Source organism: Pseudoflavonifractor phocaeensis, from assembly GCF_016901955.1.
In the GTDB taxonomy this organism is placed as follows: domain Bacteria; phylum Bacillota; class Clostridia; order Oscillospirales; family Oscillospiraceae; genus Flavonifractor; species Flavonifractor phocaeensis_A.
Genome location: NZ_JACJLC010000025.1, coordinates 1 through 44149, shown reverse-complemented (window position 1 = coordinate 44149; position 44149 = coordinate 1). Strand labels below are relative to the sequence as shown.

At 56.2% G+C, this 44149-nt stretch carries 41 protein-coding genes; 17 read left to right on the top strand and 24 right to left on the bottom strand.

Features of this window, described 5'->3' with window-relative positions; translation table 11 throughout:
- Positions 1-117: 117 nt before the first annotated feature.
- From H6B51_RS07880 to H6B51_RS07865, 4 genes are read right to left on the bottom strand one after another with little or no spacing between them, the layout of a single operon-like run.
- Entirely contained in the window at positions 118-513 is a 396-nt protein-coding gene (locus H6B51_RS07880) for a metal-dependent transcriptional regulator (RefSeq protein WP_195279696.1), read from the bottom strand.
- Positions 514-558: 45 nt separating this feature from the next.
- Positions 559-1956, bottom strand: a complete 1398-nt coding sequence (locus H6B51_RS07875; RefSeq protein ID WP_195560580.1) for an ABC transporter ATP-binding protein — start codon at positions 1954-1956, stop codon at positions 559-561.
- Positions 1953-2645, bottom strand: coding sequence for an energy-coupling factor transporter transmembrane component T (locus H6B51_RS07870; RefSeq protein WP_204883156.1), 693 nt, complete (start codon positions 2643-2645; stop codon positions 1953-1955). Before H6B51_RS07870 ends, H6B51_RS07875 begins: the two co-directional genes overlap by 4 nt.
- Positions 2642-3244: an MptD family putative ECF transporter S component gene (locus H6B51_RS07865; RefSeq protein WP_087294355.1), complete on the bottom strand. Its 603-nt coding sequence runs from the start codon at positions 3242-3244 to the stop codon at positions 2642-2644. The genes H6B51_RS07870 and H6B51_RS07865 overlap by 4 nt, the downstream gene beginning before the upstream one ends.
- Positions 3245-3373: 129 nt before the next feature.
- On the opposite strand from H6B51_RS07865, the gene H6B51_RS07860 reads away from it, so the two are divergent.
- A complete protein-coding gene (locus H6B51_RS07860; protein WP_243421188.1) occupies positions 3374-4408 on the top strand; it encodes a helix-turn-helix domain-containing protein in 1035 nt (344 codons plus the stop codon).
- 405 nt (positions 4409-4813) lie between these two features.
- Here the strand turns inward: H6B51_RS07860 and H6B51_RS07855 are convergent, their stop codons facing one another.
- Both H6B51_RS07855 and H6B51_RS07850 read right to left on the bottom strand, forming a co-directional pair.
- Entirely contained in the window at positions 4814-6523 is a 1710-nt protein-coding gene (locus H6B51_RS07855; protein ID WP_204883155.1) for an ABC transporter ATP-binding protein, read from the bottom strand.
- On the bottom strand, positions 6516-8279 hold the full coding sequence (locus H6B51_RS07850) for an ABC transporter ATP-binding protein (protein WP_204883154.1): 1764 nt from the start codon (positions 8277-8279) through the stop codon (positions 6516-6518). Before H6B51_RS07850 ends, H6B51_RS07855 begins: the two co-directional genes overlap by 8 nt.
- Positions 8280-8448: 169 nt before the next feature.
- Between H6B51_RS07850 and H6B51_RS07845 the strand changes: the two genes are divergently transcribed.
- Complete coding sequence (locus H6B51_RS07845; protein ID WP_195279702.1) at positions 8449-9456, top strand: AraC family transcriptional regulator; 1008 nt, start codon at positions 8449-8451, stop codon at positions 9454-9456.
- Positions 9453-10205, top strand: a complete 753-nt coding sequence (locus H6B51_RS07840) for an alpha/beta fold hydrolase (RefSeq protein WP_087294367.1) — start codon at positions 9453-9455, stop codon at positions 10203-10205. Before H6B51_RS07845 ends, H6B51_RS07840 begins: the two co-directional genes overlap by 4 nt.
- Positions 10206-10258: 53 nt before the next feature.
- On the opposite strand, the gene H6B51_RS07835 is transcribed toward H6B51_RS07840, so the two are convergent.
- Genes H6B51_RS07835 through H6B51_RS07825 form a run of 3 tightly spaced genes read right to left on the bottom strand, consistent with a single transcriptional unit; the run spans position 10259 to position 13109 of the window.
- Positions 10259-11779 (bottom strand): ABC transporter ATP-binding protein, encoded by a 1521-nt coding sequence (locus H6B51_RS07835; RefSeq protein WP_204883153.1) that lies wholly within the window; start codon positions 11777-11779, stop codon positions 10259-10261.
- A complete protein-coding gene (locus H6B51_RS07830; RefSeq protein WP_204883152.1) occupies positions 11776-12501 on the bottom strand; it encodes an energy-coupling factor transporter transmembrane component T in 726 nt (241 codons plus the stop codon). The genes H6B51_RS07835 and H6B51_RS07830 overlap by 4 nt, the downstream gene beginning before the upstream one ends.
- Positions 12498-13109, bottom strand: a complete 612-nt coding sequence (locus H6B51_RS07825) for an MptD family putative ECF transporter S component (RefSeq protein ID WP_204883151.1) — start codon at positions 13107-13109, stop codon at positions 12498-12500. Before H6B51_RS07825 ends, H6B51_RS07830 begins: the two co-directional genes overlap by 4 nt.
- Positions 13110-13298: 189 nt before the next feature.
- Between H6B51_RS07825 and H6B51_RS07820 the strand changes: the two genes are divergently transcribed.
- The gene (locus tag H6B51_RS07820) at positions 13299-14264 is read left to right on the top strand and encodes an AraC family transcriptional regulator (RefSeq protein ID WP_204883150.1); all 966 of its coding nucleotides are present in this window, start codon (positions 13299-13301) and stop codon (positions 14262-14264) included.
- Between the two features lie 74 nt (positions 14265-14338).
- Here H6B51_RS07820 and H6B51_RS07815 read toward each other — a convergent pair whose 3' ends face one another.
- The 14 genes from H6B51_RS07815 to H6B51_RS07750 form a co-directional block, all read right to left on the bottom strand.
- Positions 14339-16084, bottom strand: coding sequence for an ABC transporter ATP-binding protein (locus H6B51_RS07815; protein ID WP_204883149.1), 1746 nt, complete (start codon positions 16082-16084; stop codon positions 14339-14341).
- A gap of 2 nt (positions 16085-16086) precedes the next feature.
- Positions 16087-17883: an ABC transporter ATP-binding protein gene (locus tag H6B51_RS07810; protein ID WP_006572699.1), complete on the bottom strand. Its 1797-nt coding sequence runs from the start codon at positions 17881-17883 to the stop codon at positions 16087-16089.
- A 60-nt stretch (positions 17884-17943) separates the two neighbouring features.
- A complete protein-coding gene (locus H6B51_RS07805) occupies positions 17944-18924 on the bottom strand; it encodes a helix-turn-helix domain-containing protein (RefSeq protein WP_204883148.1) in 981 nt (326 codons plus the stop codon).
- Between the two features lie 18 nt (positions 18925-18942).
- Positions 18943-20325, bottom strand: coding sequence for an ABC transporter ATP-binding protein (locus H6B51_RS07800; protein WP_204883147.1), 1383 nt, complete (start codon positions 20323-20325; stop codon positions 18943-18945).
- A complete protein-coding gene (locus H6B51_RS07795) occupies positions 20319-21014 on the bottom strand; it encodes an energy-coupling factor transporter transmembrane component T (RefSeq protein WP_204883146.1) in 696 nt (231 codons plus the stop codon). Before H6B51_RS07795 ends, H6B51_RS07800 begins: the two co-directional genes overlap by 7 nt.
- Before the next feature lies 1 nt (position 21015).
- The gene (locus H6B51_RS07790; protein WP_204883145.1) at positions 21016-21615 is read right to left on the bottom strand and encodes an MptD family putative ECF transporter S component; all 600 of its coding nucleotides are present in this window, start codon (positions 21613-21615) and stop codon (positions 21016-21018) included.
- A gap of 137 nt (positions 21616-21752) precedes the next feature.
- Positions 21753-22577 (bottom strand): class I SAM-dependent methyltransferase, encoded by an 825-nt coding sequence (locus tag H6B51_RS07785; RefSeq protein ID WP_204883144.1) that lies wholly within the window; start codon positions 22575-22577, stop codon positions 21753-21755.
- 24 nt (positions 22578-22601) lie between these two features.
- Complete coding sequence (locus tag H6B51_RS07780; RefSeq protein ID WP_204883143.1) at positions 22602-23417, bottom strand: class I SAM-dependent methyltransferase; 816 nt, start codon at positions 23415-23417, stop codon at positions 22602-22604.
- A 41-nt stretch (positions 23418-23458) separates the two neighbouring features.
- Complete coding sequence (locus tag H6B51_RS07775) at positions 23459-24151, bottom strand: class I SAM-dependent methyltransferase (RefSeq protein WP_243421187.1); 693 nt, start codon at positions 24149-24151, stop codon at positions 23459-23461.
- 287 nt (positions 24152-24438) lie between these two features.
- Positions 24439-24954 (bottom strand): hypothetical protein, encoded by a 516-nt coding sequence (locus H6B51_RS07770; RefSeq protein ID WP_204883142.1) that lies wholly within the window; start codon positions 24952-24954, stop codon positions 24439-24441.
- Positions 24955-25015: 61 nt separating this feature from the next.
- Positions 25016-25861 (bottom strand): class I SAM-dependent methyltransferase, encoded by an 846-nt coding sequence (locus H6B51_RS07765; RefSeq protein WP_204883141.1) that lies wholly within the window; start codon positions 25859-25861, stop codon positions 25016-25018.
- A gap of 192 nt (positions 25862-26053) precedes the next feature.
- Entirely contained in the window at positions 26054-27784 is a 1731-nt protein-coding gene (locus H6B51_RS07760) for an ABC transporter ATP-binding protein (RefSeq protein WP_204883140.1), read from the bottom strand.
- Positions 27781-29526: an ABC transporter ATP-binding protein gene (locus H6B51_RS07755; RefSeq protein ID WP_204883139.1), complete on the bottom strand. Its 1746-nt coding sequence runs from the start codon at positions 29524-29526 to the stop codon at positions 27781-27783. Before H6B51_RS07755 ends, H6B51_RS07760 begins: the two co-directional genes overlap by 4 nt.
- 75 nt (positions 29527-29601) lie before the next feature.
- The gene (locus H6B51_RS07750) at positions 29602-30231 is read right to left on the bottom strand and encodes a TetR/AcrR family transcriptional regulator (protein ID WP_204883138.1); all 630 of its coding nucleotides are present in this window, start codon (positions 30229-30231) and stop codon (positions 29602-29604) included.
- Between the two features lie 166 nt (positions 30232-30397).
- On the opposite strand from H6B51_RS07750, the gene H6B51_RS07745 reads away from it, so the two are divergent.
- The 5 genes from H6B51_RS07745 to H6B51_RS07725 all read left to right on the top strand — a co-directional run bounded on the left by H6B51_RS07745 (position 30398) and on the right by H6B51_RS07725 (position 35698).
- Positions 30398-31018 carry a TetR/AcrR family transcriptional regulator gene (locus H6B51_RS07745; protein WP_204883137.1) on the top strand — a complete coding sequence of 207 codons (621 nt, stop codon included), beginning with the start codon at positions 30398-30400 and terminating at the stop codon, positions 31016-31018.
- 69 nt (positions 31019-31087) lie between these two features.
- Positions 31088-32839: an ABC transporter ATP-binding protein gene (locus H6B51_RS07740; RefSeq protein WP_204883136.1), complete on the top strand. Its 1752-nt coding sequence runs from the start codon at positions 31088-31090 to the stop codon at positions 32837-32839.
- Positions 32836-34575: an ABC transporter ATP-binding protein gene (locus H6B51_RS07735; protein WP_204883135.1), complete on the top strand. Its 1740-nt coding sequence runs from the start codon at positions 32836-32838 to the stop codon at positions 34573-34575. The genes H6B51_RS07740 and H6B51_RS07735 overlap by 4 nt, the downstream gene beginning before the upstream one ends.
- Before the next feature lie 184 nt (positions 34576-34759).
- Entirely contained in the window at positions 34760-35446 is a 687-nt protein-coding gene (locus H6B51_RS07730) for a class I SAM-dependent methyltransferase (protein ID WP_204883134.1), read from the top strand.
- A gap of 6 nt (positions 35447-35452) precedes the next feature.
- Positions 35453-35698 (top strand): heavy-metal-associated domain-containing protein, encoded by a 246-nt coding sequence (locus H6B51_RS07725; protein ID WP_204883133.1) that lies wholly within the window; start codon positions 35453-35455, stop codon positions 35696-35698.
- 389 nt (positions 35699-36087) lie between these two features.
- Here the strand turns inward: H6B51_RS07725 and H6B51_RS07720 are convergent, their stop codons facing one another.
- Positions 36088-36483 carry a metal-dependent transcriptional regulator gene (locus H6B51_RS07720; protein WP_204883132.1) on the bottom strand — a complete coding sequence of 132 codons (396 nt, stop codon included), beginning with the start codon at positions 36481-36483 and terminating at the stop codon, positions 36088-36090.
- Between the two features lie 263 nt (positions 36484-36746).
- Between H6B51_RS07720 and H6B51_RS07715 the strand changes: the two genes are divergently transcribed.
- The 8 genes from H6B51_RS07715 to H6B51_RS07680 form a co-directional block, all read left to right on the top strand.
- The gene (locus H6B51_RS07715; protein WP_204883131.1) at positions 36747-37298 is read left to right on the top strand and encodes a DUF3793 family protein; all 552 of its coding nucleotides are present in this window, start codon (positions 36747-36749) and stop codon (positions 37296-37298) included.
- 45 nt (positions 37299-37343) lie between these two features.
- A complete protein-coding gene (locus H6B51_RS07710) occupies positions 37344-37766 on the top strand; it encodes a flavodoxin (RefSeq protein ID WP_006575242.1) in 423 nt (140 codons plus the stop codon).
- Positions 37767-37875: 109 nt separating this feature from the next.
- Positions 37876-38829 carry a helix-turn-helix transcriptional regulator gene (locus H6B51_RS07705; protein WP_204883130.1) on the top strand — a complete coding sequence of 318 codons (954 nt, stop codon included), beginning with the start codon at positions 37876-37878 and terminating at the stop codon, positions 38827-38829.
- 135 nt (positions 38830-38964) lie between these two features.
- Positions 38965-39237: a DUF6110 family protein gene (locus H6B51_RS07700; RefSeq protein ID WP_006575244.1), complete on the top strand. Its 273-nt coding sequence runs from the start codon at positions 38965-38967 to the stop codon at positions 39235-39237.
- 52 nt (positions 39238-39289) lie between these two features.
- Positions 39290-41404: a heavy metal translocating P-type ATPase gene (locus tag H6B51_RS07695; RefSeq protein ID WP_204883129.1), complete on the top strand. Its 2115-nt coding sequence runs from the start codon at positions 39290-39292 to the stop codon at positions 41402-41404.
- 163 nt (positions 41405-41567) lie between these two features.
- Positions 41568-42629, top strand: coding sequence for an ABC transporter permease (locus tag H6B51_RS07690; protein ID WP_207753880.1), 1062 nt, complete (start codon positions 41568-41570; stop codon positions 42627-42629).
- Positions 42626-43603: an iron chelate uptake ABC transporter family permease subunit gene (locus tag H6B51_RS07685; protein ID WP_204883128.1), complete on the top strand. Its 978-nt coding sequence runs from the start codon at positions 42626-42628 to the stop codon at positions 43601-43603. The genes H6B51_RS07690 and H6B51_RS07685 overlap by 4 nt, the downstream gene beginning before the upstream one ends.
- Before the next feature lie 2 nt (positions 43604-43605).
- Positions 43606-44149 (top strand): ATP-binding cassette domain-containing protein (locus H6B51_RS07680; RefSeq protein WP_204883127.1); only part of this gene is annotated, 544 nt, incomplete at its 3' end.

Sequence of the window (44149 nt, the reverse complement as noted above, 5' to 3'; positions counted from 1 at the left end):
CAGGGAGCGATACCATCGGCTCCTCGTCGACCTCGATTTTTTCTATCTCAGGGTGGTTTTTGAGGATAGACAGAATCTGCTCCAAAACTTCCGTATCTCTTTCGTGCAGATCCAAAATTATGACTCGTCCGATGATATCACCGCTTTCCCACTCAGTTTACGAGTTGCTTTCAGTCGCTCAAAGGTTTCCTTGCTGACTACATGCTCAATCCGGCAGGCATCCCGTTCGGCAGTAACAGGATCGACACCAGCTGCCACAAGTATCTCTGTAAAAAAGAGATGCTTTTCGTAGGTATCCTCGGCAACCTCACGGCCGAGATCAGTCAGGTGCAGGAAGTGATCTCCATCCATGAGTAGGAAGCCGCCCTTTTTTAGTGTAGCCACCGCATGGCACACACTGGGTTTGGACACCTTCAAGTGTCGGGCCACATCCGCAGACCTCACCATGCCCTTTTTCTTTTTGAGGACAAGGATGGCCTCCAGATAATCTTCACCCGATTTGCGTAAAGGCATAGACAGTCCCCCTTCCGTTATGTAGGCGGCTATTTCCTGGACACTTCATGGCTGCTTGTCATTTGGCAGCCAATCCGCCGTCCAAGCCCCACTCTCCCGCAGGAATTCTCCGTCATGGGTGATAACCACCACACATAGCCCCTGCTCCGCTAACTCCCGGAGGCGTCGGCTCACCTCCAGCATGTGGCCATAGTCAAGTCCGCTGGTAGGCTCATCAAAGATCAGCAGCTCCTTTCCGCTGAGATAGCCATCTGCAACGGCCAGCCTCTGCTTCTGCCCGCCGGATAGAGCCATGGGGTGAGTATCCGCATACTGAGCCAGATCCATTCGGCCCAAGGTTGTCAAAGCCTCCTGCTCTGTGGCCGTATTTCCCAGCCGGATCTCTGCCAGCACGCTGTCTCCAAAAAGCTGGAGGTTCACATCCTGCATGATTAGGAACGCCTTCCGCCTTCTTTCCGTTCGGCGCAGAGGCTTTCCATCCCAAAAAATTGTACCGCTTTGTTCCTTCATCAAACCGCACAGACACCGGGCCAGGGTGGTCTTGCCTGCCCCGTTTTGGCCGGTAATGGCGGTAATTTGTCCCCTGGGCGCACGGAAGGATACGCCCTCCCATACAGCCGCACCGTTATAGGTCGCCCGCAACTCCCGAACCATCAAACCGTCTGCTCCCGTCGTTGGGCTTGGCTCAGGCGAGGACACCGGTACCTCCGCAATGCTCCGCAGTCCCATGGAGCGGCGTTCCTTCTCGGTCAGAGTGAGGAAATTCTGCCCGGAATATTCCCGTTGCAGCTGCCCACCCCGCAGATAGAACACCCGATCAGCAAGATCCGCAGCGTACCAAAGGCGGTGTTCTGCCATCAGCACGGTCTTCCTGGCCTTTTTCAGCTGTTTCAGAATCTCCCGGAGCTGGCGGATACCCTCCCCATCCAGATTGGAGGAAGGCTCGTCCAGTACAAACAGCTCCGGCCCCATGGCCCAGGCGCTGGCGCAGGCAATGCGCTGTTTCTCTCCACCGGACAGAGCAAAAATGCTCCGCTCCAGCAGCGGCCCCACTCCGCAGACTTGGGCGGCGGATTCCAGAGCCTGTGCCATTTCATCGTGGGACGCTCCACGACTCTCCAGCCCAAAAAGTACCTCGCTGGTGGTGTCCAGATTGAAGAACTGGGACTTGGGGTTCTGAAACACCGAGCCCACCGTCCGCGCCAATTCCCACAGCGGGGTCTGTGCCACATCCTGGCCGCCAACCATAACAGTTCCCGCCAGCGTCCCACCTCCAGTATGCTGAAGCAGGCCATTGACGAGCTTGATGATTGTGGTCTTGCCGCAGCCGCTCTCACCGGTGAGCAGGATAAGTTCCCCCGGTTTCACAGAAAAGGTGCAGTCCCGAAGGCTTGGCGTCTCCTTGCCCTCATAAGCATAGGTCACATGGTCAAAGCTAATCATGGCAACACCCCCTTGCAGCAGATCCCGCCCACGCAGAGGGCCAGAAACAGTAGTGTGACCACCACATCCTGGATGTGAAATCCGATGGGCCGCCAGGAGGACATCTTTCCTGGGTACTCGATGCCCCGAGCGGTGGCGGATTCGCTGAGTTCTTCTGCTGTCTGGGCTGCCCCCATGAGCATTGGTACATAAATGCACTCCAGTTTCTCCTCAAAACCACGGATATTCCGAAGGGCCATGGCATCCCGGATATGGCGCAAATCCTGCCGAAGTGCAGGCAGAAAGCGCAGCGTCACCGCAAGGGTAATAGAAAAACTCCGAGGAGCGCCCATCCTCTCCAAAGCAGCCATGAACTGGCTGACGCTGGTGGTGGCAATCAGATAGGCACCGCCGGCAATACAGGGGAACACCAGAATGAAGTAGGTCACCGTAGCAAAGACCGTAGCCAAAGAGCCGGGCAACAGCGGCAACAGCCAGTATTGTATCGCCAGGATAGCCAGATATGTCGCCAGCAGCCCTCCCAGCATGGTACCTTTCCGTTCTACCAGAAAGAGAATCAAATAGGCTACCATGACACCGAGCTGGAAAACCGCAGGACTCCAGGTGAACACCACCACATTGGCCAACAGCCAGATTAGAATCTTGGTTCGAGGATCGAGAAAAGAAGGGTAAATATTCTTCGTCCTCATTGGGCCAGCCCGGCCTTGACAAAATGCTTACGCATGAGCTTCATACCCAGCAAGGACCCCAGAACAGAACCCACCAGAATGCTCAGTACAATGACCCCGAACACCGGCCAGGTCAGCAGGCCCTCCATCGTGGCCATATAGCCAGCGTCCATCATCTGGGCGGCATACTCCAAATAGCTCTCTTTGGTAAACCAGAGGGGCAGAAAGTCCCCGATAAAGCCCAGATTGAAACAGAAAAAGCCCAGCATCAGCCAGCTTTTCCGCCGGAACTGTCCAGCTCGCAGGCACAGCTCACACAGGATTCCTCCCACCAGTCCTGTGATGGGGAACATCCAGGTAGCAGCCACCAGCACCACGCCGGTGATCAGGCTGGTGAGAAGAAAAGGGCCGTTTTTCCGCACTTTGGCCACCATCAGCATGAACACTGGCCCGATCAGAATGGCATCAATAAAGTGGGTAGCAAACCATACGTAGGGGCTGACACCGCCCACCAGCATAAAAAGGAAGCGAATGGCAATGCACACCGCCCCCAGTGCGCCGGCGGTGATGGCGTCTTTGGCAGTCAGTTTGCGTTTTCCCTGTTCCAATGATTGAGACATATTGAAATTCCTCCTGTTTATAATCGTTAGCCTTAGCTAACCAAAAAACAGAATAGCATAGCTGACTACCTGCCGGCAACTCCATACAGGCATTTTAGCTCCAAATAGCTTGCAGTTTTTGAGCAATCATTGACGACTCCTCCCCAGTCAGTTACAATCAAACCAAATCAAACAACGGAGGCGCTGCCCATGTCCAATATGTCGCAACTTTTTGATGCCAGCCGTTTCCCAGGCGATGTGAAGGTTCGATCCAATGGCAAGGCTACGGTGATGACCCGCTGTGGTTCAGAGAACGGAAGCCTGCGACTGTTTTCTTTGTGGGAGGGCGCAATTCTTTCCTTCAACCGGATCTATACCCAGGTCTGGCCTCTGGCGCAGAACGAGGCAGCCAACATCCTGCTGCTGAACTTCTGCCAGAAGGGGCGCTGTGAGGTGGTGCTGGAGGATGGACAGTTTGCCTTTCTCTCTCAAGGACACATGGCCGTAGGAACCCAGCAGGCTCAGGAGGAGTATCGCTACCCCAGCGGTCTCTATGAGGGTATCGAGTTGTTTTTGGATCTGGATTTGTTGGCCCATCGTCCCTATCCACTGTTTCAGGAGGGGGAAGTAAGCCCGGAGGGGATCATGGAGCACCTGCATACCTCCCGCCGACTGTATTTGGGACCCACGCCTGCCTGTGTGCAGACATTGCTGGATGACCTGTGGCAGCTTCGAGATTCGGAGGAAGTGGGACTGCTGAAACTTCTCTCCGCCCTGCTGCTTTGGAAGGTAGAACGCCAGCCTCTTGAAACCAGTCCCGCAGTCCGCTATTTTACCAGCTCCCAAGTGGCCATCGCCAGGGAGACACGGAACATTCTGTGCGCAGACCTGAGCCAGAACCATACAGCGCGGGAACTGGCGGAGCGGTTCCAGGTTGCCGAAACCAGTCTTAAGAATTACTTCCGCGGTGTGTTTGGAGAAAACCTCTCCACATTTTTACGAGAGGTGAGGATGCGCCGGGCAGCAGAATTGCTGCAGAGCAGCGAATTACGAGTGGCGGAGATCGCAGCACAGGTAGGCTACGAAAATCAGAGCAAATTTGCCGCAGTTTTTGTCCGGCACTTCGGTTGCCCGCCGCTGGAGTATCGCCGCAGGGCACACCTTTCGATTGCTGATGACAATTAGAGTCCATGTACAAGGCGTGGCTCTTTTTGCAAAGGACGCTACCACTGCTGGCTCTCTGTGAAAACAGACGGGCAGGTTCATCTGACGAATCCGCTGATGGACTTTCTTCGCGTTTCTCGGGACTACGGCTCTTATCCATCCGCAGCAGCGACATTGCCTTCACAATGGGCGCCAGAGGGCCGCTTCTGGAAAAGGCGGATCGCTATAATGGCGTGATTCCGGAATTCTGAATTATGACAAAAAGCGGCCATTGACAAGGATATTCTGTCAGCGGCCGCTTCTCTGTCTGCAGCCATGAACATTCTGGCAAGGGAATCAACTGGGCAGCAATTTGCAGTCCGTTTGATTTCTTTATTGGGATAGGAAGAGAAGGAATCGTTGTCAGTGCCGGGGAAGCATCTCCGCTTAATTGGACAGTCTTTGCTCAGCTGCCCACATAGCGGCATATTTTCCGCCTCTGGCCAGCAGCTCCTCATGGGTGCCGGACTCCGCAATGTTCCCGTCTGCTACCACCAGGATCTGATCCGCATTTCGGACGATAGACAGGGTATGTGCAATCATGATTACTGTCTTCCGCTCTGACAAAAGCCCCAGGATCGCCCGCTTGACCGCCAGCTCGTTTTCAATGTCCAGAGAGGCAGTGGCTTCATCCAACAGCAGGATGGGGCTGTTTTTCAAAATAGCCCGGGCGATGGACAGACGCTGACGCTCCCCGCCGGAGAGAAAGTTTCCGTTTTCCCCAATAGGGGTGTCATAGCCATGCTCCAGCTTCTGTATGAAGCTGTCACATCCAGCCGCACGGCAGGCGGCCTCCACCTCATGGTCTGTGGCCGAGGGGCGGGCATGGCGGATATTCTCCCGAACTGTATCATCAAAGAGGAACACCTGCTGATCCACCATGGAGATCTGCTCCAGCACCCGTTCTGCCGCCACGGTCTCAATGGACTGCCCTCCAATGGAGATGTCGCCGCTCTGCGGTTCGTAGTATTTGGCGATCAGATTGAGAATGGTGGATTTTCCGGAACCGGAGTCTCCTACAATGGCGGTGAGCTTTCCTGCCGGCGCCGTAAAGGACAGTTCCTTCAGCACCGGCTCTCCCGGCACATAGGAGAAGGAGACCGAGCGGAAGGTGATGTTCTGCTCAGCAGGATGGAAGGGCGCCATGGAACCTCTCTCCTCCGGTTCCGCCATCACCTGGAGGATATTGTTCTTGGAGACCATCAGGTGCTTCCATTCAAAGAGATCGATGGAAATGGCAGTGGTAAGCTTGGTCAGCAGAATGGGCAGCATGGAGACCATGAGATAATCCACATTGCTCAGCGTACCGGCTGCCCAGGGGCCGGCTGCCAGCGCCATGATGGCCGGCACACTGCACCAGCTGAGAATGTTATACCCGAAGCCAATAGGGATGCCCTTTGCCTCGTACAGATAACACACCCGGCTGAACCTCCGCATCGCCTCAGTAGTAGCCTGATTCTGGACGCCACCCATATGATAGGCACGGAAGGTCTGGATACCGTCGATGTACTCCACGATGCTGCTGACCGTCTCGGCACTGACCTCATGCTTGGCCACGCCGTATTTGGCAACAACGCGGAAGGAAAGCCACAGATTTGGGATCAGCCCCGCTACCACCAAGAAAAGAATCAGCCCCGCCGGCAGATACACCTTGCATACAAAGCCTACCAGCATGGCGGCCAGCACCGCGTTTTTGGTGATGTTGCCGCTGGAGTGGGTCAGGATCTTCTCGTAGCTGCCCACATCGCTGGTCATGGTATTCACATACTCTCCCACCTGTCCCTGGGTGAAGCGGGAAAGAGGGATCTGTTTGAGTTTGTCACCCAGCCGAAGCCGCAGTCCTTTGGAAACAGCAGCTCCGCCCAGCTGAACCTGCGTGTAACCGGCGGCGTAAATGACCAGTCGAATCAGGAAGATGCCCGCAAGAAACGCAGTCAGCAGCCCGAGCCGCTGTGCGCTCAGGCTGCCCTCAGACAGCCCGGACAGAACCATATAAATGGACAAGTAGCTGCACCCGGACAGCAGCCCTTCCACTACCGTGAGGATCACACCGGAATAGAAGGCCCGATTTTTACGGAACACATTTGCCTCACGCATGCTGCACACCCCCTTCCACGGAATAGGCAATGGCACGGGCAGCCCGGTAATCCGCCCAAGCCCTGCGGTAGTATTCATTTTTCTCCAGCACCTCTTCATGGGTACCACAGCAGGTAATGGTGTTGTTCTCCACTACTGCCACCTTGTCGCACAGCTTGATGGCGCCCAGCCGGTGGGCTACGATCACAACTGTCTTGCCCCGGCACAGGTTTTCAATGGCCCGGTCGATCTCCACCTGGTTTTCCGGATCAGCCGCTGAGGTGGCTTCATCCAGGATCAGAATGGGGGCGTTTTTCAAAATAGCTCGGGCGATGGCAATCTGCTGCCGCTCCCCACCGGAGAAACGGGAGCCGAAAGTACCCACCTTGGTTTCATAGCCCTGGGGCAGCGATTGGATGAAATCATCGATCTGCGCCAGTCTGGCAGCCTCGCGCACCTGCTCCAGTGTTGCTCCCGAGTTCATGCGAATGTTTTCCAGCACGCTTCCCCGGGTCAGAAAGGTCTTCTGGAACACCAGAGAGATATGGTCCAACAGGTCCTCGTAGTCCAGCTCCCGCACATCTCTGCCGCCGATGCGGACCGTTCCCTGGGTCACATCGTAAGAGCGGGCCATCAGCTGGATCACGGTGCTTTTGCCTGCACCGGACACCCCCACCAGCGCCACCTTTTCCCCCGGCGCCACAGTGAGGGAGCAATCCCTGAGCACACCGGTCTTTCCATCGTAGGAAAAGGAGACATGATCCAGGGTAATGCCGCAGGTCTCCGGAAAGGCCGCGCCACTGGAAAAGGTGGGCAGATCCAGGATCTCCTCCACCTTTTTCACGCCGGAAAGCGCCTGAGCAAAGGTGGTGGCCAGTTTTTGCAGGGGCAGGATCTCGGTGAGATACATCCCGCCCACATAGGCAAAGAGCAGAAATACGCTGCCGGTAACGCTTCCCCGGAGGAAAAGCAGGCCGCCTACTGGAACCATCAGCACCATCCCGCACTCCACCAGCAGCAGAAAGGCGGCATAGGGCGGAGCCGTCTTGTGTGTGACCAGGTTCCAGATCCGGTTCTCCTCCTCAATGGCATGGGAAAATTTCTGGAAGGAGCGGCTGCCCATGTTATACGCTTTGATCAGCCGCATACCGGAGATGTACTCAATCATCACGGAATTAAAGCCTACCAGGGAGCGGTTGACATCGGACAAGACCCCCTTCATTCTTCGGAAGATGACCGCCATCACAATGCCGGCCAGGGGCAGCGGGAGCAGGGAGACCAGGGCCAGAGGGGCATTGACGGAGAGCAGATACAGGAAAATCACAACCGGTCCTGTGAGATAGGCCACAAATTCCGGCAGGTTGTGGGCCAGAAACAGTTCCAACTTCTCGATGTCCTCATTGAGAACGGTCTTGACCGCGCCTGTGCTCCGCTCGTCCAAGGCTCCAAGAGACACTTTGGCAAGATGCTCCGTTACCATGCACCGCACTCGAAACAGCGCCCCATAGGCTCCCTTGTGAGACAGCACACCCGAAGTACCCAGCAGCACCAGCCTTCCCACGGTGCCCGCCGTGACCAGCAAAGCGCAGTCGGCGATAACTGCTTTGGTACAGGCGCCGGAGAGCACCGCATCCATCAGCCGGTAAATGCCAATATACGATGTGATGACCAGAATACCGCTGCCAAAGGCACACAAAACGGACAGGATCAGCCATTTCCGTTCCGGCCCGGCCCACTGCAGCAGCCGCATCACCGGTGATGGCCGTTTTTCTTTCATCGTCTGTTCCTCCTTCCCCCGGCTTGACGAGAGCGCCGGGAAGTGATATTTTAGTTAGCAGATACTAACCAACATCCATCCTACCGGCAAAACAGCGGTATCGCAAGGCTTTGGGCGCGGTTCCGGCTGATTGGGGTGGAGATGTGGCTGATCGAGGTGGTGACAGATTATGGCGGCAAATAAAGACTTAGAGCAACAATATGGCCAGGCGATGGAGGAACACGGGTTTCTTCCAGATCCGGAGAACCGGCGTTACGGCTCCATGGGGCTGTGCTGGCGGCACACCTCCCAGCAGGGCGGCGGTTTTTTCTGGACCTACGGGCAGCAGAATCTCTATACCATCAAGATCCATGATTTCTTTTTCCATGAGGATCAGCTGCTGGAGTTCCATTGGCCGGAGAGTCTCAGTGTCACCTGGTATGAATCCATTTCCGGGGAGGAGTTCTCCCCCTGCCGCCGTCTTGTTCCAGGCTGTGTCAAAAGTTTTATCGGAGGTCGGGAACCATACCGGGCGCTCATCCACAGGCAGATCCCCATCGTTTCCATTGGCGTGGAGATCACCCCGGCTTACTACCGGGATTATCTGCGCCGCCAGTTTCCCCAGGAGTATCAAAGCCTGCTGGAGTCTTTTCAAACGCTGGATCAGACAGAACACTTCCCGGAAATGGTGCAGCTCTTGAAACAGGTGCGCGACTACCGGGGGGAGGGGCTTCCCGCCCGTTTGTTTTATGATGGGAAGGTGGCGGAGGCGGTGGCGCTGGTGGCAGAGCGGCACCTGAAGCGCAAGAACCGCCGTTCTGTCAGTGCGGAGGATATGGTACGGCTGGCCGATGTGGCAGCCTTCATCACGGCCCACTGTGCGGATGAACTGCCGCTGGAACGTCTCAGCCGTATTGGCTGCATGAGTATTTCCAAGCTGAAGGATGCCTTCCATGTCCGGTATGGCTGCACGATTACCCAGTACATTCAGGGGCAGCGCACGGAGCAGGCTGGGCGGCTGCTGCGGGAAACCGACCTGCCGGTGAGCCAGGTGGCGGCCATTGTTGGGTATCAGAATCCCAGCCGTTTCGCGGAGATCTTCCGGCGAAACACCGGACGCTCCCCTGCGGAATACCGCAGAGCATGCTGGAGTTCCTTCACGGAGGTAAACGATATGGAAAGGAAAGATTCTTTATGAAAATACAGTATTTTGGAGATCCATCTAATCCCAAAATCGTTGTTCTGCACCCCATGCTTCTGGACGGGAAAAGTATGCTGCCTCTGCTGGGCGAACTGCGGAACAGTCATTGTGTGATCGCGCCGGATCTGACAGGCCATGGAACAGATACTGGGATCTTTCAAAGCGCCCAACAAGAGGCAGCAACGCTGGCCGGCTGGCTGACAACGCAGGGATGGATTGATCTGAAGTTAGTGTTTGGTGCATCCATCGGTGCCGTGGTGGCGATGCAGTTGATTGCCATGCCCACATTCAAAGTTCACACCGCAGTCTTAGAGGGATGCCCCCTCCATTCCAATGCTGCTTTTCTACGGATGATGGCGACCCGTATGTTTCTGTCAAAACATCGGAAAGCACAGCAACATCCCGGTTTGTCTGCACAGCGGATGACAAAAATCTATGGGGAGACGCTCGGCCTTATCATGGGGCACACCTTTGAACAAATTCGTCCGGAAACTTTGCAAGCCATCGCTGCCGCCTGTTCGGACTGCACCTTTCCCAACTATCCAAAGGAGTTGGAAGCTCACCTGTTTTTTGAGTATGGCAGTGAAGACATCAGCGCCAAGACCGCGCGCAGGGTTGTCTCAAAGCACTATCCGTCTGCTTCCTTTACAATCCGGGAAGGCTATGTTCACTGCCAATATCCCGCCGTTCTGGGAGAGCAGTATTCCAAGGTATTGGAGGAATACCTCGCCAGGGAACTTCACTAATAGAACCCAAGAGGCCGCATGGGGAACATTCCACCATGCGGCTTTTTCAATCGTCAGCAATCGGCAGAACAGAATCGGCTTTTCCTGTGTTCTGTCCGTCCCGGCCTGCTTTCTGAAATGGAGAACAATTCTCTCAATGTAGGGAGAGCGTCCATGGTAACAGACACATCGTCGGGCATTTCTCCTTCATCAAAGTGGAGGATGCGGGAACAGGTACGACTGACAAATTCAAAATCATGTGTGACAATAAAGATGACTTTTCCCATATCAGAAAGCCGCCGGATCAGACCCGCAACCTGTGTCATGCTGTCAAAATCCAGCCCGCTGGTCGGTTCGTCAAACACCAGCAGGTCTTTCCCACAAATCATGCTGACCGCTACCGCCACCCGCTGCTTTTGACCTCCGGACAGGGTATTGGGGTGGCGGTCTCTGAATGGGGCCAGGGCCAACTCCTCCAGTGTTGCGTCAACGAGCGTCTGTTTCGGATTGCGAATACCGAATGTACATTCTGACTCCACACTATCCGCAAAAAACTCGTAATTCACATCCTGCATGACCATATAGGAATGCCGCAGGCGATCTTTGTGATCCATGGACAGACCGTTCCAAAAGAATTGACCATCACAGGCCTTATGAAGCCCGCACAAAGCACGGGAAAAGGTCGTTTTTCCGGCCCCATTGTGGCCAACGACACCAATTACCTCTCCCTTTGCAGCTGTAAGGCTGATGTCGTGCAAAATGGTTCTCTTCTTATAGTGAGGGGCTACATTGTTAAGTTCCAAGATAGGATCTGAAACAGGCGCAAGGGAATGATACCGCGGCGGGAGAACACGATGCAAATCAATCGCTCGAAGGCCCATTCGTTCTCGGGTTTCCTCCGACAGCTGCCGAAATGCTTCCGGCGTAAAGACCTGTGTGATTTTCCCATGTTCTAAATACACAATTCGGTCCACCAGATCCATCAAATAGTACAACCTATGTTCTGCAATCAATATGGTTTTCCCCTGCGATTTGATCAGCCTGAGATGTTCTCCCAATTCTTGAATGGAACGCATATCCAAATTGGAGGACGGTTCATCCAAAAGATATATTTGAGGATTCATCGCATAGACCGAGGCAAATGCTATCTTTTGCTTTTCTCCACCGGATAACTCGAAGATGTTGCGATTACGGAGGTTTTCAATGTGCAGTTCTGCCGATGTCCGATCCACGCGTTCTCTCAACTGGCAAACTGGAAGTGCTTGATTTTCAATACCAAAAGCGATCTCGCTGTCTGTATCCACATTAAAAAACTGTGTCCTTGGGTTTTGAAACACCGATCCAACCTTTGCGGCAATCTGGTGCATGGGAAGATCACGGACTTCCTGACCATCCACCAGTACGCTGCCCGCCAGTTCTCCTGCGTAGAATTGCGGGATCAAACCGTTTACAAGCCTCGTGATGGTGGTCTTCCCGCAGCCGCTCCGGCCACAGAACAGCACACATTCTCCGTCCTCTATGGTCAGGTTGATGTCATGCAGCCCGTCTCCTTTTTGTCCTTGATAAGTAAATGATACATGCTTTAACTCGATCATCCCAGCATCCCCTTTCCATAAAGCCCGACAGCCAGTGCGCATGCAAAGCAAAAGACTGCCGCAATATCCATCAATCCGATATGGATCTGCACCAGACAAGTTCGAGGCTTTGGGTTTTCAATGCCGCGGGTGATGGAAGCGATGGACAGTTCATCCGCCGCTTTGGATGCCGCCATCATCAACGGAACATAGATACACTCCACCGTTATTCCGGGATGTGTCAGGAACCCCTTAAGCGAGGGCGAGACGTCCCGCATCCGCATTGCGTCCTTGATAAACCGCCAATCCTCCTGAATGGTAGGGATATAACGCAGCATGACCGCCAAGGGGATTACCAGCTTTTGCGGTGCATGGATGCGATTCATCGCCGAGAGGAATTCGCTGACCTTTGTAGTGGAAATGACAATGCCGGACAGCATCCCGCAGGGGTAGACCTTATGGAACAACCCCAAAAAAGCGATAAACATGGTGCGCCAAGTTCCGGTCATGGTATCCATGATCCAGATGGTGAGCAGAACGATCAGCGCATAGAACAGTACTCCCTTCCAGGCATACTTCCACTTTCCGAAGCAAATGCCGAGTAGCCCGATCAGCACCACAAGGCCCAGTTCGTAGAATAAGGATGGAGCCATCATGGCTGAAAGGATGCACAACAGGAGCAGTAATATCTTCGTTCTGGGGTCCAGCCACAGTCCGCGCGTGGATAACACTCCGCCAGTCATGCGGTGATCCCAGCCTTTTCAAACTGCTTTTTCAGCAGCTTTCCACCAATCCAACCACTGAACGCAGCAATCGCCAGCGTTCCGATAATGATGACAGCCAACAGCCAGGAGGGAGCAGATGCGCTCATTGTGTCAATATAGGACTGTTCCGTGCCGTTTTCCAGCATCGTGCTGGCCCAGCCTTGCGGATCAATAAAAAACACCACATAGGTGTAAATGCCGCCCAGCGACATCAGCATATAGGACAGCAGATTGACCGCCTTATTGCGGTAATGTCCCGCACCAGCTACCAGATCGGCGATAATTCCCATTCCGATATAGCCTAAAGAAAAAGCCCAGTGCATTCCGGTAACGAACCAGATGATCCCCATAATGATGCCAAGAATGGTGACACTCCACCGCTTCTGAACCTTGGCGATCATCAGAAGATATACAGGGCCGCACAGCAATGCTGCACCCATTGGCATATAGAATGTCAAAACTGGGTTTGGTGCAAAGAAAATACCGCCAATCATGGTAAACACCAAGAAAATTGCGCTGAAAATGCCGGTTGTCACAAGATCTTTGACAGTAAGACTCTTTTTTGCGGGATTGATTTGGTTGCTCATGTTGATCCTCCTATTTTGCAATGCGTTGACTTTATGGGATAGGTATGCTATCCTTTGGTTAGAGATAGCTAACCGTTATATATCATTACACCATGTACAATCTGCTTTCAATCATTTGGAGTGAGGTTCGTCTTATCATTTCAAAAATTCGTCTAATCATTGCAAAACAAGGGAGGCGTATCTATTGTAATGACCGGTATCATCGAGCAATACTATGCGCCATTACTGAAAAAGCACGGTTTTGTACCGGAACCAGATAATGATCAATATGGTCCTCTGGGCCTTTGCTGGAGGCTATCTCCGGAAGTTGGCGAAGGTTCCTATTGGACCTACGGACAAAGGGATTTGTTCGACATCAAGATACACAACTTCTCTTTCAATAAGGATTTTATGTTGGAATTTGATCTCCCGGAATGTCTCAGTATTACCCGTTACGATTCCATCTCCGGTGAAGAGTTGTCTCCGTATCGCCGGTTGTCAGCCGGATGTATCAAGACCTATGTGGGCGGTTACAAACCATATCAAGTAATCGTCCACAAAAATATACCGGTTCGATCCATCGGCATCGAGATCACTCCCGCATATTATGAGGATTACCTGAAAAAACAGTATCCGGAAGAATATCGGAATCCCATCGAGGCTTTTCGGAAAATTGATCAAACAACAGAGTTCCCGGAAATGTACAGGCTTCTTTCAGAACTACAGAACTACCGCGGAACCGGAATTGCGGCCAAACTCTATTATGAGAGCAAGGTAGCTGAGGCGCTCTCTCTGGTGGTTGAATATCAAAAAAAGCGTTCAGTTTCTGATCATAAACTGGTTTCTCAGGATTTGGAACGGATTCAAACCGTTGCGGCCTATCTGAGTGATCATTACGCTGGTGAAGTCCCCATAGAACGTCTGGCACAAATTGCCTGCATGGGTACGACAAAGCTCAAAAGCAGCTTCAAGAAGGTCTATGGTTGCACGATCACAGAGTATATGCAGCAGCGCCGCATGAGTCAGGCAGAATATCTGCTGGCTCATACCGATCTGCAAATTGGTCAGATTGCTCAGACGATAGGATATTCTACATCCAGCCGATTTGCGGAACTGTTTCGAAGAAGCACTGGCTTGCTCCCGCTGGAGTACAGGAAAATGGCAAAGCGAAAGTGATACAAAGCCAAAATCCAAAGAATCATCCCAAAACAGTATGTGGGGAGGCAGATCTGCCTCCCCACATACTGTTTTCATATCCGCCATCCCTCAGCCCGCTGTCGGATCTCGATAAAGTTCCGGTAAGTTCCCTCCTGGCTCAACAGCTCCTGATGGGTGCCCTGCTGAGCAATGCGGCCATCCTCCACCACTAAAATCCGGTCTGCGTTTTGGATCGTAGCCAGACGGTGGGCAATGGTGATGATGGTTTTCCCCCGCACCAGAGCAGAGAGCGCCTCCTGGATCTCATGCTCATTCTCCGGGTCCACGCTGGCGGTGGCCTCATCGAGAATGATGATGGGGGCGTCCTTCAGCAGGCACCGGGCGATGGAAATGCGCTGCTTTTCTCCCCCGGAGAGGTTGGAACCGCCCTCTCCCACCATGGTGTCGTACCCTTGGGGCAGCGCCATGATGAAGTCATGGCAGCGGGCCGCTTTGGCTGCGGCGATCACATCCTCCTCGGCAGCATCCAGGCGGCCGAAGCGAATGTTATTGCGGATGGTGTCGTGGAACAGGTACACATTCTGAAATACCATGGCAATGTTGCGCAGGAGGCTGTCGCAGGTCATCTCCCGGATGTCATGGCCGCCCACGGTGATGCGTCCCTGATCCACATCATAAAACCGGGCCAGCAGCGCGCAGAGGGTGCTCTTCCCGCTGCCGGACGGCCCTACAATGGCGGTGGCGCTATTTTGCGGCAGCCGGAAGGAAACATCGTGGATTACCTCCCGTGTTCCGTAACCGAAGGAGACATGGTCAAAGGAGATGTCGTAACGCTCCAAAGAGATGTCTTTCCCATCCTGATCCGGCAGTTCCGTTTCCTCCAGTTCTTCCAGACGGTCCAACACCGAGTCCGTGACAGAAAGGATATGGGCGGCGTCGTTGATGGACTCCACACTGCCGAAGATCGTGAAGGAAAACATGGCAGCCATCAGGAGCACCGGCAGCTCCAAGGTTCCGTTCATAGTCTGCCAGCCGGCGGTGAGCACCAGGCCAACAGCTGCGGCCTTCAGAGAAAACAGGTGCAGGCAGTTCCAGGGCACAAAGCCAAACTCGTTTTTGATACGGATGTCCTTATTGGCCCGGCATGCCTCAAAAAAACGCTGGGAGGACACCCCCTCCTGGCCAAAGGATTTGACCACCGAAAGGCCATGGATGTACTCAATGGCCGCCCCGGACAATGCCTCTTGGGCCCGATGTCCCACCGGAGCGGTGCGGGCACTCTGCCGCCCGATGCCGCGGAGGGCAAAGGCGGACAGCAGCACGCCCACCACTGCCACCAGCGCCGCCTCCGGGCAGAAGAACGCCATGCACAAAACGATGACCAGTACCTGCAGATAGCCGTTGATGACTGCATCCACCATCTTCATGCTTTGCAGCTCCAGGGTACTCAGTTCCGTAGTCAGAGCAGCCAGAATGTCGCCCAGGTTATTCTTGGAGAAATACCCCAAGGAAACCCGTTTGAGCAGGTCACCAAGTTCCAGTCTCTGCTGCGCCGCCCGCTCTGTTCCGATACTCTCCTGGAGCCGGTTTTTCCAGTAAGCACACACGAAGCGCAAAACGATCAGCAGGATGATCCCGCCCAGGCACAGCCAGGGGAGCCTGGCGTCCAGCGCCGTCCCCTCCTGGGCACTCTCGATGACCAGCCCAAGGGCCCAGGCCGCCAGCATCACCGGCCCGGCGGCGGCCCAGGTGGCAAGAAACGAACAGAGGCTTCCGAGATACAGCCGTCTGTGGTACCCCTTTGTCCAACGCAGAATCCGATTCATACTCCGAAACATCGTCAAGCCTCCTTTCCAACCGCCCAGTTCTGGGCACCCACATGGGCCTGCCATAGCTTTTGATATAGCGGGCATCGGCTGAGCAGCTCCGGCTGTGTGCCTTTGTCCACAATACGGCCCTTCTCCAGCACCACGATCTGGTCGGCGTTCTGAATCGTGCTCAGCCGGTGGGCAATAACCAGCAGCGTTTTCCCCCGGGAGAGCGCCATCAGGGAACGCTGGATCTTGTCCTCATTCTCTGGATCGGTAAAGGCGGTGGCCTCGTCCAGAATGACAATGGGGGCGTCCTTCAGAATCGCGCGGGCGATGGCGATCCGCTGCCGCTCCCCACCGGAGAGCTGCTTGCCCGCTTCACCCGCTGGGGTATCCCATCCATGCTCCAGCCGCCCTAAAAACTCCTCACACTGAGCAGCCCTGGCAGCCGCCCAAACTTCCTCCTCCGTGGCGTCCGGCTTCCCCAATCGAATGTTTTCTTTCAGAGAGCAGTCAAAGAGGAAATTGTCCTGTGTCACGAAACTGACCTGATCCGCCAGCTGCTTCAGTGTGAGATTCCGAATATCCACACCGCCTATGGCAATGCAGCCATCCGTCACATCCCAGAACCGAGCGATAAGCCGGGCTGCCGTAGATTTGCCGCCACCGGAGGGACCCACCAGAGCGGTGAAGGTGTTGGCGGGAAGTTCCAGATCAATGTGACGCAGCACAGTGTCCTCTTCTTTCCCGCTATACGAGAAGGACACATCCCGCAAAGTGATACCGCTGCCGGAGAGGCGGGCGGGCTCGGACGCCTCGGGCAGCTCCTCCAGATCCAGCAGATGCCGAGTGTCCCGGACGGCAAATTCCATGCTCTTCATGGAATTGAGAAAGGCTGCAGCCTGCACCAGCGGGGACACGATACCCAGCACCAGCATCAAGCACAGAGCCAGCCGGGCCGGGTCCAGGACGCCGGTCTGATACAGGGCGATCCCAACTGGCAGGGTGGCCAGCAGCGTGGTAGGCAGGATAGACAGGCACAGGTTCATGGACTTCCAGGTGCAGCGGAACCAATCCAGCGTGAAGTCACGAAAACTGGTCACTGCCCGGACGAATTTCTCATAGGAGGCACCGCTCTGGTTGAAAGCCTTTACCACCTCGATGCCCTCTACATACTCCACGATGATACTGTTGACCTGAGCATTGGCTGCCATATAGGCGGCATACTTTTCGTTGTAGGTCCGCAGGCTCGCCGCCATGGGGATCAGCGCGGCCGGGATCGTAGCAAGGGAGGCAAGGCCCATCCGCCAATCCATGGCAAAGAGGGCGATCACCACCACGATAGGCAGCAGCACATTGGAACTCAATTCCGGTATCATGTGGGCCAGCGGCGGCTCAATGTCCTCGATCCGATCCACGATGGTGCTTTTGAGGGAACCGACGGGCTTCGACAGCACACTCCCCAAGGGGGCGTGCATCAGCTTATGGGCCACTTGACGGCGCAGGCCCTCCAAAATGGTGTAGGCAGACACATGAGCCAGCATAGTAGAAAAGGCGTAAAAAGCCACCTTGACCGTATATCCCGCCAGACACACTCCAGCCCATCGGAGAAGCTCCGTTCCGGAGGCCGACTGATGGATAAACAGGCGAAGGATCTCATAGACCCCCAGATACGGCACAAAGCCCCCCACCACGCTGATAATTGCGCATATAACAGACAAGACCAGCTTTCCCCGGCAGGGACCGGCAAAGGAGAGCAGGATGGCCAGCCAGCTGCGTTGTTTCACAAAACCACTCCTTTCAAAAAATAGGGCATGGTGAGACATCTCTCACCATGCCCTATTGTATCGGTTCTTACCCGTGCTTGCCGCTCCGCACAGCCAGCGTCACTCCGTTTCGTCAGGAAAAGAGAGAACGGGATTCCCGCCGCCTCGCCGGTATTCCAGCGGAGTTTGTCCCTTCACCGCCCGAAAAGCCGCGGCAAATTTGCTGGAGCTGTCATAGCCCACCGCTCCGGCGATCTCTGTAACGCTGGCCTCCGGTTCTTTCCGAAGCAGCAGAGCCGCCCGATCCATCCGCAGTGCCCGCATATAGGTGTTCACCGGACTGCCATATATGCTTTTGAAGCAGGCCTTCAGAGTGGTTAAAGGGATCTGGTACTGTCTGGACAGAGCCTCCAATGTGATATGCTGATCCAGATGCTCTGCCAGGTAGGAGCGGATAGCCTTGACTGTCTCCACCTGAGAACGGTAAAAATATGGCTTTTCCGTTCCACTTCCCAATTCCAGGGCGTCGAGATACAGCAGCAGCTCCAGGATCTTTACCCGGAAGTAGGGCATTTTGATCCGCTCCGGTACGGCACAAAGCTCCTGGAAAATGTGATCCACCGAGGGTGCTCCGTGAATGACCTGCGGCCGGGCATCCGGGCAGAATTTCCGCTGAATGGCGGCCAGATCCAAAGGATAGTCTCCCGCCAGACGAGCCAGTTCCATTGGCGCCATGGACAGGTCAAAGCACATGGAGATGCCATGATAGTGGAACAACGGGAGAGAAAAGTATCCTTTGTGCTTCAGGCGGCGATCCACTTTCAGGTCACCTGCCTCCACATAGGAGAACGCGTCGTCGCCCACAGCGTATTCCATCCGGCCCTCCCGGCAATAGTCGATGCAGAGGAGATCCTGCCGGGTCTCAAAAGAGGAGTCGCAATAGGCCATGTGGAAATCGTTATACAGGATGGTAGTACCGGGGAACACCTCGTAGACGGTCATGGTTCCCTCGCCGCTCTCATTTCGCAGCTGATAAACGCTGCACCCACCGCTCTTGGCCAGGAGGCGCAGATCCGGCTGGCTGTCCTGTAAAAATGCCACTGCGGCTCAGCTCCTTTCTCAAAGTTCCAGCACCCGATCACAGGCACACTGGAGAAATTCGCGGTCATGGGTTACCACCAGAACCACCCGCCCCTCGTCCGCCAGTTCCCGTGCGCAGCGAGCCACTTCCTGCATCCTTGCATAGTCCAGGCCACTGGTGGGTTCGTCGAATACCAGCAGCGGCTTTGGGGACAGCATGGCGGTAGCCACCGCCAAACGCTGCTTCTGCCCGCCGGAGAGGGCCATAGGGTGCTTTTCCCGGAACGCAAGCAAATGGAGTCGGTCCAACACCTCCTGAATGCGCTGGTCGGAGAGCCCTTCCGCAGCCAGCCGACACTCTCCCCACACACTGTCGGAAAAGAGCTGATGGTTCACATCCTGCATGACGCAGTAGGCGATCCGCTGCCGCTGCTTCGGACCAAGGACGCGGCCATTGAGTCGGATCGTTCCGGCACTCTCCCGCATCAGGCCGCACAGGCAGCGGGAAAGAGTACTCTTTCCAACGCCGTTGTCGCCTGTGATGGCAAGCACCTCCCCCGGGCGGGCGGAGAAGGAAAGGTTTTGAAATACCGGCGGCTCCCGCTTGTACCGGCAGTACAGGCCCTCCACAGACAGTCCATCCTGTTCCCCTGCAGCGCGGGAGGTCGGCAGAGTCACCTGAGTAGGCGTGAGCGTGCGAAGGCCCAGAGCGATCCGTTCTGTCTCAGTCAGCCGCCGGAACTCTGCTCCGCTCCAGATCCGCTCCACGATCCCGTCCCGCAGATAGACGGCCCGATCTATGAGATCCGCCAGAAAGTATAGCCGATGCTCCGCAATGAGAATGGTGTGTCCCTGACGTTTCAGGTATGCGATTTGATCATGGAGTCTTTCGATGGTTTCCCGATCCAAATTAGCCGTAGGTTCATCCAGAATATAGAGTTCCGGCCTCATGGCATAGACCGAGGCAAAGGCCAGCAGTTGCTTTTCTCCTCCTGACATAGTGAAGATATTCCGGCCCCTCAGCCGCTTCAGGTGCAGGCGGTTGGTGGTGTCGTCCAGACTGCGGAGGATTTCACCCCGGGCCACGCCCTGGTTTTCCAGGCCAAAAGCCAGCTCGCTGTCGGAATCCAGATTAAAAAACTGACTTTTGGGGTTCTGGAAAACAGACCCCACCTGCCGGGCCAGTTTGTAAAGAGGCTGTTCCCGCACCGGTGCGCCGTTGAGCAGAACCTGTCCGGTCAGCGTGCAGTCCTCTGTAAATGCCGGGATCAAGCCGTTGACCAGCTTGGTGATGGTGGTTTTTCCGCAGCCGGAAGCGCCGCAGAGCAGGACACACTCGCCCGGTTTGATGGTCAGATCCACATGGGTGAGGGTGCCCGCATCTTTTGTATAGGAAAAGGATACATCCTGCAGCTTTACCATGGAAACACCCCCAATTTGACCGCCAGGAGGGCAGCAGTCAACCCCACGCCCACAAGGAACGCGGCGCCGTCCACCGGCGAGGCCCGCAGCTCCACCAAACTGGTCTTAGGCGCCGGGTCCTCGATCCCTCGTGTCACTGCCGCTGCGGACAGCTCCTCCGCTGTGCCGGTAGCGGAGACCATCAGGGGAACCATGATCCCCTCCAGTTTTGCCAATCCCCGGATGCCCCGCAATCGCATCGCATCCCGGATATAGCCTGTCTCTTCCCGAATGGCGGGAAAGTACCGCAGCGTCACCGAGACGGCCACAATCAGCCGCTGAGGGAAGTGGATCTTCCGCATTCCAGCCACCAGATAGGGCATAGGCGTCCGGCGAAGCATAAGGAAGCCGATCATCAGGCAGGGCATCATCCGGCGGGCATAGTTAGCGAAAATGGAAAAGCTGGTAGCAGCCCATCCCGGCGCGGCCGGCAGAATCCAGTATTGCAGGCACAGAATTCCTCCAAAAATCAAGAGGCTTTTCCCCGCCATGGTAAAGCAGTGATGGAGCAACATCAGGAACAGGAGAAAACCGATCCATGTCATTTCCATCCAAAAAGGCTGCTCACTGAAGGCCGCCAGATTGGCGAAGACCAGCAGAGCAAGACCCACCCTGGGGTCGAACACCAAACAGCGCCGCGCCTCATCCATGTTACAGAATCCCCGCCTTCTCAAAGTGCTTGCGGAACATTCCCCTGGCCAGCAGGATACCCAGAATAGCTCCCACGATAGGCGCCCCCACCAGAACCACGATCATACCCGGAGAAGTCAATGCCGCCAAGGTGGAGACATAGGCTTCCGGCATTCCCTGCTGGCTGATCTGCGCCAGAAAGCTGTCCCGCATGATCCAGATAGGCAGCGGGGAGCCGATCATCCCCAGCGAGAAAAATACGTAGGCCAAAGCGTTGCCACGGAAAGACCGGTAATGACTCCGAACTCTGATAAACTCCGCCAGAGCGCAGCTCACTGCAAAAGCGATAAGGATCACCACCGTGAACTGCCCAGTAACAAAATAGATCAAGGCCGTAATAAAGCCCATCAGGACCACCGCGCCGGTCTTTGGCACCTTGGCGCACATCATCAGGAATGGGATCCCCGCAAATACGGCGATCAGGCTGGGCATCAAAATCCAAAGCAGGGGATGCAGACCGCTGAGAAGCATAAAAGCAAAGTTGATGACAAAGTAGATGGCGGAGAAAATTCCCACCGTAATGATGTCCTTCCCCGTCATCCCTTTTTTCTGCGTGTTCATGATGTACCGCTCTCCTTTGATGTAGTTAGATTATGCTAACCGTTATTTCTGAGAAAAGGCGCTCAGCGCGCCCCTTCTTACTGAGTATAGCGGCACATCGCTGTTCTTTCCGCTCCGATTGGACGGCTTTATCCCGTTTAGTCATGGAATTTAGCGCTGTGACAGAGATGTACCATCTTCACCATACCAAACCGGTCCGAAACCGCCATGCTGATCTTGGTGGACAGCTTCAATCCGGTTCGGGGGATATGGCGGTAATAGGGCTCCTCAGCCAGCACCCTGACCCCGCCGCCTATTTTCCCGGACAACTCCGCCGCGGAATCCACATAGAAAAACATCTGTGCGTCCCCGTGGCCCACCTGCTTCATGTATTTCTTTCGCATCATGGCCATGCCGCTTTTGCTCACGGTATCAAAGACGATTTCAATCTCTCCAAACCCCGTGAGCATCCGCAGGAGGCCCACAACCTTGCTTTCCTCAAAATAGTGGAACAGACCGCCGGCGATGACCAGAATAGGAGCGTCCGGCACATCGGCGCGGATCTGCTTGATCCAGTCTTCAGCAAAGGCATCTCCGGCGAGATAGGTCTCCCGCTCCGGCTCCGGCAGCAGCTCCCGCCGATACTTCACCACATGGGGCAGATCCACCGCATACCAACGCGTCTTCCCATTGTCGCAGCGGTAATAGGCCGTCTCCAGGCCACAGCCAAGCTGGGCAATGACACCGTTTGGCCTGCGGTCCAGAAACGCCCGGATGAACCGGTCCATATTGGCAGAACGGACGGCGGAGGCCAGTAGGGTATACTGGCTCTGGCTGTCCTGCTTCAGCAGACCGAACGGCAATTTCTCTTTTAACTCCAGCGCCTTTTGATCGTATAAAATCCGCGGGCAGTACTCGCTGGCATAGATCCTGCCCAGCATGGGGACAAACAGCGTGTCCTCTACAACGCCCAACTTGGACATGGTCAACCCTCCTGTTTGGACAAATTACTTTCTGCCCACAAGCAGCCGGGAAGAGCCCAGCATCATCATGGCAGCCCGGCGGCGTGAACCGAAGGCTTCTTCCGCGGTATCAATGAGCCGGACATCCTGATAGCCCATCTCCCGCAGTTTTTGGGCAAAGGCATCCATATCGCCGTACAGCCTGGGTTTCATATCATCGTTCAGCGCGAAGACGCCGCCTTTTTTCAGCACCCGCAGGCTCTCCAGCAACAGTTTGTGCATATCGGCTCCCATGACATTGTGGTAGACATAGTTGCTGATGACCGCGTCAAAACTCTCATCGGGGAAATCCAGATGATTAGCGTCACCATGCCGGAACACACACCGGGAGGCCACGCCTTCACTTGCGGCGTTTTTCTCACAGAGGGCCTTGCTGTAATTGTAAACAGCTCCCCAGTAGTCCATGCCAGTGACCTTTGACTCCGGCCAGGTCAGGGCCGCACGAATCGACAGGGCTCCGGAGCCGCAGCCGACTTCCAAGAGACTGCCCTGGCCGTCATAGTCCAGATGAGAGAGAACGACCCGGTGAACCTGTTCCATGATCCCGCCGCCGCCAAAGGCATACTGGCGCCTGATCCATGTGATCCAGACCAGCAGGGCTGCCAGCGCCGCCGTAACAACTGAGAGCAGAACGCCGAGAGCTGTGATGTGGAACACCGAAAAGGAGAGTATGGCCAAAACCACGCCCAGAGCCGTAATGCCGCCGATAATATAGAACACGGGATTGGACATCCAGCTCCCGTAGTCTTCGCCGTGACTGCCGAGACGAATTTCTGCTTGTTGATTACGCTTTTGCTGCATTTGATTTTCCTCCTGTTGTTCAATATTTGTGTACAATTCGTTTACGGGTGTTTCTCCTTCGCCTTCCGGCAGACAAAAGAGGCTATGCCCTGAACGGTGCGAACCTTTGCCGGCCCGAATGTTTCCTCCAGACGATGCCACAGGCTCTCCGCCGTCTCAAAGGGCGGGGTGAACCAGCCCTTTGGCACATACAGTCTGCGGACCAGCCAGTCGGTGCGGCGGTTTTGTCCCCGCACATAGAAACAGCCGCAGAAGGTCCCGCCGGGCCGCAGTACGCGAACGATCTCCCGCCAGGCGGCCTCCTTGTCCGGGAACGCATGAAAGCCGTTGAGTGAGAGTACGATGTCGAAACTGCCGTCCCCAAAAGGCAGCCCCCCAACATCCCCCTGCTGAAAACGCACATGGGAAAGTCCCTCGCCCCGGCATTTTGCCCGTTCCAGCATCTCCAGCGAGTAATCCAGGCAGGTGATCTCCGCCTCCGGCATTTCCCGATAGAGGGGCATGGTCAGTATGCCGGTACCCACGGGGACTTCCAGCAGTCTTCCGGAAAACCCCTCCGGTATTCCGGAAAGGGCGGCGCAAAGGTAGTCCTGGGTTTCCGCACGGCCCATTTCCCATACCAGACTGCACACCGCCCGGCCTGACAGGGTGGAACAGGTGATCATGCCATCATAAAATGTCCGTTTGCCTCCCAATCCCCGGTAGGCTTTTTGAATCCGCTCTTCTTGTCCCATTTTTCACCTTCACTCACTCAAGCACCCAGCGCCACATCCAGCGTCATCATGAGGGCAGAGCTGGTACCAAACAGTGCGGGCCCCACATTGGAGCGCTTTTTCACTGATATCTTCGGAATCATGTCATCGAATGCCGCTGAAAGCCACACTCTTCATTCATCTTTTTTCCCTTCCTCCAGCGGCCCCTCTGGGGGTATGGGAAACAATTTTTGTACCCCATCATCTTGACTGCCGGACTGATGATTTGAAAAGGAGCAGTCATGCGGCACATCTTGTTTTCTTACCGTTCACCAAAATATATCGATGAGCAGCCCCAGCCCTGCCTGGGCTGCCGCCAGGATGGGACACATCAAAAACGGCCACTGGAGCAGGTACTCCGGCAGAGCGTAGTCCTTCATCCAGGCGTTGAACCTGTAGCCGGGGTGCCCTTCGGTCCCCGGAATGATAAACCGTCTTTTCGCCTTCCTCTGAACCAGCCAAAAATCCAGAAAGAACAGGTCGCAGAAATTGACCATCATCCACTGGATATACCCGGTCAGAGCCAGAGGCCAGAACCCTGTTGTCCCACCTTCCATGGTACTGACCGCGCCATAAAGCAGAAGGGGCAGCAGCTCCCCAAAACAGATCCAAATCCAGTAAAAGCGGTTTTCCGCACTGGTGGGCGGATCTTTTGCCGCCTTGATGATGGCGGGCGGATAACCGGGGAACATCAGCCGAGGCTTATACAGCGCCACCAGTCCGGCAAACAGGTTAAAGTAGGCCGCCATAGCGAACCCGTCCAAAACGGTGCGCGTCCAGTTCATACACATCCCCTATCACGATCATCTGCTCGTATTCTGGGTGGAAAAAATCGGTTAGGTATCATCATTCTGCAAAGTCAATCCGGACGATCTGGAGGCGCATCGGTCCGTCGGCCAGCTTCGCCAGCAGCCGGTGGACGGGGCGAACCGCCGGATCATGAAGCGATTGATAGCCCAGCATATAGCCCCGGCTGGAAACAGAAAACAGCGGCGACCAGGGCTCCAGCTCCCCCTTGGCGTCCTTGACGGAGAAATAGGCCCCCACATCCCGGATGCCCGCCTGCTTCACCCAGGTTTTCAGCATCAGCCGGACAGCCGTTTGCCCGGCCGCGTCAAAGACCAGCCGCCCTCCTGGGAAGCGTTTTGCGATGCCTGTGACCAGAGCTTTCACCTCTTCTGTCGTGAAGTAATAGAAGACTCCGGCGGCAAACAGCACCACCCCATCATCAGGATCATTGCGGACGGCATCCATCCAGCGCGGGTCTTTCAGATCAAAGGTCAGGTTTTTCTCCCGCTCTCCGGGCGGAAGCAGGCGATCCCGCAGTTCAATCACATCCGGCAGGTCGATATTCCAGATGCTGCACCGGCCGTTGTCACAGGCCCGCCCGGTGTTGTCCAGACCGCAGCCCAGATTGATGACGGCCGCTCTGGGATGGGCATTCAGATAGTCCCGCACCTCCCAGGCGAGGTCATTCTGGCGCATGGCGACCTCCAGCGCGCCGAAGGTCTGCATCAGACCGTTTGCCCGCCGCTCCAAAGGGGAGAAGTCGTAGTCCACCTTCTCCATCAGTATGGCCGCCGCGGCATCCTGATACAGTCCGGGGAACCGCCGCGAGCAGATCCACCGGCCATACAGCGGGATGATGAGCGTCTCCTGCACGGAGTCCTTCTCGATTTTGTACTTCTCCATAGGCCCTCCTCAAAAGACACGGTACTCTACGCTTGATTATAGTTAGCAAACGCTAACCAGTCAAGTGATTTTCCATTTTCAGTATCAATTGCCCCTTCAAGCGCAATCTCCCGGACACAACAAGAGTGCCGCCGCCGGAATATACCCGGTGGCGGCACTCCTCTTTTCATGATGGTTTGGGCGTTCCTCCTCTTAGAGCTTCCACTGGCCGGACTCTTTACGGCCGGATACGAACGCTTGATACAGGCCCTCCTGGGCCATGAGCTGGCTGTGGGTGCCCCGCTGAACGATCTGTCCGCCGTCCAGCACCAGGATCTGGTCGGCGTTGCGGACCGTCTTCAGCCGGTGAGCGATCATCAGGATAGTCTTATCCCGGGTCAGAGCTTCGATGGCCTTTTGCAGTCGGTCCTCATTCTCCGGGTCTACATTGGCGGTGGCTTCATCCAGAATCACGATGGGAGCATCCTTCAGGATAGCCCGAGCAATGGAGATGCGCTGCTTCTCGCCGCCGGAAAGACTGGAACCACCCTCGCCGATGACGGTGTCATAGCCTTGGGGCAGGGTGAGAATGAAGTCGTGGCAACAGGCTTTCTTCGCCGCAGCCACCACTTCCTCGTGGGTGGCATTGGGGCATCCAAACTTGATGTTATTTTCCACCGTGTCGGCAAAGAGATAGACCTTCTGAAATACCATGGAGATCTGATCCATCAGGTCCTCCAGAGTATAGTCCTTCACATTCTGACCGCCCACAAGGACGGCGCCGCTCTCCACATCCCAGAACCGGGCGATGAGATTACACAGTGTGGTTTTCCCGGAACCGCTGGGGCCCACGATGGCGGTGGTGGTTCTGTCCGGGATGGCGAAGGATACATCCCGCAGGATAGGCCGCTGGTCATAAGAGAACGAAACATGGTCGAAGGTAATGCTGTGCTCCCTGGGCGTGCCGGCCCGACCGGTCTCTGCCAGCTGGGGCATGGCGTCCGTCTCATCGGCATGGGCCATGCAGCTGCTGACGATACGCAGCAGGGACATGCCGCTGCCCGCCGAGGAGATCTGAGCAAAGACCAGGAAGGACATGATGACCACCATCAGAGCGTTGGCCAGAATCATCGTTCCGGAGAGATAGAACCATACCGCCGCAAGCATCATGGCCACGCTTCCCAGCTGGAGCGCGATCCCCTGCGCCATAATATAAGGGGTGAACATCTTTTCGATGTTCAGGTTGCTGCGGCAGTTGTATTCCAGTGCTTCCTGCAAGGTGCGGTCACCCCGTCCGGTGAGGTTGAAGGACTTCACCACGCTCATGCCCTGCACATACTCCAGCACCGCCTCCACCAACTTGGCCTCGGACTTCTGACGGTGCGGGGCGAGGGCGGCGGATTTTTGCTCCATGGCCGAGGTGATGAACAAATAAACTGCTGTGGCCGCCACCACAATGAGACCGATCCGCCAGTCAAAAATCAGGATCATCACCGTAAAGACCAGAGCGTTGAGCAGCCCACCCAACATGGTCACCAGTACCATAGGAGCCACAGACTCCACATTGTCCAGCACGGTGGTGCAGACCCCGGTGAGCTCTCCCAGGCTGTTGTCGTTGAAGTAGCCCATGGGGACGGATTTCATCCGCTGCCCGATGGCCACGCGCTTATTTGCCGCCATGAAGTACCCGGCGTGGGTCTGCTGGAGTTGGGAGAAATACTTGGTCACGGCGCTGCCCAGAATACTGACTGCCAACAGACCCAGCGCCTGCCACGCCGTGGCAGGGCCGGTTTTTCCATCCAGCAGAGCCAGGATGGTGTAGTAGATGGCGGCAATCTCAAACATATGGAATACCGCATTGAAAAAGCAGGCGATCACCGAGCGCCGGATGTTGCGCTGTTCCTCACCGGCAAACCGCCAGATACCTCTGAATGTCTCGATCATACCGTTTCTCCCTCCTTTGCGCCCATGTGAGCCTGCCACAGATCGGCGTACAACGGACAATGGCGCAGCAGGTCTTCATGCCTGCCCTGCGCCTCGATGCTTCCATCCTTCACCACCACGATCTGATCAGCGCCGGTGATGGTGGACAGGCGGTGGGCAATGACGATGACCGTCTTACCCTCCACCAGTTTTGCCACCGCCCGCTGAACCACTGCTTCATTCTCCGGATCAATGTAGGCGGTGGCCTCGTCCAGAATCACCACGGGGGCGTTTTTCAGCATAGCCCGGGCGATGGCGATACGCTGCCGCTCTCCTCCGGAGAGATGGGCGCCTCCGCCGCCCACCCGGGTGTCATAGCCATGCTCCAACTGGCGGATGAAACCGTCGCATCCGGCGGCTTTGGCGACTTGTTCCACTTCTTGATCCGTGGCATTTACCCGGCCCATACGGATATTTTCCCGGATGGTATCGTCAAAGAGGTAATTGTCCTGAGAAACAAAGGCCACCTGGTCGTAGAGTTGTTCCAGTGGGATACAGCTTTCCTCCACGCCGCCCAGGGTGATGCGGCCCTCGGTCACATCCCAGAAACCGGCGATGAGCTTGGCGATGGTGGACTTGCCCGAACCGGAGGGTCCAACCAAAGCGGTGAGGCTGCCGGCCGGAATGGTGAGGGAGATGTTGTGGAGGATCTCCTTGTCTTGGGCATATCCAAAGGAGACATGATCCAAGGCGATATCCGGTTTTCCCAGCTGTGCCGGCTGTGTTCCGTGATCCTGCTCCGGTTTCAGCAGGATCTCATCCACCGAACCTACGATGGTACCTACCTTGGCAAGATTATCCACAAAGCCCATGGCGGCAATGAGAGGTCCCACAATACTCATGGACAGGATGATGGTGGTGAGAAATACCTCTGCGGACAAGCTGCCGCCAGTGTAGAAGATCCAGCCCACAGGCAGCACCGTGATAAGGGTGGTGGGAGCGATGGCATAGGCCAGCGCCATTCCAAACTGGCATTTCTTCATCCAGTTGTAGTAGTAGGCAGCATTGGCTCGTACCCGGGAGGAGAACTTCTCATAGGAGTTCTTTCCCTGATTGAAGGCCTTGATGACCTCAATGCCGCCGATGTACTCCACAATGGTCTCGTTCATGGCCTGGGTCGTCTCCACCGCACCCTGATAGTCCTTGCCATAGCTGCCCATGATGGCCATCATAAAAGCCATGCCCACAGGAATGGACACCAGACTCAGCAATGCCATACGCCAGTCCAGCGTAAACAGATACACGAGAACGCATACCGGCGCCAGCAGATTGGAGGTCATCTCTGGCAGCAGATGGGCCAGCGTCGTCTCCATACTCTCCACCTGATCTACCACGATCTGTTTGAGCCGTCCGCTGGAGGTGTCCAGAATGTCTCCCAAGGGTAAGCGGGGCATTTTGGACAGAACCATCTTCCGGATGTCCCGCAGGATCTGGAAGGTGGCCTTGTGGGAGAGGGAGAGTGCCAGATTGTAAAGCAGAGTTTTGGCCAGATAGCCACCAAGGGCCACCATGCACCACAGAAGATAGAAGTTCCAGTCCCGCTGCCCGGTGAGAAGCGCTACCAGGATGTGCCCCGCCGAGAGATACGGCAGCAGACCCAGCAGGACACCCGCCACCGCGCAGAAGATGGCGGCAATCAGGCCGCCGTGATGTTCCCTGCCCAGCTGCCACAGCCGTAGCAGCGGGCTTTGCGTTTTCTGCATAAATAAGCCTCCTTTAGTTAGTTATTGCTAACCTTTGGTTCTATGAAAAGGCCGCCGGGAAAGCGGCCTTTTGCACTACCGGAAGTTTTCAGGATGAAAGATCGTCTCAAATCCTGCCATGTGATAGCGGTTGAGCTGGCGGATATAGTGGAGCGCCCGGGCCTTATCCATGCGGTGCCGCACCGGCTCAAACATTCCGTTGAAGTAGGCGGTGATAACGATATGGATCAAGTCCTCGGTGACCTGACCGGAGCGAACGCTCTCACAGCCGATGACCTCCATGTATTTGTAGGTGTAACTGACTTCGATCTCCACCAACTCGTCAATATAGTGGGCATATTCCGTCCCGGCGGCCCGGCGGAGCAGCAGTTCAAACTCCGGCAGGTGCTCATAGATGTAATCAAACAGTCCCTCCTGGGCATGGGCAGTGTAACGCCCCATCTCCTCCTGCTGGGTTTGGCCGTCAAACCGGTGAAAAGACTCCTGAATCTCCAAAAAACGGCGCTTCAGTTCTCCGGCAGCAGGCTCCACCAAGGCCCGGAACAATCCCGCTTTGTCGGTAAAGCGGGTATAAATGGAGCCGGTGCTGGTTCCCGCCGTCTTGGCGATGTCCCGCAGGGAGGCCAGAGCAAAGCCTTTTTCCAAAAACTCCTGCCGGGCGCAGTTGAGCACATTTTCATAGACCCCTTCGATCTGCTTTGCCATGATATCGCCTCGCAATTCAAAACAGTGTTTCAAAACGATGTTTTGAATATACAACCAAAAAGCGAGTTTGTCAAGAGAGGATTTCCCCTTGACAGTGATAGAAAGGGATGCTATATTGATAATCAGATTATCGGTAATCAAATTATCATTTGTCGGGAGGGATGTTATGGCAAAACCGGATACTTCCATTGACCCTCGGATCATGGACAGCGCCAGAGAGGAGTTTCGGACGCTGGGCTTTGAGCAGGCTTCCCTGAAATCCATCTGCCAGCGGGCTGGGGTGACAACCGGCGCCCTTTATAAGCGTTACGCCGGAAAAGAGGAGCTGTTTCGCGCTGTGGTGGCGGATACGGTGGCGGATTTGGATGCTGTTTATGAGGAGCGGACGGCGGTGCCGGCATCCGCTCTCTCCGACGAAGATCTGATCCGGGCGTGGTATATGGATGAGGAATATATGCTGTGGTGGTTCCGCTTTCTCAATGAGCGGCGGGATGGCTTTGTGCTGCTGCTTACCGGAGCGGAGGGTACTGCCTACGCCAACTTCCAGCACGACTGGGTGGAGAAAATGACGGAAGGCACCTGGACCTACTATGCTGAGGCCAGACGCCGGGGCTTGTGTACTGTGGATATGACGCAGGAGGAGCTCCATGTAGTCCTGTCCGCCTTCTGGACCACCATTTACGAGCCCTTTATCCACGCCTTCGCCTGGCCGGAGATCCAGCGCCACTGCACTTTGGTCTGCCGTCTCTTTGACTGGTACGCTGCCCTGGGATTCCCCAAGGGATGAAAAACGCCTCTGCGGAGGCTTTTTTCTCGCTAATAAGTTAGCAATAACTAACTAAAAAGGAGTGATACTGTGTTTCAAAAAGTCCTGCGCTACACCGGACGCCACCGGAAGACGACTTATGCCTCCATTCTGGTACTGGTGGCCGGCGTGGCCATGAGCGTGCTGCCCTATTTCTTCCTCTACCGCCTGCTGAGACCCCTGCTGACTGGGGGCAGTCTCACATTGGAGGAAACCCTGTTCAACGCCGGGGCCATGGCTCTGTGCATGGTCCTCTACGGCCTTCTCTATGTGGAGGGGCTGGCACTGTCCCACCGTTCCGCCTATCATACTTTGGAAAACCTCCGGCTCCATCTCCAGAGCAAGCTGGAAAAGCAGCCCCTGGGCGCGATCCAGGAGAAGGGCGTTGGCGTCTGGAAGAAAATGTTCATTGACGACATCGAGAGCATGGAGCTGCTGCTGGCCCACGCCCTGCCGGAAGGGCTGTCCAATCTGGCGGTGCCGGTGGTGGTATTTGCGGCTATGTTCCTCACGGACTGGAAGCTGGGCCTGCTTTCCCTCTGCTCCCTCCCCCTGGGCGTGTTGGCCATGGGCATGATGTACCGCTCCGGCATGAGCAAGATGGGGGACTACTACGCCGCCGGGCAGAAAATGAACAACACCATCGTGGAGTACATCAACGGCATGGAAGTCGTGAAGGTCTTTAACCGGGACGGAGAGTCCTATCACCGCTTTGAGACCGATGTAAAAAACTACCGTGATTTTACTCTGGATTGGTTCCGGGCCTGCTGGCTGTGGATGGCCCTCTACACCAGCATTTTGCCCTGCGTGGCGCTGGTGCTGCTGCCGGTGGGCGGCTATCTGGTGCTCGCCGGCGCCTCCACCCTGCCGGATTACGCGCTGGTACTGTGCATGTCCTTTTCCGTGGGGCCGCCTTTGGTCCGGGCCATGAACTTTATGTCGGTGCTGCCCCAGCTGAGCTACAAGATTGACCAAATGGAATCTCTGTTCAATATTCCGCCCCTGAAAGAAGGAAAAACGGATTTCAACGGAAACGATTTGCAGATCCGCTTTGAGAATGTGCGGTTTTCTTATGAAAAGGACGAAGTCCTCCACGGCATCTCCTTCTCTGTCCCACAGGGGAGCCTCACTGCTTTGGTGGGAGAATCCGGCAGCGGGAAATCCACCCTTGCCAAGCTGCTGGTCCACTTTTACGATGTGACGGACGGACGCATCACGCTGGGGGGGCAAGACCTGCGAGAGATGTCCCTCGCCTCTCTGAATGAGCAGATCTCCTTCGTCGCGCAGGAGCAGTTCCTGTTCAACACCAGCCTGTTGGAGAACATCCGGCTGGGAAGACCCGGCGCCACCGACGAGGAGGTGCTGGCGGCTGCGGAACGTGCCCAGTGCGGAGAGTTCCTGGAGCGGCTGGAAAAAGGAATCTATACTATGGCCGGCGACGGAGGCAAAGGGCTTTCCGGTGGGGAACGGCAGCGGATCGCACTGGCCCGGGCGATTTTGAAGGACGCTCCCATCGTGGTGCTGGACGAGGCCACCGCTTTTTTGGACCCGGAGAACGAGGAGAAAATGAACGCCGCCATTGCCGAGGTGATTCGTGGCAAGACGGTCATCGTCATCGCCCATCGGCTTCAGTCCATTGTAGGCGCCGATCAGATCGTAGTGCTGGATCAAGGAAAGGTGGCAGGGATCGGCCGCCACGATACATTGCGAAAGACTTGCCCCGCCTATGAAAAACTGTGGCGGGCTGCCGAGGGAGCCGCTGCCTGGCGTGTCTCCGCGGAGAAAGGAGGCGACGAGGCATGATCGCGCTGATGAAACGAATCCTGTCCGTATCCGGCTCCTACCAGGGGCGGATCAAGCTGGCTTTTGTCTTTGCGTTCCTGAAGGCCATGCTGTCCAAGGCCCCCATCGGCTTGTCTTTCCTGGCCCTGAGCGCTTTTCTCCAGGGAACCATAACAGCACGGCTGTGCTTGTGGCTGGCGGTGGGCACGGTGGGCTGCGTGCTGCTGGAGTGCCTGTGCCAGAATATCGCCGACCGGCTCCAAGCTGCGGCGGGATATATGGTGTTCGCCGATCTGCGCATGGAACTGGGGCGGCATCTGCGCCGCCTGCCCATGGGCTATTTCACTGAGGGCAACATCGGCAAAATCAGCTCCGTTCTATCCACCGACATGGTGTTCATTGAGGAGAACTGTATGCACGACATTGCCAACATGATGAGCTATACCTTTGCCCAGGCCATCCTGGTGCTGTGGCTGTCCTTCCTGAATCCCTGGCTGGGACTGGCCGCCTTGGTGGTAGTAGGGATCATCTGGCAGCTGGGCCGCGCTTCCCTGGGGAGCACCCTGGCTCACTCTGATGTTCGACAGGAGCAGAGCGAGGCTCTCACGCGGGCAGTGCTGGATTATGTGGAGGGCATCGGCATCGCAAAGACCTTCAACCTGCTGGGAGAGCGTTCCGCGGAGCTCACCGACAATTTCGCCCGGAGCCGCAAGGTCAGCATCGAATTCGAGGAGAGTCAGGCCCCCTGGATGCGGGCTCTCTATCTGGTGTGCGGTCTGGGCTCGGTGCTGATAATTCCCCTGTCTCTCTGGCTCTATGGCCGGGGGCAGCTCTCCATCACCTTCCTGCTGGGTGTCCTGCTCTTCGTCTTTGACCTCTTCGGCCCCATTAAGGCACTCTACAGCCAAGCCACACGCCTGACGGTGATGAACGCATGCATGGACCGGATCGAGGCGGTACTGGCCCAGCCGGAGCTGCCCGACCGGGGCCGGGAGGCCTTACCCAAAGTCGGCGGTGCCCCGGAGGTAGAGTTCCGAAATGTCACCTTTGCATACGGGGAGAAAGAGGTGCTGCATGATGTCTCCTTCACGCTGGAGAAAAACCGGATGCTGGCCCTGGTGGGGCCTTCTGGCGGCGGTAAAAGTACGGTAGCCAACCTGCTCTCCCGGTTTTGGGATGTCAAACAGGGACAGATCCTGGTGCGGGGCAGGGATATCCGCGATATTTCTCTTTCTGATCTGATGGATCAGATCTCTATGGTGTTCCAGCGGGTCTACTTATTCCAGGATACCGTCTATAACAACATCGCCATGGGGCTGACAGACGCCACACGGGAGGAGGTTTATGAGGCGGCCAGAAAAGCCCGATGCTATGACTTCATCATGGAGCTGCCCGACGGCTTTGACACGGTCATCGGCGAAGGTGGAGCCAGCCTATCCGGCGGAGAGCGACAGCGAATCTCCATCGCCCGCTGCATTCTGAAGGATGCTCCCATCGTCATTCTGGATGAGGCCACTGCCAGCGTGGACGCCGACAATGAGAGCTACATCCAGGAGGCCATCACCCAACTGTGCCGGGGCAAGACCCTGCTGGTCATTGCCCACCGGCTCAATACCATTTGTCACGCCGATGAGATCCTGGTTATCGACCAGGGGCGCATCGTTCAGGCCGGCGACCATGACACACTGATGGCGGAGGAGGGCATTTACCGCCGCTTCATCACCGCCCGCTCCAATCCCACCGGTTGGTGCCGGTAAAGGCAGAGGTGCGAAAGAAAAGAATGACCGGGATGCGTGTCCCGGTCATTCTTCGTTCCAGCTTCTTCCCTTGATTGATCCCGAAGAGCATACAAAACCAATATAGTGGCATCTTGCAATTTCTTGCGACAAAGAGTATGATGTAGTTAGCAAATGCTAACCGTCGTTGAGGTGACCATATTGTATGGATGACAACAAGCAGTTTTGGGAGCGGTTTTCACGGCATTACGCCGGCTTTATGCACCGCTCTCAGGCGACCTATCAGCAGATCTGCAAAGCAATGCGTCCTTTTCTGAAACGGGACATGGATGTGCTGGAGTTGGCCTGCGGAACAGGCCAGCTGTCCGTGCCGCTGTCTCCATGTGTCCGGAGCTGGGAGGCAACCGACTTTTCAGCTGAAATGATCCATCAGGCCAAAAAGCAGGTGCATTCGTCCCGGCTCCATTTCTCCGTCCAGGACGCTACCAAGCTGCCCTACGGCCCGGAGAGCTTCGATGCGGTCGTGATCTCCAACGCCCTCCATGTCATGCTTCACCCGGAAAAAGCTCTGGCGGAAGCCTGGCGGGTTCTGAAGCCGGGGGGATGGCTGTTCGCCCCCACCTTTGTCTGGGGCAAAAGCCGAAGCGCCAGACTCCGGCTCTGGTTCATGGGGCTGTCAGGCTTTCGGGTGTATCATGTCTGGACTGCCGGGGAGCTGATGGCATACCTGTCCGAGCGCGGCTATTCCATCGTTCGCCATCCACTTCTCGGAAGTTCGTTGGCGCCGCTGTGCTGTCTGATGGCCAGGAAGATCCCGGATGACCGGACTGCGGCACGGCAGACCGCCGTCCGGTCCGCGCAGCTCAATCATTCAAAAGTCAAGGAGGAATGAGAAATCATGTGGAAGTACACAGTGGAAGTCAACGGAATGATGTGCGGGATGTGCGAGGCCCATGTCAATGACGCCGTACGCAAAGCCTGCCCGGTCAAAAAGGTAAACTCCTCCCGCAGCAAAAACCAGACCGTGATCCTCTCTGAAACAGAACTGGACGCGGAGGCGCTCATGAACGCCATTCGCGGCACGGGGTATGAGGTCGGAGCGATCCAGAAGGAGCCGTACAAAAAAAGAGGACTATTCGGTTGAGTTCATTGGCTGCAGCGGCCAGAAAAGAGGCTTTAACATGAACATGTCAATGCAGTCGTTTGGTTATGGGTTAGCGGCTCTGCTGTTTGCGTCGCTATTCTTGGCGTGTGCCATAAAATCAAAAAAGCCGCCCGAACTGTTTTGAAAAGCCAGCAGCCACATAAGAGCGATCTGTCGTGAGCGGTTGGATCTATGGAGCAGATGCGCTTGGCGGTGAACTCACACAAAGCCCAAGCAGCAGGCCGCTCCTGATTCAAAAGTGCAGATCACATAAGAATGCGGTGGAGGCCATATCCAGGCTCCACCGCATTTTGTCTTCTGTGTCAGATGGCAGGTATTCACTTATCGTGTTGCCGCTCGATAACAAAGTCCGCCAAATTTGCATAAGCTCAGTGCCCGTGCGCATCTTCCCGCATTTTCGTTACCTGCTCCAAGTGCGCCTGCACCGCCGCAAAGGATTTTTCGCTGATCACATGCTCAATCCGGCAGGCATCCTCGGTCGCGGTCTTCTCGTCCACACCCAGTTCCATCAGCATCTGGCTCAACACCGTGTGGCGGGTGTACATCGTCTTAGCAATGGCAAGCCCGGTCTCCGTCAGGGTGATCGCACCGTCAGCATCCACATTCACATATCCGTCCTTTTTCAAAATGGACATGGCTCTGCTGACGCTGGGTTTGGTGAAGCCCAGCTGTTCTCCTACATCGATAGCCCGAACGAAGGCGCTGTTCTGAGAGAGAATATAAATGGTTTCCAGATACATCTGGCCAGATTCGTGAATCGCCATAGGAACCTCCATAAAAAACGGACATTTTGCTTATTATAACACAGGCGTCCAAAATGCGCTATTTTTTTGTCAACAGATTCCATCCGTCCTCTTGACAAGCGGATTCATTCTATATATAATTTCTTTAGTTAGCTGCCGCTAACCAAAAGGCGTCAGCTATATTTTTGGCACATCGGTTAGCTGTCGCTAACAATATTTGCTTTCAGTTTTTCCATTTCTCCGTACAGTCTTCGTGTGGACATGATTTTGTGAGGAAAACGCCTATGTCAGAGGATCTGCTGATTCGCCATTGTTCTCCCACCCTGGCCGGGATCAAGACGGGAAACCTCTTTTCCTGCGCCTGCGCCAGCCGGAAGGATCTGACGCGAGACTTGTGCCGGCTGAACAAGAAACTGGTGCCCAAGGGCATTCGCATCCTGCCGCTCCGGGTTTGCAAAGGCCGCGCTTTGATTTACGCCTACCGGCCCCATGCGCTGGAGAGCGATCTGACCGATCACCGAGCCAGAGCCTTGCTTCTCAAATACGGCTATATGCCGGAAAATCCCAATGGCTGTGTGGTTCACCTGATCCACCGGCTCCGGAGCGAGGGGGAATTTCCCCATGAGATCGGCCTGTTTTTGAGCTATCCGCCGGAGGATGTGCTGGGCTTTATCTGCAATCGGGCGTGCAATCACAAGTGCGTGGGCTGCTGGAAGGTCTACGGCGACGAACAGGCCGCCAGGAGCATCTTTGAAAAATACGAGATGTGCAGCAAAATCTACTCCCGGCAGTGGCAGCAAGGGAAATCCATCGAGCAGCTCACCGTGGCTGGTTGATGTTTCTACCATAACAAATCCAGAAAGAAAGGTCGCTAAAGTCTTATGAGTAAAGTTGCAGTTGTGTATTGGAGCGGCACGGGAAACACCGAGGCCATGGCAATGGCGGTGGCCGAAGGCGCCAAGGGCAAAGGCGCTGAGGTGTCTGTGATTACCGCCGCAGAGTTCTCGCCGGAGCAGGTCGGCGAGTATTCCGCCATCGCCTTTGGCTGCCCCTCCATGGGGTCGGAGCAGCTGGAGGAGAGCGAGTTCGAGCCCATGTTCACCGCCTGTGAGGGCAGGCTGAGCGGGAAGAACATCGCTCTGTTTGGCTCCTACGGCTGGGGCGACGGCGAATGGATGCGCAGCTGGGAGTCCCGCTGCAACGACGACGGCGCCAATCTGGCCTGCGAAAGCGTGATCTGCAACGAGGCTCCGGACGATGACGCTCTGGCGGCCTGCCGCGAGCTGGGCGCGTCACTGGCCTGACAAAAGCACCGCAGAAGGCAGGAGGCGCTTGTCTCCTGCCTTCTCTCTGGTTCCCCGGTCAGCATAGGTAAAACCAATTTCGAACCCAGAGAAACAGGTCGTGAGAAATATGCTGAAAGAATACTTATTGAGGCAGGGCTCCGGCACGGGCCGCTGGGGCCACGGTATGCCGGGGGTGCAGATCTGCCGCTTTTCCTTGCCAGAGCCGGAGCAGGAACCCTTGCGGCCCATTCCGGTGTGCGGCGCACCGCTCCAGTTTGAGGTGCTTTTCTGTCTGACCGGCCGCCTTACTGTCCGAGCGTTACAGGGTACTTCCTGCATGGTGGAGGCGCCGGGGATCTTCCTCCTCTCCGACAGCTCCGCTCTCCGCTCGTGTCAGTACAGCGGAAACCTGGGCGGCGTTTTGATCGCCGTAGACGCCAAAGCAGCAAAAGAAAGCCTTGTGACGGTCTGCGCCACCCTGGGGATGAGGTTGAACACCAGCATCGTCAAGGAGAAAATGACGGCAAGTAACGGCTGTGTGGTTCTGCTTGGTACTCCTTGGACGCAGGCGCTTTTCGAAACCATGCAATATCTTTCCGAAGACGCCCAGGAGCAATACTGCGTTTTCAAATCGGTGGAAATCCTATACTTGCTCTGCTCAGAGACTCCCGCACCGAATGGATCTGCCGTTGGTTTGGACTATCCCGCTTTCCCCGGGATGTCGGAGGTAAAGGCCTACATCCAAGCGCATCTGAATGAAAAACTCACCATTGAGGTTCTCTGCAAACAGTTTTCCGTTTCCCCAACCTTCTTAAAAGAAGGGTTTCGCCGTGCCTATGGCACACCCATTCACAGTTTCCTGATCCAGCAGCGCCTCCAGTACGCACGAAGATTGATCCGCACGACCGGAATGCCGATCCAGAAGATTGCACAGTCCGTTGGCTATGAGAGTGCAAGCCAGTTCAACGCGGCGTTCAAGCATCATTTTGGTGTAACACCTGGGCAATACAGAAAATGTCATAAATGGCAATCTCGCGTCCGTTTTGACAGCGACAAACACCCACCTTTTCTGCTACAATAATCAGACATTCCAAAGCATTCAGAAGGAGTGACAGCGATGAAACAGCATCGTTTTTGGGCCTGGGGTGCGGTCATCTGCATGATCATGGTCATGGTCACAGGCTACAAACGGAAATAAGGGAAAGGAAGGATCACAATGAGCGTTTATACGAAACTTGCCTGCTTTGCGGGTGGTGCGTTGTTTGGTTCTTTTGGCATCAAGCTGCTGTCCAGCAAGGACGCCAAGAAAGCCTATGTCCATGTCACGGCCGCCGGCCTGCGGATGAAGGATTCGGTCATGGGGACTGTGACCACGGTGCAGGAAAACGCCGCGGACATTCTGGCCTCCGCCAAGGAGCTGAACGAGGACCGGGCTGCGAAGGAAGCGGAGGAAGCCGCCGCTGCCAATCTGGAGAGCGAAGAAGCCTGATTGACCCAGAGGGAGCCGCCAGCGGCTCCCTCTTTTCGTGAAGGAGGAACCTATGAACGCAACCATATTGCACGAAAGCCGGGGGCGCATCCGGTTCCGGCTGCGGCAAAAACAAATGACACTCGCTCAGGCGGATCTGCTGGAGGCATGGATTCAGGGAAAGTCCTGGTGCCGGCAGGTCACCGTCCATGAGCGAACCTGCTGCGTCATCCTGTACTACGATGGGACTCGCCAAGCCGTGCTGAACGAAATTCGGCATTTTTCCTGGCAGGAGGCGGAGCGGACCACCGCGCTGCCCGCCCACAGCAGCCGGGCGCTGAACCGGGAATTTGAGGAGAAGCTGGTGGCAAAGGTGGTGTGCAAGGCCGCCTGCACCCTGTTTCTCCCGTCTCCATTGCGGATTGCCCGCATTCTCTGGCACATGATCCCCTTTGTGCGGAGAGGACTGCGCTGCCTGCTGCGCCGCCGCATCAAGGTGGAGCTGTTGGATGCCCTGTCTATTTCCATTTCTGCCTGCAGAAGGGACTTCGGAACCGCCGGAATGGTCATGTTTCTGCTGGAGGTGGGCGAGCTGCTGGAGGAGTGGACAAGGAAGAAATCTGTGGCGGATCTGGCACGGTGCATGTCGCTGAATGTGGACCGGGTCTGGCTGCGCACAGCCCAAGGCGAAGTGCTGGTTCCTGTGTCCCAGATCCAGCCGGGGGATGCAGTAGTCGTCCGCGCCGGCGGCATCATCCCCGTGGATGGTCTGGTGCTGGAGGGGGAGGTCACTGTCAACCAGGCGTCCCTCACCGGAGAATCCATCCCGGTACCCAAGCGCCCCGGCGGCGCGGTCTATGCCGGCACCGTGGTAGAGGAGGGCGAATGTGTGCTGGAGGTAAAGCAAGCCTCCGGCCAAAGCCGCTATGACCAGATCGTTCACATGATCGAGCAGTCGGAGCAGATGAAGTCGGAGGCTGAGAGCAAGGCCGCCAATCTGGCGGATAAGCTGGTGCCCTATACCTTCGCCGGGAGCCTCATCAGCTTTGCCCTCACCCGGAATGTGGCACGAGCCCTGTCGGTGCTGATGGTGGACTTCTCCTGCGCCCTGAAGCTGGCCATGCCTCTGGCCGTCCTCTCCGCCATGCGGGAGGCGGGACGCGCCCACATCACCGTCAAGGGCGGCAAGTTCCTGGAGGCGGTGGCTGCCGCCGACACCATCGTTTTCGACAAGACCGGCACCCTGACCCGCGCCTGCCCCCGGGTGGCTCAGGTGGTGTCCTTCGGTGGCAAAGAGGAATCCGAAATGCTGCGGCTGGCTGCCTGTCTGGAGGAGCACTTCCCCCATTCCATGGCCAACGCCGTGGTGGAGGAGGCCAAGCGCCGGGGCCTGCGCCACGAGGAGTACCACTCCAAGGTGGAGTATCTGGTGGCTCACGGCATCGCAAGCACCGTCGATGAGGAGCGAGTCCTCATCGGCAGTGCCCACTTCGTCTTTGAGGATGAGCGTTGCGTCATTCCAGAGGGCGAGCAGGAACGCTTTGACGCCCTGCCGCCGGAGTATTCCCACCTGTATCTGGCAGTAGGGGGACAGCTGGCCGCTGTGATCTGCATCTCCGACCCGCTGCGGGAGGAGGCGAAGGAAGTTCTGTCCACCCTCCGTGCTCTGGGGGTCACCAATACCGTCATGCTCACCGGCGACAGTTACCGCACCGCCGCAGCCATTGCCGCCCAGGTGGGAGTGGATGACTTCCGCGCTGGAGTCCTTCCGGCGGACAAGGCGGAGTATGTGGCACGGCTCCGCCGGAAGGGGCATACCGTCCTGATGGTGGGCGACGGCATCAACGACTCACCGGCCTTGTCCGAGGCGGATGCGGGCATTGCCATCAGCGACGGCGCCGCCATCGCCCGGGAGATCGCGGACATCACCATCGCTGCCGACAGTCTCTGGGAACTGGTAGAGCTGCGCCGGATCGCCATGGCGCTGATGGCGCGCATCCACTCCAACTACCGCTTCGTTATCGGCTTCAACGGCACCCTGATTGCCCTTGGTGTGGCCGGTGTTCTACCGCCCGCCACCTCTGCCACGCTGCACAATCTCTCCACCCTGGGCGTCAGCCTGCGGAGCATGAGCCGGCTGACTACTCAGACACAGCCCGTTCAGAACAACAATTTGCAGAATGGCTAAAAAACACATTCTTTCCGTTTGGTAGCTTGTGCTTTTTGCGCGGTTGCACATAGCTAACTCGATATGCTATAATACACTCACGATGCGCAGTGCGTGATGCATGGTAAGTCCAATCGCCCCTGCGCATCGTTTTTTACAATACAGTTAGCTATAGCTAACCTCATTGAAGAAAGGGGAGGATTGTATCAGACCGTATCGTTCTACCATAGTTCTCTTGGCTCTGTTGCTTGTCTTGTCCTGCTGCTCGCTGTTTGTAGGCGTGATCGATCTGACGCCGGGCGAGCTTCTGACGGGCAATTTTGAGCAGCTGGAGATTTTCATCATCTCCCGGCTGCCGCGCCTACTGGCCATCCTGTGTACTGGAATCGGCATGAGCGTAGCAGGGCTTATCATGCAGCAGTTGTGCAGCAACAAATTCGTGTCCCCAACCACCGGGGCCACCATCTCCTCGGCCCAGTTCGGCATCTTGCTGGCGCTCCTGTTTATGCCGGCCTCCACCCTGTGGAGCCGTGCCATCTTCGCCTTTGCCACAGCGATTCTGGGCACTTGGATCTTCGTCTGGTTCATTCAGCGCATCCAGTTCAAGGATGTGGTTATGGTTCCTCTGGTGGGCATCATGTTCGGCAATGTCATCGGCGGCATTACCAACTATCTGGCGTACAAGTACGAGATGACCCAGGCCCTGTCCTCCTGGCTGGTGGGCCACTTTTCCCTGGTGCTGAAGGGCCGGTATGAGATCGTCTGGCTGACGGTGCCGCTGGTCATTCTGGCCTTTCTCTTTGCCAACCACTTCAACATCGTGGGGCTGGGCAAGGATTTTTCCAAGAACCTGGGGGTCCCGTACAATCTGGTGCTCTTCTCCGGCCTCACCATTGCCGCCATGATCACTGCCTCCATCGTGGTGGTGGTCGGCTCCATCTCCTACATCGGCCTGATCGTGCCCAATGTGGTAGCCATGTACAAGGGCGACAAGATTCGGGGCACGCTGGTGGACACCGCCCTGTTTGGCGCAATCTTCGTGCTGGTGTGCGACATGATCGGCCGGGTGGTGATTGCCCCCTACGAGCTGCCCATCGAACTGATCGTGGGCATCCTGGGAAGCCTCATTTTCATCGCCCTGCTGTTTTACCGGCTCAAGCATGGCCGCAAGGCCATCCGTCTGGGCGGCGCCGGAACAAGCTGCTGCTCCACCATGCCCAACCTGAAGGGAGGTGCAGACCAGTGAACACGGTTGCCATACGCGCCAACCGGCGCAAACTCCTGATTTTGGCCTTTCTGGTTTTGCTCTGCGCGGCGGGCTATATGCTGGTTGAAGTGAATTTCTCTAATCCCAAGCTGCTGGCTTACGCCATGAAGATCCGAACTCCCAAGCTCATCGTCATGCTGATCACGGCCTTTGCCATTGGCGGAGCCTCCATCGTGTTCCAGTCCATCATCAACAACACCATCGTGACCCCCTGCCTGCTGGGGATGAATTCCCTCTATACCCTCATCCACACGGCGGTGGTGTTCTTTCTTGGATCTGCCAGCGTGGTGGCCTCCAACGCCAATCTGTCCTTTGCAGTGGATGTTGTGCTCATGGGTATCGCCGCCACAGTAATCTACAGCTGGATTTTCAAAAAGACAAAGCATAATGTGCTGTATGTGTTGCTGGTGGGTACAGTACTGACCTCCTTCTTTGGCAGCATCCAGACCACGCTGACCCGGGTCATGGACCCCAATGAGTACGACAGTCTGCTGAATACCCTGGTGGCAAGCTTCAGTAATATCAATTCCGAGATTATCGTCTTTTCCTTGATTCTTCTGGCAGGCGTCATCTTCGCTCTGCGCAAGGAACTGGCCCTGCTGGATGTGCTGACATTGGGCAAGGAGCAGGCCATCAACCTCGGCGTGGACTACGACCGCTGCATCCGCCGCCTGCTGCTCGGCGTGACCCTCTGCATCGCCGTGGCCACCGCCATGGTGGGGCCCATCTCCTTTTTGGGGCTCATCATCGCCAACCTGTCCCGGCATCTGCTCACGACCTTCCGCCACACCCAGCTGGTGCTGGGCTCGGCCCTGTTCGGCATGATCGTGCTGGTGGGCGGGCAGCTCATCGTCGAGCATGTGTATTCCTACTCCGTGCCGGTGAGCGTGTTCATCACCGTGGGCGGCGGACTTTACTTCCTCTACCTCCTCCTGACAAGAAAGAAGGTGTGACCATGCGTGTACAGGAATTGACAAAACAGTATGACGGGAAAACCGTGGTGGACGGCGTGAGCTTCGCCATTCCCAAGGGCAAGGTGATTTCCCTGATCGGCCCCAACGGCGCGGGCAAGTCCACCGTCATGGGCATGATCTCCCGACTGATCGCCCACGACAGCGGACTGGTAGACTTTGAGGGCAAGGACATTGGCAAATGGAAAAGTAAGGAGCTCTCCAAGCGTCTTGCCATCCTGACCCAGTCCAATAACATCCAGATGAAGCTGACTGTGCGGGAGCTGGTGACCTTCGGGCGCTTTCCCTATTCCGGCAACCGGGTCACCCCAGAGGATCAGAAGATCATCGACCGGGCTATTCACTACATGGAACTGGAGGAGTTCCAGGATCGCTTCATCGACGAACTCTCCGGCGGCCAGCGGCAGCGGGCGCTGATTGCCATGGTCATCGCCCAGGACACCGAGTATGTGCTGCTGGATGAGCCCACCAACAACCTGGATATCTATCACGCCACCAACATGATGAAAATCGTCCGCCGCCTCTGCG

What these genes read in the sequence shown, in the direction of transcription:
- H6B51_RS07760 (WP_204883140.1), bottom strand. Translation starts at nt 27,784, where the DNA reads ATGATCGAGACATTCAGAGGTATCTGGCGGTTTGCCGGTGAGGAACAG.
- H6B51_RS07875 (WP_195560580.1), bottom strand. Translation starts at nt 1,956, where the DNA reads ATGATTAGCTTTGACCATGTGACCTATGCTTATGAGGGCAAGGAGACG.
- H6B51_RS07725 (WP_204883133.1), top strand. Translation starts at nt 35,453, where the DNA reads ATGTGGAAGTACACAGTGGAAGTCAACGGAATGATGTGCGGGATGTGC.
- H6B51_RS07815 (WP_204883149.1), bottom strand. Translation starts at nt 16,084, where the DNA reads ATGTTTCGGAGTATGAATCGGATTCTGCGTTGGACAAAGGGGTACCAC.
- H6B51_RS07785 (WP_204883144.1), bottom strand. Translation starts at nt 22,577, where the DNA reads ATGTCCAAGTTGGGCGTTGTAGAGGACACGCTGTTTGTCCCCATGCTG.
- H6B51_RS07880 (WP_195279696.1), bottom strand. Translation starts at nt 513, where the DNA reads ATGCCTTTACGCAAATCGGGTGAAGATTATCTGGAGGCCATCCTTGTC.
- H6B51_RS07790 (WP_204883145.1), bottom strand. Translation starts at nt 21,615, where the DNA reads ATGAACACGCAGAAAAAAGGGATGACGGGGAAGGACATCATTACGGTG.
- H6B51_RS07715 (WP_204883131.1), top strand. Translation starts at nt 36,747, where the DNA reads ATGTCAGAGGATCTGCTGATTCGCCATTGTTCTCCCACCCTGGCCGGG.
- H6B51_RS07855 (WP_204883155.1), bottom strand. Translation starts at nt 6,523, where the DNA reads ATGCGTGAGGCAAATGTGTTCCGTAAAAATCGGGCCTTCTATTCCGGT.
- H6B51_RS07820 (WP_204883150.1), top strand. Translation starts at nt 13,299, where the DNA reads ATGACCGGTATCATCGAGCAATACTATGCGCCATTACTGAAAAAGCAC.
- H6B51_RS07775 (WP_243421187.1), bottom strand. Translation starts at nt 24,151, where the DNA reads ATGGGACAAGAAGAGCGGATTCAAAAAGCCTACCGGGGATTGGGAGGC.
- H6B51_RS07750 (WP_204883138.1), bottom strand. Translation starts at nt 30,231, where the DNA reads ATGGCAAAGCAGATCGAAGGGGTCTATGAAAATGTGCTCAACTGCGCC.
- H6B51_RS07720 (WP_204883132.1), bottom strand. Translation starts at nt 36,483, where the DNA reads ATGGCGATTCACGAATCTGGCCAGATGTATCTGGAAACCATTTATATT.
- H6B51_RS07765 (WP_204883141.1), bottom strand. Translation starts at nt 25,861, where the DNA reads ATGGAGAAGTACAAAATCGAGAAGGACTCCGTGCAGGAGACGCTCATC.
- H6B51_RS07700 (WP_006575244.1), top strand. Translation starts at nt 38,965, where the DNA reads ATGAGCGTTTATACGAAACTTGCCTGCTTTGCGGGTGGTGCGTTGTTT.
- H6B51_RS07695 (WP_204883129.1), top strand. Translation starts at nt 39,290, where the DNA reads ATGAACGCAACCATATTGCACGAAAGCCGGGGGCGCATCCGGTTCCGG.
- H6B51_RS07705 (WP_204883130.1), top strand. Translation starts at nt 37,876, where the DNA reads ATGCTGAAAGAATACTTATTGAGGCAGGGCTCCGGCACGGGCCGCTGG.
- H6B51_RS07800 (WP_204883147.1), bottom strand. Translation starts at nt 20,325, where the DNA reads ATGGTAAAGCTGCAGGATGTATCCTTTTCCTATACAAAAGATGCGGGC.
- H6B51_RS07710 (WP_006575242.1), top strand. Translation starts at nt 37,344, where the DNA reads ATGAGTAAAGTTGCAGTTGTGTATTGGAGCGGCACGGGAAACACCGAG.
- H6B51_RS07830 (WP_204883152.1), bottom strand. Translation starts at nt 12,501, where the DNA reads ATGACTGGCGGAGTGTTATCCACGCGCGGACTGTGGCTGGACCCCAGA.
- H6B51_RS07845 (WP_195279702.1), top strand. Translation starts at nt 8,449, where the DNA reads ATGGCGGCAAATAAAGACTTAGAGCAACAATATGGCCAGGCGATGGAG.
- H6B51_RS07730 (WP_204883134.1), top strand. Translation starts at nt 34,760, where the DNA reads ATGGATGACAACAAGCAGTTTTGGGAGCGGTTTTCACGGCATTACGCC.
- H6B51_RS07865 (WP_087294355.1), bottom strand. Translation starts at nt 3,244, where the DNA reads ATGTCTCAATCATTGGAACAGGGAAAACGCAAACTGACTGCCAAAGAC.
- H6B51_RS07735 (WP_204883135.1), top strand. Translation starts at nt 32,836, where the DNA reads ATGATCGCGCTGATGAAACGAATCCTGTCCGTATCCGGCTCCTACCAG.
- H6B51_RS07870 (WP_204883156.1), bottom strand. Translation starts at nt 2,645, where the DNA reads ATGAGGACGAAGAATATTTACCCTTCTTTTCTCGATCCTCGAACCAAG.
- H6B51_RS07810 (WP_006572699.1), bottom strand. Translation starts at nt 17,883, where the DNA reads ATGTCTCACCATGCCCTATTTTTTGAAAGGAGTGGTTTTGTGAAACAA.
- H6B51_RS07850 (WP_204883154.1), bottom strand. Translation starts at nt 8,279, where the DNA reads ATGAAAGAAAAACGGCCATCACCGGTGATGCGGCTGCTGCAGTGGGCC.
- H6B51_RS07745 (WP_204883137.1), top strand. Translation starts at nt 30,398, where the DNA reads ATGGCAAAACCGGATACTTCCATTGACCCTCGGATCATGGACAGCGCC.
- H6B51_RS07835 (WP_204883153.1), bottom strand. Translation starts at nt 11,779, where the DNA reads ATGATCGAGTTAAAGCATGTATCATTTACTTATCAAGGACAAAAAGGA.
- H6B51_RS07755 (WP_204883139.1), bottom strand. Translation starts at nt 29,526, where the DNA reads ATGCAGAAAACGCAAAGCCCGCTGCTACGGCTGTGGCAGCTGGGCAGG.
- H6B51_RS07840 (WP_087294367.1), top strand. Translation starts at nt 9,453, where the DNA reads ATGAAAATACAGTATTTTGGAGATCCATCTAATCCCAAAATCGTTGTT.
- H6B51_RS07795 (WP_204883146.1), bottom strand. Translation starts at nt 21,014, where the DNA reads ATGGATGAGGCGCGGCGCTGTTTGGTGTTCGACCCCAGGGTGGGTCTT.
- H6B51_RS07770 (WP_204883142.1), bottom strand. Translation starts at nt 24,954, where the DNA reads ATGAACTGGACGCGCACCGTTTTGGACGGGTTCGCTATGGCGGCCTAC.
- H6B51_RS07825 (WP_204883151.1), bottom strand. Translation starts at nt 13,109, where the DNA reads ATGAGCAACCAAATCAATCCCGCAAAAAAGAGTCTTACTGTCAAAGAT.
- H6B51_RS07780 (WP_204883143.1), bottom strand. Translation starts at nt 23,417, where the DNA reads ATGCAGCAAAAGCGTAATCAACAAGCAGAAATTCGTCTCGGCAGTCAC.